This is a genomic window from Pseudomonas sp. H1_D05 (genome assembly GCF_054682705.1).
The window spans coordinates 1,355,515-1,412,065 of the sequence record NZ_CP162825.1 but is presented as its reverse complement, the minus strand read 5'-3'; the positions used below and the strand labels follow the sequence as shown (position 1 = coordinate 1,412,065).

The following is a 56,551-nucleotide window of genomic DNA, read 5'->3' as shown; positions in this document are numbered from 1 at the left end:
CCGCGCGTCGACATCCCCGCCTCATGGGTCGACTTCGTGGTGGTGGCCGACAAGCCGTTCTACATCGAACCGCTGTTCACCCGCGACCCACGCCATATCAAGCCTGTGCACGTGCTGATGGCGATGATGGCGATCCGTGGCATCTACGAAAAACACAACGTGCAGTCGCTCAACCACGGCATCGGTTTCAACACCGCCGCCATCGAGCTGATCCTGCCGACCTACGGTGAATCCCTCGGCCTCAAAGGCAAGATCTGTCGCAACTGGACGCTCAACCCGCACCCAACTTTGATCCCGGCAATCGAGAGCGGTTGGGTCGAAAGCGTGCATTGCTTCGGCACCGAACTGGGTATGGAAAACTACATCGCCGCGCGCCCGGATGTGTTCTTCACCGGTCGCGACGGCTCGCTGCGTTCCAACCGGATGTTCTGCCAGCTCGCCGGGCAATACGCGGTGGATCTGTTTATCGGCGCGACGTTGCAGGTTGATGGCGACGGCCACTCCTCGACCGTGACCCGTGGTCGCCTCGCCGGTTTCGGTGGTGCGCCGAACATGGGCCACGACCCGCGCGGTCGGCGTCACGGCACCCCGGCGTGGCTCGATATGCGTCATGACGATGCGCAGCAACCGATGCTCGAACGCGGCAAGAAACTCGTGGTGCAAATGGTCGAGACGTTCCAGGAGGGCGGCAAACCGACCTTCGTTGAAACCCTCGACGCCGTGGAAGTGGCGAAGAAAAGCGGCATGCCGCTGGCGCCGATCATGATCTACGGCGACGACGTCACCCACCTGCTCACCGAAGAAGGCATCGCCTACCTGTACAAGGCGCGCTCGCTGGAAGAGCGTCAGGCGATGATCGCAGCGGTCGCCGGCGTCACCGCGATCGGCCTGCGCCACAACCCGAAAGACACCGAACGCATGCGCCGCGAAGGCCTGATCGCCTTGCCCGAAGACCTCGGCATCCGTCGCACCGACGCCACCCGCGAACTGCTCGCGGCAAAAAGCGTGGCCGATCTGGTCGAGTGGTCCGGCGGCCTGTACAACCCGCCCGCCAAATTCAGGAGCTGGTAATGCACGCATTTAACCTGCAAGCGAAACCGCTGTCCCTGGCTGATCGATTGGCCGACCTGGCGGTGGACGCGCTGATCGACGAAGCCGATCTGTCGCCGAAACCGGCACTGGTCGACCGTCGCGGCAATGGCGCGCACACCGATCTGCACCTGGGCCTGATGCACGCTTCGGCGCTGTCGTTGTGGCCGGCGTTCAAGGAGATGGCTGAAGCGGCGGTTGCAATCGGTGAAGTCGATTCAGCGTTGCGCGAAGCGATTGGCCGCATCGGCCGTGAAGGTGAGCAAGCGATGCTCACCACCACCAACGGCGTGAACACGCATCGTGGGGCGATCTGGGCCTTGGGATTATTGGTGACCGCCGCTGCGCTGGAACCACAATCTTCCAGCGCCAATGCCGTGACCTTGCGCGCCGCACGCCTGGCCTTGTTGGACGATCGCCACGCACCAAAACCCTTGAGCCACGGCGCGCAAGTCGCCCTGCGTTACGGCGCTCGCGGCGCTCGTGAGGAAGCGCAACTCGGCTTCCCTTCGGTGCTGCAACGCGGTCTGCCGCAACTCAAACTCAGCCGCGCCAATGGCCACGGCGAACAGAACGCCCGGCTCGACGCCTTGCTCGCAATCATGACTGACCTCGCCGACACCTGCGTGCTCTACCGCGCCGGCGAAGAGGGTCTGCACGCCATGCAGTCCGGCGCGCAAGCGGTGCTCGACGCCGGTGGCAGCGCCAGCCTCAGCGGTCGCCGTCGCCTGCACGATCTCGATCAACAACTCATCGCATTGAATGCCTCGCCCGGTGGCGCCGCCGACTTGCTCGCCGCCACACTGCTGCTCGATCGCATCGAGCGCGACGGCATCCTTCAGGGAGCGTTTTGATGGAAACCCTATCGTTTGAATTCCCCGCCGGGCAGCCGCCACGCGGCCGTGCGCTGGTCGGTTGTGTCGGCTCGGGTGATCTGGAAGTGCTGATCGAACCGGGTCTGGCCGGCAAACTGACAATCAATGTGCAGACCTCGGTCAACGGCGCGCAGTTGCGTTGGCAGCACCTGTTTGCGCGGATGTTCGACGGCACCACGCCGCCGGCGATGGCCATCGATATCCACGATTTCGGCGCGACGCCGGGGGTGGTGCGTTTGCGTCTGGAACAAGGTTTCGAGGAGATCGGCCATGACTGACAGCGCAGCGTTGCTCAACAAACACAGCTTCGTCGAGCTCGGCGCGCGGCAACGGGCGAAAGCCTTGCTCGATGCCGGCAGCTTTCGTGAATTGCTCGACCCGTTTCAACGGGTGATGTCGCCGTGGCTTGAACGTCAGGGCGTGGTGCCGCAGGCCGATGACGGCGTGGTGATCGCCAAGGGCAGCCTCGACGGTTTGCCAGTGGTCATTGCCGCAATTGAAGGCGCGTTTCAGGGCGGCAGCCTTGGCGAAGTCGGCGGGGCGAAGATTGCCGGCGCGCTGGAACTGGCGGCTGAAGACAACCGCAAAGGCATTCCGACCCGCGCGGTGTTGCTGCTGGAAACCGGTGGCGTGCGCTTGCAGGAAGCCAATCTCGGGCTGGCGGCGATTGCTGATATTCATGCGGCGATTGTCGATTTGCAGCAGTACCAACCGGTGGTTGGGGTCGTGGCGGGCAGCGTTGGTTGTTTTGGCGGTATGTCGATTGCGGCGGCGCTGTGCAGCTATTTGCTGGTGACTCAGGAAGCACGCCTCGGTTTGAACGGCCCGCAAGTGATCGAGCAAGAAGCCGGGATCGAAGAATACGACTCCCGCGACCGGCCGTTCATTTGGAGCCTGACCGGTGGCGAGCAGCGTTTCGACACTGGTCTGGTGGATCGTTATGTCGCCGATGATGTGGCGAAGATTCGTCAGCAGGTCGGCGAATTGCTGCAGCAAGGTTTGCCAAAACAACCACGCAGGCAACGCGCCGAATGGTTTCTGCAACGCCTGAGCAGCCTCAACACTGACCCGCAAATCGAACCGTCGGTGGTTCGCGATCTGTATCAAGGAGAGCGCTCATGAGCGGTTATTCACTGCGCGGTTTGAGCTGGTTCGACGCCTTGAGCGCCGGGGCGAAAGCCGTTGAGGGTTTGCCGCCATCGCTGCGGGTTGCCGATGGTGAACTTGGGCGATTTATCGCCGTGGTCGCTGACCCGGACAATCGCTTTCCGCGTGCTCGCAATGGCGAAGTCGGCTTGCTTGAAGGCTGGGGTCTGGCCAAGGCTGTGGATGACGCGATCACTGCTGATCGTGACAAAGCGCAGAAACGCCCGATCATCGCCATCGTCGATGTGCCGAGCCAGGCTTATGGTCGGCGCGAAGAAGCACTCGGCATTCATCAGGCGCTGGCCGGTGCGGCGGACAGTTATGCCCGTGCGCGGTTGGCCGGGCATCCGGTGATTGCATTACTGGTCGGTAAGGCAATGTCCGGGGCGTTTCTCGCTCATGGTTATCAGGCCAACCGTTTGATTGCGCTGCGCGATCCGGGCGTGATGGTGCATGCGATGGGCAAGGCGTCGGCGGCGCGGGTGACGTTGCGCAGTGTTGAAGAGCTCGAAGCGCTGGCCGCCAGTGTGCCACCGATGGCTTATGACATCGACAGCTACGCCAGCCTCGGATTGCTCTGGGAAACCCTGTCGGTGCAGCAGATTGAGCAGCCGACGGCGGAGGATCTATCGAGAGTTAACGAGTGCCTGAAGCAAGCCATCGGCGATGTCGTCAGCACTGATCTGAGCAATCGCCTCGGCGCGAAGAATCGTGCGGCCTCCAGCAAGGTTCGCGAACTGCTGAGGGCGCAGTGGTGAGCACGCCTCTGGCCCACGATCTGCTCTGGGGCATGACCCCGGCGCAGTTGCCGGCGGATGCGCCGCTGTGGGCCGTCGAGTCATTAGCCGCCGGGCAACCGGTGGTAGTGCGACGGGCGTTGAGTGCTGAGGGTTTTGTCGCGGTCGGCGTGCGCGGTGTGTTGCGCGAGCAGCGCTGGGCGGCATTTATGGCCGTCGATTCGATTGCCTGTCGGGTCAGTCCAGAGGCGCTGTGTCACGTCGACAGTGAGCGCAATCTGCCAGTCATGCACGCGCTCCAACAGCTGCGGCCGATGCTCGACGATTGCGGTTGGGTCTGGGGTGTCAGCGGCAGTGTCGGGTTTGAATTGGCCAGCGGTTTTACCGCGATGCACGCGGCCAGTGATCTCGATTTGATTCTGCGTACACCGCAACTGATCACGCGTAATCAGGCACGCAAACTTGTCGCGGTTTTTGATCAGGCTGTGTGCCGGGTGGATATGCAATTGCAGACGCCGTTTGGTGCTGTGGCTTTGCGTGAATGGGCTAGCGGTTCGGCGCGGGTGCTGCTGAAAAATGCTCATCAGGCTTGCCTGGTGATTGATCCGTGGAATCCGCAGGAGCAGGCAGCGTGAGCAGTCTGCTGGTGTTCCCCGGTCAGGGCGCGCAGCAGGCGGGCATGTTTCAGCGCTTGCCTCGGGAAACCTTGGTCGAAGCCAGTGATGTACTTGGCGAAGATGTTTTGCTGCTCGATTCTGCTCAAGCATTGCGCACGACGAGGGCGGTTCAGCTGTGCCTGCTGATCGCCGGCGTCGCGGCTTCACGACAGTTATTGCAGGACGGACTCACGGCGGATTACGTCGCCGGCTTGTCCATCGGCGCTTACCCGGCAGCGGTGGTCGCTGGAGCGTTGAGCTTCAGCGATGCGCTGCATCTGGTCAGCCTGCGCGGTGAGTTGATGCAACAGGCTTATCCACAGGGCTACGGCATGACCGCGATCATCGGCCTGCAATTATCCACAGTCGAAACACTGCTCGCACAGGTGCACAGCGAAGATTCGCCGGTGCACCTGGCCAACATCAATGCCGATAACCAGGTGGTGATCGCCGGTAGTGACGAGGCCATGCAAGTGGTGGCTGAACTGGCGCGCAGTCGTGGCGCTGGTCTGGCGAAACGCCTGGCGGTGAGTGTGCCGTCGCACTGTCCGCTGCTGGAGGCACCTGCACAAACCCTCGCCGAGGCCTTCGCCAAAGTTGAACTGAAAACTCCGAAAATCGCTTACCTGAGCGGCAGCCGCGCGCGTCCTGTGACCAAAATCGAAGCGCTGCGCGACGACCTCGCCTTCAACATGTGCCGCGTGGTGGATTGGCGCGGCACCGTACAAAGCGCCTACGAGCGTGGCGTACGTTTACAGATCGAACTGCCGCCCGGTGCGGTGCTGACCGGACTGGCGCGCCGGGTGTTCGAGCAGGGCACGGTCACGGCCTTCGACAGTGCGCGTCTCGACACCTTGCAGGCGCTGTTGCGTGAGGAGGGTGGCCGCCAACTCTAAAACCGCCGACTCAAGCTTCGAACAACAAAAACAACATTCGACGATGCACTTTGAGGACTACAACAATGATTATTTACGGTGTGGCGTTTCTCGCCTTTTGTACGCTGGTGGGTATCTGGGTCGGTGAACTGCTCGGCAAGCTGATCGGCGTGCCGGCCAACGTCGGCGGTGTCGGCATTGCGATGCTGCTGTTGATTGGCCTGGGCAGTTATCTGAACAAAAGCGGCTGGCTCAAGGGCAAGACCGAGCAGGGCGTCGAGTTCTGGAGCGCTATCTACATTCCGATCGTGGTCGCCATGGCCGCGCAGCAAAACGTCTATGGCGCGCTCAAGGGCGGGCCTATGGCGATTCTTGCCGGCACCCTCGCTGTGGTGATCGCTTTTGCCCTGGTGCCCGTGCTGACGCGCATGGGCAACAAGGAGCAGACCCCGATCGCTCCAGCCAAGACTGCGGGGTAAGCGCCATGTACGAATCAATGATGAAAGTGATCACCGGTTACGGTTTGATCAGCGGTTTCCTGATTGTCGGGCTGACCATGTGGGTGTCCTACTGGATGTCCAACACCTTCACCAAGGGCCGTTTGCACGGCTCGGCCATCGCCATTCTGCTCGGGCTGGTGCTGTCGTATGTCGGCGGCGCACTGACCGGTGGGCAGAAGGGCGTGGTGGATATTCCGTTGCTGTCGGGCATCGGCTTGCTCGGTGGGGCGATGCTGCGCGATTTCGCGATTGTGGCCACGGCGTTTGGCGTGAGTGTCGATGAACTCAAGCGTGCCGGGTTCGTCGGAGTGCTGGCGCTGTTTGTCGGGGTGGGGACTTCGTTTGTCGCCGGGGTCGGTGTGGCGATGGCGTTCGGTTATACCGATGCCGTGAGCCTGACCACTATTGGTGCCGGCGCGGTGACTTACATTGTCGGCCCGGTGACCGGCGCGGCGATTGGTGCCAGTTCCGAGGTGATGGCGTTGTCGATTGCAGCGGGGTTGATCAAGGCGATTCTGGTGATGGTGATGACGCCGTTCGTGGCGCCGATGATTGGCCTGAACAATCCACGCAGCGCGGTGATTTTTGGCGGGCTGATGGGCACGTCCAGCGGTGTGGCCGGCGGGTTGGCGGCGACGGATCCGAAGCTGGTGCCTTACGGGTGTCTGACGGCGGCGTTTTATACGGCGCTTGGGTGTTTGCTTGGGCCTTCGCTGTTGTTTCTGGCGATGCGCGGGTTGATGGGATAACAGCTAAGAGCTGCCCTCACCCTAGCCCTCCCGAAACGTCGGACCGCCCGTAGGGAGAGGGGACTGACCGAGTTGTTTTGGCGTTATACATCGATCTGAAATTCTTATGTCGAACTCAGGTTCCGAAACCCATGAAGATCTGCTCCCTTTCCCCCTCGCCCCCTTGGGGGAGAGGGCTGGGGTGAGGGGGTAGCTCTTGATCTTGATTTTGCTCTAAATCCCAGCCTGTCGATTGGCATACATCCGACACTCCGCCAGCAACGCCAGCAAATTCGGATCCCTCTCCTTGGCCTTCAAAAACACCACGCCAATGTGCTGCTGCAACCGGTACTTCTCCTGCAGCGGAATCAACTTCACCCGATTCTCATACACCGCCGCAATCCGCCCCGGCAGCAATGCATAACCCACTCCCGAACTGACCATGCTCAACAGCGTGAAGATGTCATTCACCTGCATCGCCACCTTCGGCTCGAACCCCGCCTGCTTGAATACCCGGTTACCGTCCTGATGCGTGGCAAAACCCTGGGTCAAGGTGATAAAAGTTTCATCCCGGACTTCCGCCAGATCCACTTCACTGCGCTGGGCAAACTTTGAATCCGCCGGTGTGGCGAGGAAGATGTCGTCGGAAAACAGCGCAATCTGCTCGCAATCCGGGTCGTTGATGCTGTCGTCCAGCGACACCAGAATCGCGTCGACTTCCATGTTCTTCAGCTTGTAGAGCAGGTCGATGTTCGAGCCGAGGATCAGGTCGATGTTGAGTTCGCTGCGGCGGATCTTCAGGCCCATGATCAGTTGCGGTACGGTTTTCACGGTCAGCGAATACAGCGAGCCGAGTTTGAAGCGTTCGGCGGAGAACCCGGCGGCTTCGCGGGTCAAGCGTACGCTTTCGACGACGTCGTTGATCAGCTTCTGCGCCCGTTCTTCGAGCACATAAGCGCTTTCCAGCGGCGTCAGGTTGCGCCCTTCGTGTTTGAACAGCGGGCAGCGCAGGGCGCTTTCCAGCGAGTGGATCGCGCGGTGCACGCTGACGTTGCTGGTCTGTAACTCGGCAGCGGCGCGCGCGAGGTTGCCGGTACGCATGAAAGCGAGGAACACCTCGAGTTTTTTCAGGGTCAATTCTTCGTCGATCAGCATGGCGCGGACTCTTTTTGGAATGCTTCGATTGTGCCCAATTACCGTGGCGTGCGCAGGTCCGCGTTGAACAGAAACATTGCGCTTTTACGCTTAAGGCCCGAGCCTTGCGCGCTGCGGTAACGAATTTGAGGTGAGCGATACATGTATCACGGAGAACGATTGAACGCCTGGACCCATCTGGTCGGGGCAGTGGCGGCTTTTGTCGGCGGCGTCTGGATGTTGGTGATTGCCTGCCTGGACGGCAGCCCGTGGAAGATTGTCAGTGTGGCGATTTACGCTTTCACCTTGTTGGTGCTCTACAGCGCATCGACCGTGTACCACAGCGTGCGCGGGCGCAAGAAAGCGATCATGAAGAAGGTTGATCACTTTTCGATCTATTTGCTGATTGCCGGTAGCTACACGCCATTCTGTCTGGTCACCCTGCGTGGGCCGTGGGGCTGGACGTTGTTCGGGATTGTCTGGGGGCTGGCGCTGATCGGCATTCTGCAAGAAATCAAACCGCGTTCGGAGGCGCGGATTCTATCGATCGTGATTTATGCGGTGATGGGCTGGATTGTGTTGGTGGCGGTGAAGCCTTTGATTGCGGCGCTGGGTACGGCCGGGTTTGCCTGGCTGGCATCGGGCGGGGCTTTGTACACGGTGGGGATTATCTTTTTTGCCCTTGATCACCGGTTGCGGCATGCGCACGGGATCTGGCATTTGTTCGTGATTGCCGGGAGTTTGCTGCACTTTGTGGCGATTCTGTTTTATGTCCTGTAGCCCGGCTGACTGATCGTTCCCACGCTCTGCGTGGTAACGCCTCCTGTGACGCTCTGCGTCACGCCGTTTGGGACGCGGAGCGTCCCGGGCTGCATTCCCACGCAGCCCGGGACGCTCCGCGTCCCGGGCTGCGTGGGAACGATCAATCAGGGGGACGTATTCCAATTTTGGATTAGAAATCACCCCAAAGCTGTTGAGCCACCGCCAGTGCAACCACTGGCGCCGTCTCGGTACGCAATACGCGCGGTCCAAGGCGGGCGGCGTGGAAACCGTTGCCCTTGGCCTGCTCGACTTCGGCATCTGTCAAACCGCCTTCCGGCCCGATCAGGAACGCCAGCGTCGCCGGTTTGGCATGACTCACCAACGGCTCCGCCACCGGGTGCAGCACCAGTTTCAACTCGGCTTCGGCCTGCTTGATCCAGTCCGCCAACAACACCGGCGGATGAATCACCGGCACCCGCGAGCGTCCACATTGCTCACACGCGCTGATCGCCACCTGACGCCAATGCAGCAGGCGTTTGTCGGCGCGTTCGTCCTTGAGGCGGACTTCACAGCGATCACTGAAGATCGGGGTGATTTCATTCACGCCCAGTTCGGTGGCTTTCTGAATCGCCCAGTCCATTCGCTCGCCACGGGACAGGCCCTGGCCGAGGTGAATGTGCAGCGGCGATTCGACCTGGCCGGCGAATTGCTCATCGATCTGCACGGTCACGCGCTTCTTGCCGACTTCCAGCAGGGCGCCGCGAAATTCATGGCCGGAACCGTCGAACAACTGCACCGCATCGCCCTCGGCCATGCGCAGTACGCGGCTGATGTAATGCGCCTGGGCTTCCGGCAATTCGTGTTCGCCGGTGCTCAGCGGGGCGTCGATAAAGAAGCGGGACAGTCTCATTTCGGGTCTCTGGAAAGATGTGAATCAGGTGGATCGGTGTCGACTTCATTCGCGAGCAAGCTCGCTCCCACATTTGGAATGCATTCCCCTGTGGGAGCGAGCTTGCTCGCGAAAGCGGCAGTTCAGGCGCCACAAATTTTTTGAATCAGCCTGGATCGCGGAACCCCGGGTGGAAGTCTTTTGGCACGGCGACGCTGACGCTGTCACGCGTCGCTATATCGATGCCTTCGCTGGCCACTTCGGCGAGGAAGTCGATCTGCTCCGGGGTGATCACGTACGGCGGCAGGAAATACACCACGCTACCGAGCGGGCGCAGCAACGCGCCACGTTCCAGTGCATGCTGGAACACTTTCAAACCGCGACGTTCCTGCCAAGGGTAGGCCTCTTTCGTGGCTTTATCCTTGACCATCTCGATGGCCAGGACCATGCCGGTCTGGCGTACTTCGGAGACGTTCGGGTGATCGACCAGATGCGCCGTCGCCGACGCCATGCGCTGAGCCAGCGCCTTGTTGTTCTCGATGACGTTGTCCTGCTCGAAGATATCCAGCGTTGCCAGTGCCGCCGCGCACGCCAGCGGGTTGCCGGTGTAGCTGTGCGAGTGGAGGAAGGCGCGCAGGGTTGGATAGTCGTCGTAGAACGCGCTGTAGACCTCATCGGTGGTCAGGCACGCCGCCAGCGGCAGATAGCCGCCGGTCAGCGCCTTCGACAAGCAGAGAAAGTCCGGGCGAATGCCGGCCTGTTCACAGGCAAACATGGTTCCGGTGCGACCAAAGCCGACGGCGATTTCGTCGAGAATCAGGTGCACGCCGTAGCGGTCGCAGGCCTCGCGCAGCAACGTCAGATACACCGGGTGATACATGCGCATGCCGCCGGCGCCCTGAATCAGCGGCTCGACGATCACTGCCGCGACGCTGTCATGATTTTCTGCCAAGGTCTGTTCCATGGCGGCGAACATATTGCGCGAATGGTCTTCCCAGCTCATGCCTTCGGGGCGTCCGTAGCAATCCGGGCTCGGCACCTTGATGGTGTCCATCAACAGCGCTTTGTAGGTTTCGGTGAACAGCGGCACGTCACCGACCGCCATCGCTGCCATGGTTTCACCGTGGTAGCTGTTGGTCAGGGTGACGAAGCGCTTCTTGTTCGGTTGGCCGCGATTGAGCCAGTAATGAAAGCTCATCTTCAGCGCGACTTCGATGCAGGACGAACCGTTATCGGCATAGAACACCCGGTTCAGGCCTTCCGGGGTCATCTTCACCAGACGCTCGGACAGCTCGATCACCGGTTGATGGCTGAAACCGGCCAAAATCACGTGTTCCAGCTGATCGACCTGATCCTTGATGCGCTGGTTGATGCGCGGGTTGGCGTGGCCGAACACGTTGACCCACCACGAGCTGACGGCGTCGAGGTAGCGCTTGCCTTCGAAGTCTTCGAGCCAGACGCCTTCGCCGCGCTTGATCGGGATCAGCGGCAGCTGTTCGTGGTCTTTCATCTGGGTACAGGGATGCCACAACACCGCGAGGTCGCGTTGCATCCACTGGTTATTCAGGCCCATTTACAGTCTCCTCGAGGCGGCTCGCGTCAGGCGCGGGCAAACAATCGCGCAAGCCTATGCAATGCGTCGCGCGGGGACAACCCATTGTGTCGATTGAGCTACTTTGTATGAGCCGATAGACGTCGCTGGCGGCGTTTTGATGGCTAACGTATTCTTCGCGGTTCTTTGGGTCGTCTGACCCGCAAAACTGCTTTTTCCTACGTGTATTTCCGGAGTTCGCTGAATGTCTGTCGGTTGGCTGCGCGCCTGTGCGCTGGTGATGTTGGGGCTGTTCAGCGTTACAGCGCTGGCCAAGGATAAAACTGCAATCGTGATCGGCGGCGGCCTGTCGGGCCTGACCGCCGCTTATGAGCTGCAAAACAAAGGCTGGCAGGTCACCCTGCTGGAAGCCAAACCGAGCCTGGGTGGTCGCTCGGGTATGGCCACCAGCGAGTGGATCGGCAACGACAAGACCCAGCCAGTGCTGAACAAGTACGTTTCGACGTTCAAGCTGAGCACCACGCCAGCCCCTGAATTCGTGCGTACACCGGGTTATCTGATCGATGGCGAGTATTTCTCCGCTGCCGATCTGGCGACCAAACAGCCGGCCACCGCCGATGCCTTGAAGCGCTACCAGAAAACCCTCGATGATCTGGCGCGTTCGATCGACGACCCGCAAAACCCGGCGGCAACCAGCACCCTGCACGCACTGGACCAGATCACCGTATCGAGCTGGCTCGACAAGCAGAACCTGCCGGCCACCGCACGTCAGTTGATCAACCAGGACATCCGCACCCACTACGACGAGCCTTCGCGTCTGTCGCTGCTGTATTTCGCTCAGCAGAACCGCGTGTATCGCGGCATCTCCGACCGTGACCTGCGCGCTTCGCGTCTGGTCGGCGGCAGCCAAGTGCTGGCGCAGGCGTTCGTCAAACAGATCAAAACCATCAAGACCAACTCGCCGGTGTCCGCGATCACTCAGGACAAGGACGGCGTGACCGTCAAGGTCGGCAGTGTTGGCTATCAGGCTGACTACGTCGTGTTGGCCGTGCCGCTGCGTGCACTGAACAAGATTGCCCTGACGCCGGCGCTGGATGCTCAGCATCTGGCTGCGATCAAGGGCACCAACTACGGCTGGCGCGACCAGATCATGCTGAAGTTCAAGACGCCGGTGTGGGAAAGCAAGGCGCGCATGTCCGGCGAGATCTACAGCAACACCGGTCTCGGCATGCTTTGGATCGAACCTGCCCTGAAGGGCGGCGCCAACGTGGTGATCAACCTGTCCGGCGACAACGCTCGTGTGATGCAGGCGTTTGGCGACAAGCAAATGGTCGATCAGGTGCTAATTCGTCTGCACGCGTTTTATCCACAGGCTCGTGGCTCGTTCACCGGTTATGAAATCCGTCGCTACAGCACCGACCCGTCGATGGGCGGCGCCTACCTGGCTTACGGCCCGGGGCAGATCAGCAAGTTCTGGCGTCTGTGGGAACGTCCGCTGCAACGCGTGACGTTCGCCGGCGAACACACCGACACCTTGTACCCGGGCACCCTGGAAGGCGCGCTGCGCACCGGTCAGCGGGCGGCGAGTCAGGTTGAAGATCTGGCGGCAGGCAAATCGTTCGAGCCAGCCAAAGTAGTGCCGGCTGCAGCAGCGGCAGGCGCGGCGGGTGCCGTGGCGGCGAAGAAGGGCAACTTCTTCACTAATCTGTTTGGCGGTTCGGATGACGAGAAGAAGCCTGAGCCTGTGAAGGCGCCAGAGCCGGCTCCAGCTCCGGTCGCTCCAGCGCCTGCGCCGACTCCGGCACCTGCGCCAGCTCCGGTGGAAGCGCCAAAGCCTGCGGCACCAGTGAAAGCTGCACCGGCGAAGAAAGCGGCGGCCAAGCCAGCGGTGAAGAAGCCAGCGGCTAAAACCGAGGCGAAAAAGCCTGCGGCGAAACCGGCAGCGCAGAAGGCTGAGCCGGCGAAGAAGCCAGCGGCCAAGCCTGCGGCAACGACCGAGACCAAGGCGCAGTAGGCCTTTGCTTCAATAAAAACGCGGCCTTCGGGTCGCGTTTTTTTTCCTGCATTTTTGTCCTTCGCCATCCGGTCACGGAGCTTACTTGTGTACCGGAGCCTTCCCACAAAGTACTCAGAGTGAGGTGATAGCGGGTGCCCCGGCGCCAATTCTATGCTGGGAAAAATAGGAGGCACTTGATGAAAACGTTCACGCTCATGCTTTTGCTGATTGCACTTCCAGGTTGCTCCAACGGGCGTTTCTTACCTGGCGGTTATAGTTCAGAACTCGCGCATAAATGCCAGATAGATCCCTACAGCGCCGATTGCCTGCAACCACCGGCGGTACTTCATAACTAATCAGCCATGAATAAAGAACCGGTTACTTGAATAACTCTGTCCCGTTCGGCAGTTTCCCTTGGCCACCTTTGCTTGCGCTTGTGCAGGCGCCCGAGGGTTCAGCAACGATCATTTGTCCAGACGTCCCACGCCAAAATCGCCTTTAATCTTTCCTTAACACGCCACTTTCAGACTCTTGATCGTATTTCTCGATATTTCAAAGCAAAATTTTCCGCTTTAATTCGATAGATAACTCGCTAGTCTTGGTTCGCAGTTCTCACAGGATTTGGGCAATGCAGCTACGTAACTCTTCTTCGCGCTATGGTTGGGTCAGTATCTTCATGCACTGGGGCGTGGCGCTGGTGGTCTTCGGGCTGTTCGCGCTGGGCCTGTGGATGGTCGGGCTGGATTACTACAGCAGCTGGCGCAAAGAGGCGCCGGATCTGCACAAGAGCATCGGTCTGGTGCTGCTGGGTGTGATGGTGTTGCGGGTGCTGTGGCGCTTTATCAGCCCGCCGCCGCCGACGCTGCAAAGCTACAGCCGGATGACCCGTATCGGCGCCAAGTTCGGCCATGGGTTTCTGTATCTGGCGCTGTTCGCTGTGATGCTTGCCGGTTACCTGATTTCCACCGCAGACGGTGTCGGGATTCCGGTGTTTGGCCTGTTTGAAGTTCCTGCACTGGTTTCCGGGCTACCGGATCAGGCAGATACCGCTGGGGTGATTCATCTCTGGTTCGCGTGGGCACTGGTAATTTTTTCCGGCCTCCATGCGTTGGCAGCATTGAAGCACCACTTTATCGATCGTGATGCGACCCTGACGCGAATGCTCGGTCGCAAAGCCTGAAATTCAACCTCGACTCAAAGGAAAAGAAAGCATGTTGAAAAAGACTCTGGCCGCTCTGGCAATCGGTTCTGCACTGCTCTCGGCTGGTCAGGCCATGGCTGCGGACTACAAAATCGACAAGGAAGGCCAGCACGCCTTCGTTGACTGGAAAATCAGCCACCTGGGCTACAGCTTCATTCACGGTACTTTCAAGGATTTCGACGGTACATTCTCGTGGGATTCGGCCAAGCCTGAAGCCAGCAAGATCTCGGTTGATGTGAAAACCGCCAGCCTGTGGTCGAACCACGCTGAACGTGACAAGCACATCGCCAGCAAAGACTTCCTGGATGTTGGCAAGTTTGCTGATGCCAAGTTCGTCTCCACCGCCGTTAAATCGACCGGTGAAAAGACTGCAGACGTGACTGGCGACCTGACCCTGCACGGTGTGACCAAGCCTGTGACCTTCAAGGCTACGTTCAACGGCGAAGGCAAGGATCCATGGGGCGGCGAGCGCGCTGGCTTCAATGCCAAGACCACCCTCAACCTGAACGATTTCGGGATCAAGGGCCCAGGTCCTACCTCGCAAACTGCGGATCTGGACATCTCGCTGGAAGGCGTGAAAGTTAAATAACTTTCCTCCCGCCACACAAAAAACGCCCCCGGTCGAAAGATCGGGGGCGTTTTTTATTGCCTACGACACACACGCATCCCCTGTGGGAGCGGTGATTCAGGGGGATTCGTGGCGGCAAAAAAATGCCCCGGCTCTTGCGAGTCGGGGCATTTTATATGGCGGCGTTAACTCAGCGATTGCGGGTCAGCAATGCTGGTTTTTCGCCACGCGGGCGGCTTGGCAGTTGATCGAGCTGCTCAGGCGTCGGGAAGCGGTCGGCTTTCGATTCCTTGTGCATGATCTTCGGGCCGTTGCTGCGCGGGTTCTGCACGGCTGGCTCGCTGCGTGGCTGATCGTCACGGGCCGGACGACGATTGCGCGAGGACGAGGAGGATTCGTCGCGACGACCCGACTGACCATCACGCGGTGCGCCGTTGCGCGGGCCGCTACGCTTGGCTGGCGGGGTGCCGGTGCTCGAACCGTTGCTGTTGCGCGGACCGTTCTGACGACCCTGCGACTGACCGCCACGTGGTGCACCCGAACCTGCGCCTGCACCTTGAGCCGGTGCGCTTGGACGACGGCCACGGCCGCCGGCAGGGGCTGGTTTTGGTACGTAATCAACACGGTTACCGAAGTTATCGATATCGTCGTCGAGGAACTCGTCCGGTGCACGATCAGCCGCCGCACGTGGCGGTTGGCTCGGACGCTGTTCGCGGCTCGGAGTGCCTTCGCGCGGTTTCTGCTGACGAGCAGGGCGCTCGCCACGTTCGCCGGCCGGTTTTTCCTTGCCCTTGTCTTTGCCTTTGTCTTTACGACCGCCGCCACCGCCGCCGCCATTCGGGCCGTCGCCGCGTGGGCCACGTGGATTGCGTGGGTTACGCACGTCCGGACGCTCACGCACTTCCGGCTTCTCGGCTTCAATGGTGCTCGAATCGAAGCCCATCAGGTCGCCGTCGGCGATTTTCTGCTTGGTCATGCGTTCGATGCTTTTCAGCAGTTTCTCTTCGTCCGGGGCAACCAGCGAGATCGCCTCGCCCGAACGACCGGCACGGCCAGTACGGCCGATACGGTGCACGTAGTCTTCATCGACGTTCGGCAGTTCGAAGTTGACCACGTGTGGCAACTGATCGATGTCCAGACCGCGTGCGGCGATGTCGGTCGCAACCAGGATGCGTACCTGGTTGGCCTTGAAGTCGGCCAGCGCTTTGGTGCGCGCGTTCTGGCTCTTGTTACCGTGGATCGCTACAGCCGGCAGGCCGTGCTTGTCCAGGTACTCGGCCAGACGGTTGGCGCCGTGCTTGGTGCGGGTGAACACCAGCACCTGTTCCCACGCGCCGGCGGTGATCAGGTGCGCCAGCAGCGCACGCTTGTGGCTGGCCGGCAGACGGAACACGCGTTGTTCGATGCGCTCGACCGTGGTGTTCGGCGGCGTCACTTCGATGCGTTCCGGGTTGTGCAGCAGCTTGCCGGCGAGGTCGGTGATGTCTTTGGAGAAGGTCGCCGAGAACAGCAGGTTCTGACGCTTGGACGGCAGGCGCGCGAGGACTTTCTTCACGTCGTGCACGAAACCCATGTCGAGCATGCGGTCGGCTTCGTCGAGGACGAGGATTTCCACGTGGGACAGGTCAACGCTGCCCTGGCCGCAGAGGTCGAGCAAGCGACCCGGGCAGGCAACGAGCACGTCGACGCCACGGGACATGGCCTGAACCTGTGGGTTCATGCCGACGCCGCCGAAGATGCAGGCGCTGACGAATTTCAGGTCACGGGCGTAGATCTTGAAGCTCTCGTGAACCTGGGCCGCGAGTTCGCGGGTCGGGGTCAGGACCAGTACGCGCGGTTGGCGCGGGCCATGACGCTGGGATTTGTCCGGGTGACCGTTGGGGAACAACCGCTCCAGGATCGGAAGGGCGAAACCGCCGGTTTTACCGGTACCTGTCTGTGCCGCAACCATCAGGTCGCGACCTTGCAACACGGCGGGAATGGCCCGCTGTTGCACCGGAGTAGGCTCGGTATAGCCCGCATCTTCGATGGCGCGGACTAAAGCCTCGGAGAGACCGAGGGAAGCAAAGGACATGAGTAATCCTGTTTTAGTTAGGGCTTGGCCCAATGGGAGTCTTGCCTGGCGCGAATCACGTTTAAGAGGACGCAATCCCGTCCGGTCCTGCTGCGGTTCCGAAGGCACGTCTGGAGCGCTCGCGCGGGCTGCAAAGCTGCGCTGTAGCGGGTCGAGAGGCCTGTTACGGTTCCGGGCGTCCGGGCGTGAGCCTGGCGGGAACGCCGGAGTATAACAGAGCAATCACTGCGCGCTGCTTTCCTGCTGCTCAACGGTTTTGCCGCTGGCCGTGGCATTGCCCAGCGGCGCAGCCATGGCGGGAGCCGCGCCGTAGCGTGCGCTCAGCTCAGCGTAAGCCGGTTCGCGCTTGAATCGCTTGAGCTCGGCGCCAAATCGCTGCACCAGCAAATCCATGCCGGCATTGCGTCTAACCGCGAGAAACTGGCTCTGGCGGCTAATGACAGTGGGGTTTTCGGTGATCTGATCGCGAATATCCAGCTCATCGAGCAAGTGCTGACCGACACGGCGATCGGTGATCAGCAAGTCGATGCGACCGCGCACCAGTTTGCCGAAGTTGGCTTCGTGGGTCGGTGCCGGTTCACGGGTAAACAGTGTTGATTCGCTGAAATCGGGGCTGTACAGATAACCCGGCGAGGTGCCGATGGTCAGGCCTTTGAGCTCTTCGAGTTTGCTGAACGGGTGCGGCCGGTCGTTGGCGTAGAACAGGACGAACTCGACGTCCGACAGCGGCTCGCTCGGGTAAAGCAGGGTGGCGTCGCGCTCGTCGCTGTGAAAAATGTCCAGCGCGCCATCGGCCTGACCGGTCTCAAGCATCGACAGGCAGCGCTTCCACGGCAAGAACTGCCATTCGACTTCGATGCCCAGACGTTTGAAGACAATGGCCGTGGTTTCGTAATCCAGCCCGAGGCTTTTACCGTTCTCTTCGTAGACATAGGGCGCCCACGGCTCGGTGACAATACGCAACTTTTCGCCTCGAGCGGCGAAGCTCAGGCAAGCAAAAACCAGCACGGCGAATAACTGCGTGATCAAAGGCATGGCTTGAGATTACGACGAGAAACGCGAAAGAGCCAGAAAGTGCCTGCACAAGCTCTGTTTCGGGCCTTTAAAAGCAAAAAATCGCAGCTGCGACACCCCTGTAGGAGTTGCCGAAGACTGCGATCTTTTGATCTTTCTATGAGGCTTAACGCGGCAACTTCAGGTTATTCCAGATCGCCAGACTAGGCTCAGCCTGGTTCATGGAATAGAAGTGCAGACCCGGCGCGCCACCTTGCAGCAGGCGTTCGCACATCTCGCTGACGACTTGCTCACCAAAGCGCTGAATGCTTTGCGTGTCATCGCCGTAGGCTTCCAGTTGCTTGCGGATCCAGCGCGGGATTTCCGCACCGCAGGCATCAGAGAAGCGCGCGAGTTTGCTGTAGTTGGTGATCGGCATGATCCCCGGAACGATCGGCAGATCCACACCCTGCGCCTGCAAACGCTCGACGAAATAGAAGTAGCTGTCGGCGTTGAAGAAGTACTGGGTGATGGCGCTGTCGGCGCCGGCACGGGCCTTGCGGATGAAATTGGCCAGATCGTCTTCGTAGTTGCGTGCTTGCGGATGCATCTCCGGGTAAGCGGCAACTTCGATATGGAAATGATCACCGGTTTCTTCACGAATGAATTCAACCAGTTCATTGGCGTGACGCAGCTCACCGCTGGTCATGCCCATGCCGGATGGCAGGTCGCCACGCAGCGCGACGATACGCTTGATGCCGGCAGCCTTGTACTCGTTCAGCAGGCCGCGCAGGTCGTCCTTGCTGTCGCCGACGCACGACAGGTGCGGTGCGGCCGGTACTTTGACTTCGCTTTCCAGTTGCAGAACGGTGTTGAGGGTGCGATCACGGGTCGAACCACCAGCGCCATAGGTGCAGGAGAAGAAATCGGGATTGTACGTTGCCAACTGACGGGCAACGTTGAGCAGCTTTTCATGCCCAGCATCGGTCTTGGTCGGGAAGAACTCGAAGCTGTAGCGACGGTCTTGGGACATGGTCATACCCTTGGAAACAAGAACCTTCGAGGCGCTGCAATCCCGTGTGGGAGCGAGCCTGCTCGCGAAAGCGCCGGGTCAGACAACACGGATGCTGAATGATAAACCGCCTTCGCGAGCAGGCTCGCTCCCACAGGGAGAGCGAGCAAGCACCTGTTAGTAGCGGTAAGCGTGCGGCTTGAACGGGCCTTCGACGGTCACGCCGATGTAGTCAGCCTGTTGCTTGGTCAGTTGGGTGACCACGCCGCCGAAGCCGCGAACCATTTCCAGAGCCACTTCTTCGTCGAGTTTCTTCGGCAGTACTTCAACGGTCAGACGCTCGGCTTTCTGGGCTGGCGACAGGTCGGCGTACTTCTGGCCGAACAGGAAGATCTGTGCCAGAACCTGGTTGGCGAACGAACCGTCCATGATGCGGCTTGGGTGGCCAGTGGCGTTACCCAGGTTAACCAGACGGCCTTCGGCCAGCAGGATCAGGTAGTCGTCGTTCTGCGCGTCGAACGCGCCCGGGCCGGTACGGTGGATCTTGTGTACCTGTGGCTTCACTTCTTCCCATGCCCAGTTCTTGCGCATGAAAGCGGTGTCGATTTCGTTGTCGAAGTGACCGATGTTGCAGACAACAGCGCGCTTCTTCAGGGCTTTGAGCATGTTCGCGTCGCAAACATTGACGTTACCGGTGGTGGTCACGATCAGGTCGATCTTGCCCAGCAGCGCTTTGTCGATGCTCGCTTCGGAACCGTCGTTGATACCGTCGATGAACGGCGAAACCAGTTCGAAACCGTCCATGCATGCTTGCATGGCGCAGATCGGGTCAACTTCGGAGACTTTAACGATCATGCCTTCCTGACGCAGCGACTGAGCCGAACCCTTGCCCACGTCACCGTAACCGATGACCAGCGCTTGCTTGCCGGACAGCAGGTGGTCGGTACCACGCTTGATCGCGTCGTTCAGGCTGTGACGGCAGCCGTACTTGTTGTCGTTCTTGGACTTGGTCACCGAGTCGTTGACGTTGATGGCCGGGATTTTCAGCTCGCCTTTGGCCAGCATGTCCAGCAGACGGTGTACGCCGGTGGTGGTTTCTTCGGTCACGCCGTGAACGCGATCCAGTACTTGTGGGTACTTGTCGTGCAGCAGCTGAGTCAGGTCGCCGCCGTCGTCGAGGATCATGTTGGCGTCCCATGGCTGGCCATCCTTCAGGATGGTCTGCTCCAGGCACCACTCGTACTCTTCTTCAGTTTCGCCTTTCCAGGCGAAAACCGGGATACCGGCAGCAGCGATAGCGGCAGCAGCCTGATCCTGAGTCGAGAAAATGTTGCAGGACGACCAGCGTACTTCGGCACCCAGGGCAACCAGGGTTTCGATCAGCACGGCAGTCTGAATGGTCATGTGGATGCAGCCGAGGATCTTGGCGCCTTTCAACGGCTGTTCGCCGGAGTACTTGCGACGCAGACCCATCAGGGCCGGCATTTCCGATTCGGCGATGATGGTTTCGCGACGGCCCCAGGCAGCCAGGGACATGTCGGCAACTTTGTAATCGTTAAAATCTGCAGGCGTGATAACAGCGCTCATGAAGAGCCTCCATTCGTAATGTATGCGAATGGGCGCCGTTGTGCGTTTAGTGTCCGGCCTGAGCCAGTCAACGCCCCATCCGAGCCTGACAGGTTGAACCTGCTGCAGCGCCCCTCGGACAGGTGGCGGGAAAACGGTAGCAAGTGAACGTTACCGTTTTGAAACGGGGGCGATTATAGCCGTCTAGACTGATCTTCCAAAGGGTTTCTGTCGGCCAGATGAAGATCGTTAATGACGACCATAGTCGAAGCCGCATGGAGCCTGACCGCTCAGTCTGCCAAGATACCGTCCATCGTTCGGCAAGACACTCAGGAGTGAAGATGAATTTCCACACCCGCAAATGGGTAAAACCCGAAGACCTCAACCCCAACGGCACCCTGTTCGGTGGCAGCCTGTTGCGCTGGATCGACGAAGAAGCGGCGATTTACGCGATCGTCCAGTTGGGCAACCAGCGCGTGGTGACCAAGTACATTTCCGAAATCAATTTCGTCAGCGCCTCGCGCCAGGGCGACATCATCGAACTGGGTATCACTGCCACCGAGTTCGGCCGCACCTCGATCACCCTCACCTGCGAAGTGCGCAACAAAATCACCCGCAAGAGTATTCTGACGGTTGAGAAGATGGTTTTCGTGAATCTGGGCGAAGACGGCTTGCCCGCACCGCACGGGCGCACTGAAATCAAATATGTGAAAGATCAGTTCCAGGAAGATGAGTTAGTCACCAAATAACATCGGCGGTGCTTTCTTCGCGAGCAAGCTCGCTCCCACAAGGATCACGCTGTACCTGTGGGAGCGAGCTTGCTCGCGAAAGCGGTTGTCCTGTCACCGAAGATTGATCAGGCCACTGAACAGCCATGAACCGCCGGGGTCGTAGGTAAACACCACCCCCACGGTTCCCACGCCATGACCACCCCCACCGACGGCAAGACCCCCGATCTCTCGGCCGATGAGCAACACGAAGTCGAGAAAAGCCAGCCGCCCCGCGCGGCCGTTCTGCATGAAATCATCCGCACCCAAGGCGATCAGGAACTGGAACGCAGCATCGCCGCGCTCTGGTGGTCGGCGTTGGCGGCGGGGTTGACCATGGGCCTGTCATTGATGGGCATGGGCCTGCTCAATTCGCGTCTGCCCGAAGGTGACGAGTTCAAGGTAATCGCCAGTTTCGGCTACTGCGCAGGCTTCCTCGCGGTGATCCTCGCCCGCCAGCAACTGTTTACCGAAAACACCTTGACCGCCGTATTGCCGGTCATGACCAAGCCGACCCTGAAAAACTTCGGCCGGTTGATCCGCCTGTGGACAGTGGTTTTGGTCGGTAATCTGTGCGGGACGATTCTGGTTGCGTACGTGATGCTCGAACTGCCGATCTTCGACACCAAGACTGACCACGCCTTCCTCGAAATTGGCCGCAAGGTGATGGAGAACCACGCCAGTCAGATGTTCGCCAAAGGCATCGTTTCCGGCTGGATGATCGCCACCATGGTCTGGATGATCCCGTCCATGGAGAGCGCGAAGATGTGGATCATCATCCTCATCACTTATCTGATGGCGCTCGGCGATTTCACCCATATTGTGGTGGGTTCAGCGGAAGTGTCGTATCTGGTGTTTGCCGGCGAGTTGCCGTGGAGCGATTTCTGGATGGTCTTCGCAGGTCCCACGTTGGCGGGGAATATCATTGGTGGCAGCTTTATCTTTGCGCTGATCAGCCATGCGCAGATTCGCAGCGAGAGCGGTGCGCCTAAGGAGCCTGCGGATCAGGCCGGGAAACCTGAACCGCAGGAGATCAAAAAATGATCAGTGGTGAGCGGCTTCGCTGATGGTCACGGACTCGTTGCGAGTTGCGTACTTGACCAGTTTGCCGATGGTCAGACCCTGCAACAGGATCGATGACAGCACCACGATGTAAGTGATGCTCAGCAGCAGATCGCGCTCCGGGCCCAATGGCAGGGCCAGCGCCAGTGCCACCGAAACACCGCCGCGCAAACCGCCCCAGGTCAGAATCCGGATGGTGCCGGCCGGCACCGTCCGCCAGCGGCGCAGCAGGACAATCGCCGGGGCCACGGTGAGCAGGCGCGACAGCAGAATCGCCACCGCCAACAAACCTGCCGCGGCCATGTGCAACCAGTTGAATGGCAGCAGCAACAGCTCCACGCCGATCAGCGCGAACAGCAGCGCGTTGAGCATGTCATCGAGCAATTCCCAGAAACCGTCGAGATAACGACGGGTCATGTCATTCATCGCCAGATTGCGCCCGACGTTACCGATGATCAGACCTGCGACCACCATCGCAATCGGTGCGGAAACGTGAATCTCGGTAGACATCGCCGAACCACCAATGACCAGCGCCAGCGTCAGCATCACGGTGATTTGATGCTGCTCGACGCTTTTGATCATTCGATAAACCAGATAACCGATCAGGCCGCCAAACAGCACGCCGCCAATCGCTTCGTGAACGAACAACATCGCGGTGGCGCTGATGGTCGGGGTTTCGCCAAGTTGGGCGATGCCCAGCAACACGGTGAACACCACCACGGCTGTGCCGTCGTTGAACAGCGACTCGCCGACGATGGTGGTTTTCAGCGGTTTCGAGGCATTGGCGGTACGCAGCACGCCGAGCACCGCGATGGGGTCGGTCGGCGAAATCAGCGCGCCGAACAACAGGCAGTACAGGAAACTCACGTGCCAGCCGAACAGGGCGAAAATGTAATAGGCGAGGCTGCCGATCACCGTGGTGGCAATCAATACGCCGAAGGTCGCCAGCAGGCCGATGGGCCAGCGGTAGCTGCGCAAATCATTGAGGTTGACGTGCAGGGCGCCGGCGAACAGCAGGAACGAGAGCATCCAGTTCATCAGCAGATCGCCGAAGTCGATCTGGCCAATCAGTTGCTGCACGCGTTCTTCGAGACCGGGGTAACCGAGCACGCTCAGGCCTTGCAGGATCAGCGAGAACAGTAGCGCGGTGACCATCACGCCGATGGTCGGCGGCAGGCCGATGAAGCGGAAATTGACGAAGGTGAGGAGGGTGGTGAGGCAGATGAAAGCGGCGACAAGTTCAAGCATCCGGGGTCCTTTGGATGAGGGGTGAGTGGAGCGCGCCCGATGTTTGGGCGCAGGGGTTTGATGGGCTGAGAGCGACAGAGGGCACAAGCTTCCCTCACCCCAGCCCTCTCCCGGAGGGAGAGGGAGCCGACCTTATTGTCTTGTGGCATGCATCGACCTGAATAACCGAGTCGATTATGGATTCGGCAATGCGCGTTCAGGTCGGCGTACTTCTGAAGCATCCCCCATTCAGTCCCCTCTCCCTCTGGGAGAGGGTTAGGGTGAGGGCTAGCCGGACACATTGACCGCAGCCGCTTCGCGACGTTGCAGATAGATGAAAAACAGCGCCGTCAGCACCGTCAATACACCGACCAGCGCACCCGTCCATGGCAAGTCCGCCAGATCCGCGCCACTGGCCACCACCAGTCCGCCGATCCACGCACCCGCTGCGTTGCCAAGGTTGAATGCGCTCTGGTTCAACGTCGAGCCCAGGTTCGGTGCTTCATGCGCCTGATCGATGATCAGCAGTTGCAGAATCGGGCACAGCGCAAAAGCGAAAATCCCCCACAGCACCAGCGTGATTGCCGCTGGCACCACCGAGCGACTGGTCTGACTGAACGCCGCCAGAATCACCACCACCGCCAAGGCCACACCGACCAGCGACGGCAACAAACGGCTATCAGCCAGACGCCCGCCGAGCATGCTGCCACCGGTCAAACCGACGCCGAACAACAGCAACATCACCGTCACGCCATGCGGGCTGACGCCGGTGATGTCCTGGAGGATCGGCGCGATATAGGTAAACACGCTGAACAGACTGGTCGACGCGAGCACACTCATGCCCAGAGCCAGCAACACGTTGACCTTGCCCAGTACCTTGAATTCGCTGGCGAGGTTGGCCTTGTCCATGGGGATGTGTTTTGGCAGCCACAACCATTGCGCGAGCGCCGCAATCACACCAATCACCGACACCGCCCAGAACGTCGAGCGCCAGCCGGCATACTGCCCGAGCGCCGTGCCCAGCGGCACGCCGAGAACGTTGGCCAAGGTCAGGCCGGTGAACATCATTGCAATCGCCTGCGCGCGTTTGTTCGGTGCGACCAGCCCGGCGGCAACCACCGAGCCAATGCCGAAGAACGCGCCGTGACAGAGGGCTGTGACCACACGAGCGGCCATCAGCGTCGCGTAGTTGGGCGCCAGTGCGCAGAGGATGTTGCCGAGGATGAACATCAGCGTCATGCCCAGCAACGTTGCTTTGCGCGGCATGTTTGCGGTGCCGATCGCCAGGATCGGGGCGCCGAAGACCACGCCCAGGGCGTAGCCGGTAATCAGCAGGCCCGCATGGGGAATACTCACGGAGAGGTCCCGGGCGACATCGGGCAGCAGGCCCATGATGACGAATTCAGTGGTGCCGATGCCGAACGCGGCAACAGCGAGTGCAAGCAAGGCGAGTGGCATGCGCAAGGTCTCTGTCGATAGTCTTGACGCTTTGATCAGGCATACGCAGGCCGACGACCGATCTCGATGGAGGGCGGTGCAGGCAGGGATTATTGGTATTTTTCTGTGCGCAACTGAGTGCGGCGTGGTCGCTTGCAGTATAAACAGCTGCTGACACATCGCGAATCAATAATCTGACTAATTGGCTCGCTAACAACAATAAGGAGTGGAACGTGCTGGCGACAGCTTTGGTATTGATGGCGGCGCTGTTGCATGCGACGTGGAATACGTTAATCAAGTTCAGCGCCGAGCGACTGTTGGTAGTGGCGTGCATGGACACCGTGGCGCTGCTGGTCGTTGCCATCGCGTTTCCATTCGTAAGCTTGCCGCCCATGGAAATCTGGCCATGGATTCTCGCTTCGGCAGCCTTTGAGCTGCTGTATCGCTACCTGCTGATTCAAGCCTACCGGGTCGGCGATCTCGGGCTGGTATATCCGCTGATGCGTGGATTATCGCCTTTGGTGGTGCTCGCGCTGACCCTGATCTTCGCGGGAGAGGTGCTCACCACGCAGCAAATCTTCGGCATCATGCTGATCCCGTTCGGCATGGTTTGTCTGCTATGGCAGGGTGGCGGTGGCAAGCATTTGCCATGGTCGATGCTGCCGGTGGTGGCGCTGATCGGCCTGTGCATCGGCTGCTACACCTACATTGATGGCCAGGCGTTGCGGCGCTGGTCCCATCCTTTGGATTATCTGGTCTGGGTCACGCTGCTCAGCGCCTGGCCGTTTCCGCTGTTGGCGTGGGTCGCCAAGCGTCCGGCGTTCATGTTGTTCTGGCGTGAGCAATGGAAGCTGGGGTTGGCGGTGGGCTTCTGCGTATTGGCCAGCTACGCTCTGGTGCTGTGGGCGATGCAATTGGGCTCGATTGCGGAGGCGGCGGCATTGCGCGAGATCAGCGTGATTCTGGTAGTGCTGTTCGGTATGCGTTACCTCAAAGAACCTTTTGGCCGGCCGCGGCTCTTAGCCTGTGGGCTGGTACTGATCGGCATGCTGGTAATGAAGTTCTGACCGCTCGCGAACTCTAAAACTCGAAAAAGGACGGCGTTATGACGGTGGCTCTGTGGTGTGTGTTGATTGCGATTTTCCTGCCGTATATCTGCACTGGCGTAGCGAAAGCCGTGGGCGGCTACCGGCTGAGTGATAACCACGATCCGCGCGACTTTCTCGAAAGTCTCAACGGTGTGGCGAGGCGTGCCCATGCCGCGCAGATGAACAGCTTTGAAGTGACGCCGGCATTTGCGGCGGCAGTGATTGTTGCGCACCTGGTGGGGACGGCGGAGCTGGTGACGGTCAATGTGCTGGCGGTGCTGTTTATCACCAGTCGCCTGCTCTACATCATTTGCTACCTGGCGGACTGGGCGATCCTGCGCTCGCTGGTGTGGTTTGTGGGGATGGGGTTGATTGCTTCGTTCTTCTTTGTGTCTGTTTGATTATCGGTGTTGCTGATGGCCTCATCGCGAGCAGGCTCACTCCTACATTTTGGAATGCGTTCCCCTGTAGGAGTGAGCCTGCTCGCGATAGCTATCTGATTACCTCAGCAGATTCCAAGGGTTACTTCTTCTCTGTATCAGCCACCTGCGGCACTTGCGGCAGCGCTGCGCCTTTGGGCCAAAGCATCCAGATCTGCCCCTGCTGTTTCATGTCTCCGGCCAGTTGCCCGGCCGCATCACCGGTGCCCCAGAACAGATCCGCACGCACCTCGCCGGCAATCGCGCCGCCGGTATCCTGTGCCGCCACCGGGCGAACCAGTGCCGTGCCATCCGGTTTTGTCGTCGACAGCCACAGCAGGCTGCCCAACGGAATCACCTTGCGATCCACTGCCGCGCTATAACCGGCAGTCAACGGCACGTTCAGCGAACCGCGCGGGCCTTCGTTGCTGTCCGGGTTGCGCGTGAAGAACACGTAGCTCGGGTTGCTGCCCAGCAGTTCCGGAATGCGCGAAGGATTGGCCTTGGCCCAGTTGCTGATCGCGCTCATGGTCACGTCTTCTTTCTTCAGCTCGCCTTGCTCGACCAGCCAGCGCCCGATTGGGCGATACGGATGGCCGTTCTGATCGGCGTAAGCGATGCGCAACTGTTTGCCGTCCTCGGTCTGAATTCGCCCGGAACCCTGGATCTGCAGGAATTGCAGATTCATCGGGTCGGTCAGGTAGGCAACCACCGGAGCTTTTACACCTTTGGATTCAATGGTGGCGGCATCGTCGTAAGGCTTGAGCACGCGACCTTCGAGGCGGCCGCGCAGGCGTTTGCCTTTCAGCTCCGGGTAAATGCTGTCCAGCGAGACAATGATCATGTCTTCGGGCACGCCGTACACCGGCACATTGGCCGTGTCGGTGGGAGTCAGGCTGCCGGGGTAGACCGGTTCGTAGTAACCGGTGATCAAACCGTTCGGGTTGTCGTTTTCAGCGCGCAGGCCGTAAACGTCGAGGTTTTGCTTAAGGAAGGCGCGAATCTCGCCAGCACTTTGTGGCACGTTGGCCGCAGCGGCGCAGGTGGAGCCCCATACGGCATCAGCTTTGAGTCGGGTGCAGGCGCTACGCCACGAACCGAAACCGGCGACCAGATCGCTATCGGATACTGCCGGCAGTGCTTCCCAGGTGGCGCTGGAATAAGTGGCCAGTGCGTGGGTTTTTGGTTTGGCGCTATCACCGCCAGTGCAGCCAGCGAGAATTGCCACTAGAGGCAGGGATGCGATCAGCGGGTGACGCCAGGCCTTGAAAGGGCTGTTCATGGAGTAATTCCTGTGCCGGTTGACCGAGTGCTCCATGCGCTCGAGCAACCCGTATTTTTAATAGGGCTATTGGTGTTTGGCGGTGACGCGAGGATACTGGCCGCCGAATTCCGTGACCTGAAGCCACCATGACTCTTAAAAGCATTTCTGTTGTATTGCTGGCCTGTCTGACCTTGTCCGCCTGTGGCGGTGTCGATCCGAATTCTCCACTGGGCCAACGCAAGGCGATCTTCAAACAGATGCTCAAGACCGGTGAAGATCTGGGAGGCATGTTGCGTGGGCGCATTCCGTTCGACGGGCCGAAATTCGCCGAGGGCGCGGTCAAGCTTGATGCGTTGTCCCATGAGCCGTGGAAGCACTTCCCGCAGGTTCGCGAAGAAGATCACACCAGCGCCAAGGACGATGTCTGGAAACAACAGGCACGTTTTCAGGAAATGGCCCGCAACCTTGAAGCCGCCACCGGTGAATTGGTGATTGCCAGCCAGGTGCAGCCGTACAAGGCCAGCAATCTCGGGCCTGCGGTGCAGAAAGTTGAAGATGCCTGCAGCGCTTGTCATAAACAGTTTCGCGATCATTGATATTTAAAAGATCGCAGCCTGCGGCAGCTCCTGCCCTGATCAAGGAGCTGCCGCAGGCTGCGATCTTTTGATTTTTACTTATCGATTTCGTCCAGCGCGTCCTGAAGTTCTTTGCGCGATTCGGCGAGTTTGTCTTTGCGCTTGTTGATCTTCTCTGGATCGCCTTTCTTCATCGCCTTGTCGAGATCAGCCTGGCGCTTGCTCACTTCGTGCTTGGCGTCGAGCACCTTGTTTTCGCGTTCTTTCTTCAGGCCCGCGTCGGTGCAGTGTTCGGTGACCTCACGCAGGGCAGTTTCCGGGCCTGCCTGCTGATCAGCGTTGCCGCGCGACTTGGCCTGTTCGATCTGGTTCATGATGCCTTGCTTCTTGGCCGCGCAACCGGTCAGGCCCGGGGCGTCTTCGTCGGCCATGACAGGGGCGGCCATCACGCCACAAAGGGTCAGCATGGCGAGCGGTGCGAGAAATTTCATAAAAGCTCCATGTGCAAAGGCAATCGGGTCGGGGCGGCACTGCGCTGTTGGAGCGCCTCGGTGGTGGTTGGGTTCCCGGGGTACCGGGATTGCGTGCTCAGAAACCGTCGATGCCGGCGTTCCGCAAGGTATCGCTCAAGGCTAACACCTGCGGGTCGCGGAAGAAGGCGCTCAATTGCGCTGCGCGACCGGGGCCGATACCGGGTTCTGCCTGCCATTGTTCGGTGTCTCGTTGTGCCAGCGCCTGCCATGAATCGGGGAGTTGTGCCTCACCGCTTGGCGGCAAGCCCAAAGCCTTGAGCCACTGAGCGAAGGGCCGTTGGCGGGCGCTGTGAAAACTGTGCATCAGGCGGGCGCTGCTGCGTTCGCCAAAGCCGGCAATGTTAGCAAGCTCCGGCTCATCAAGGGTCAACCAATCCAGCAGGTTATTCAGGCGGCCTGTTTCGAAAAGTTTCTCCCAGGTGCCGCGACCGACATGCTGCATCGCCAGTCCCTGCTTGCCACTGAGCCAGGTCAAGCGGGCGAGAAACTGGCTTTCGCAACCAGGGGTAGGTTGCCAGCAACTCAAGGTATGGAAGTCGTCGGCGTTGGGGAGGTTGATCTCTGCCCGCTCGGCGGTTCGCAGCACGACGCCGTCGAGCCGGGGAATGGTCAGGCCGGCGAGGCTGATGGCGACCTGATCACCAGGACGAATATCCAGTGCCTGCCAGCGTTTTAGCGAACTGGCGCTGACCCGTTTTATCTCTCGGTCATCGAGCCTGACCGGGTTCAGCTCGATCACCGGGGTGATGCGCCCGGTGCGCCCGATCTTGAAATTGACCTTGCGGACTTCGGCCAGTACCTGCGCGAATGGGTATTTCCAAGCGATGGCCCAGTAGGGAGCACGTGCCTGCCAGCGTTCGGCGGGTGGGCGCTGACCCTGACGCAGAACCACGCCGTCGGTTGCGAAGGGAAGGGGTGAGCGATACCAGTGATCGCGCCATTTCTGCGCCTCTGCGAGTTCGCTGACCGGTTGGCTGTAAGGTTCCGTCGTGGCGAAACCCAGCGTCGCCAATCCGGTTATTCGCTTGGGCAAGTCCAGGGGGCTTTGCGGCCAGTCCCAGGCGAAGAATCCGATTCCGGCGGCTTGTTCTGTATTCAGGAATTTACGCCCCATCAATCCGGCGACGGTGGCGCGAGCGTTGACGCTGCCGGATTTGGCTTGCACGTGTTCGTTCAAGCGCCAATAAAGTTCGCCTTGTACCAGCAGGTCCAGCGGTTGCGTCAGGCGTTGCGGAATGGCGGCGATCTTTTGCACTGATGGCGTCCAGTCCTGGCCCCGAATCCCGTCACCACGACTGATGGCCTGATGCAGAACGCCTGCGCGGTAAATCAGCGTCACCGCGACGCCGTCGATCTTGGGTTGTACCCAGACATTCCGGCGGTCGCGTAGCCACGCTTCCACGGCGGCTGCTTCGTGTAATTTATCCAGGCCGGTATGGGCGATGGGGTGTGTGATTGAACCTGAGGTGGTGCGCAGTGGCACAGGTGCGGGTGGCAGATCGAAGCAGCGCTGCCACTCACTTAAGCGCAGACGTGACTGATCGTAGAGTTCGTCGGCAACCAGCGAGCGGCCTTCGCGGTGATAGGCGTCGTCCCATTGGTTGATCTGTTTGTGCAGGGCGGTGATTTCGCTTTTTGCTTGAGTAGCTGGCCATTTCGGGCAATCGGCGTGGGCGTTGAGGGCCGTACAGGCCACGAGGAAAACAAACAGCAGGCGCAGCGCGACAAGCATGGTGAGCGTCCTTGCTCAGGGGGAATGCTTGAAGGTTAGAAGACAATCTGGAGCGTGGTAGACGGGGTGTTTTGCGGGGTGTGTCTGGCCGGAAATTGATGTCGGTTCGGCTGGCCCCTTCGCGAGCAAGCTCGCTCCCACAGGGGGGGGCGAGTTCAAAACTGTATTTCAGGCATGAAAAAGCCCCGCACGGGGCGAACCGTGCGGGGCTTTTTTGTACCGCCAGGGAGTCTTACAGACCAGCAGCAGAGCGCAGGGCGTCGGCGCGGTCGGTTTTTTCCCAGGTGAACGTGGTGAAGGTGTCTTCGCCAACGGTCTTGGTCTCTGACGCGCGACCGAAGTGGCCGTACGCTGCAGTTTCCTGGTACATCGGGTGCAGCAGGTCGAGCATAGTGGTGATTGCGTATGGACGCAGGTCGAACACTTCACGCACCAGTTTGACGATCTTGTCATCGCTGATCTTGCCGGTGCCGAAGGTGTTCAGCGAGATCGAAGTAGGCTGAGCCACACCGATCGCGTAGGAAACCTGAATCTCGCAACGCTCGGCCAGGCCGGCCGCGACGATGTTCTTGGCAACATAACGGCCAGCGTAGGCAGCCGAACGGTCAACCTTCGATGGATCTTTACCGGAGAACGCGCCACCGCCGTGACGGGCCATGCCGCCGTAGCTGTCGACGATGATCTTGCGACCGGTCAGACCGCAGTCACCTACCGGGCCGCCAATGATGAACTGGCCGGTCGGGTTGATGTGAAACTGGGTGTCTTTGCTCAGCAGTTCGGCAGGCAGCACGTGCTTGACGATCAGCTCCATCACGCCTTCGCGCAGGTCTTTGTACGACACTTCAGGGTTGTGCTGGGTCGACAGAACAACCGCGTCGATACCGACAACCTTGCCGCCTTCGTAACGGCAAGTCACTTGCGACTTGGCGTCCGGGCGCAGCCAAGGCAGCAGACCCGATTTACGGGCTTCGGCCTGGCGCTGCACCAACTGGTGCGAGAAGGTGATCGGCGCTGGCATCAGCACGTCGGTTTCGTTGCTGGCGTAGCCGAACATCAGGCCCTGGTCGCCGGCGCCCTGATCTTCAGGCTTGGCACGGTCAACACCCTGGTTGATGTCTGGGGACTGCTTGCCGATGATGTTCATCACGCCGCACGTCGCGCCGTCGAAGCCGACTTCGGAGCTGGTGTAGCCGATGTCGCAGATGACGTCACGAACGATCTGCTCCAGGTCGACCCAGGCGCTGGTGGTCACTTCACCGGCAACGATGGCCACGCCGGTCTTGACCAGGGTTTCCACGGCAACGCGTGCGTGTTTGTCCTGGGCAATAATGGCGTCCAGCACCGCATCGGAAATCTGGTCGGCGATTTTGTCCGGATGTCCTTCGGACACGGACTCGGAGGTGAAGAGGGAGTATTCGCTCATCTCGATGTTTTCCTGAATTTACCGATGGTGAGTGTCGCCAGCCGGTCGCTGAAAATGGCGGACCTGGATCTGGAAACCATTACGTAAGCCTACATAGAGGCTTTCCCCGGGAACGAGTCCCGCAGCGGTGGCCCAACGGGCCAAATCGTCCTGTTCAAACCCCAACCACAGATCACCGCAGGCCTCCCTGGCCCAACTCTGGTTGTGGCTACATAACTCTGTCACGAGCAGGCTACCGCCCGGTTGCAGCAGGTTGGCCATATGCTTGAGTGCGTCGGCCGGCGCGGCGAAATGGTGCAACACCATGTTCAACACCACGCAATCGGCCGTAAGGCTTGTGCCATTCAATGCATCGGCCAATTGCAGGCTGACGTTAGCCAGCTGTTCACGTTCACATACCTGGCGCGCCAGTTCGAGCATCGCCGGGCTGTTGTCCAGCGCGGTTACGGTGCCGAAGCGACGGGCCAGTTCCGGCAAAAAAGCACCATCGCCGGGGCCGACTTCAATGGCCGTGGCTGCACCATCGAAGTTCAGTTTGTCGAGCAGGGCCAGCACGCTGTCACGGTATTGCGGCAGGCCTGCGATCAAGTCTTGCTGGGCACGGAATTTTTCCGCCACCCGGGTGAAAAAGTCCTGACTGGCGGCGGCACGTTGGCCGTGAACCTGTTCGATGCGCGCTTGCACGTCGTCAGGCAGTGCCAGGTTGTCGACTTCTTCTAACAATGCAGCGTGCAGCTTGCCGCCGAGCAATTCGGTGTGGGGCAGGGCGCGGCGATAAAAGATCGCGTTGCCTTCGCGGCGCGTCGCCACCAGATCAGCCTGGGCCAGCACCTTGAGGTGGTGACTCATACCGGACTGACCAATGCCGAAAATCTGCGCCAGCTCCAGCACGCCGAACGAATCGTTGGCCAGCGCGCGCAATACATTCAGGCGCAGCGGATCGCCGCCGGCCTTGCACAGGGCCGCCAGCTCGTCGCAATCGTCATGGCGAATGGAAGGCACGCGTAAGTTCATAGGGCTGGCAGTCTAGAGAGGGGGGCAAATCATCGCAAGGCCAATATCAAAAAGTTTTGATATTGCTCGATAAATGGCACTTCTCCCGAAACGGTTAACTCTACAAACGAACAGCGGAAAGGTTTCACCTACCGAAACCACTGCTATCCATTGGAAAAACGCCTCCGGATGACTATCTGTCATTGCCCCGAGGCGCTCCGGTGAGGGAAAATGCCCTCCTTTTTTCCGTTTCAATCTATTCACACCCAGGAGATCAGCGATGCCTAGCCGTCGTGAGCGTGCCAACGCCATTCGTGCCCTCAGCATGGATGCCGTGCAAAAAGCCAACAGCGGCCATCCCGGTGCCCCTATGGGTATGGCAGATATCGCCGAAGTGCTTTGGCGCGACTACCTCAAGCACAACCCGAGCAATCCATCGTTCGCCGACCGTGACCGCTTCGTGCTGTCCAACGGCCATGGCTCGATGTTGATCTACTCGCTGCTGCACCTGACCGGTTACGACCTGTCGATCGAAGACCTCAAGCAGTTCCGTCAACTGCACAGCCGCACCCCGGGCCACCCTGAATTCGGTTACACCCCGGGCGTTGAAACCACCACCGGCCCGCTGGGTCAGGGCCTGGCCAACGCCGTCGGTTTCGCTCTGGCAGAAAAAGTCCTGGCAGCGCAGTTCAACCGCCCAAACCACAACATCGTTGACCACCACACCTACGTGTTCCTGGGTGATGGCTGCATGATGGAAGGCATTTCCCACGAAGTCGCATCCTTGGCTGGCACTCTGGGTCTGGGCAAGCTGATCGCTTTCTACGATGACAACGGCATCTCCATCGACGGCGAAGTCGAAGGCTGGTTCACCGATGACACGCCGAAGCGTTTCGAAGCCTACAACTGGCAAGTGATCCGCAACGTTGACGGTCACGACCCGGAAGAGATCAAGACCGCCATCGAAACCGCGCGCAAGAGCCCGCTGCCGACCCTGATCTGCTGCAAGACCACCATCGGTTTCGGTTCGCCAAACAAGCAGGGCAAAGAAGACTGCCATGGCGCTCCACTGGGTGATGCGGAAATCGCGCTGACCCGTCAGGCGCTGAACTGGAACCACGGCCCGTTCGAAATCCCGGCCGACATCTATGCCGAGTGGGATGCCAAGGAAAAAGGTCGCGCGGCCGAAGCCGAGTGGGATCAGCGTTTCGCTGCCTACTCCGCTGCATTCCCGACCGAAGCCAACGAACTGGTGCGTCGTCTGAGCGGTGAGCTGCCGGCCGATTTCTCCGAAAAAGCTTCGGCTTACATCGCTGAAGTTGCGGCCAAAGGCGAAACCATCGCCAGCCGTAAAGCCAGCCAGAACACCCTGAACGCGTTCGGCCCGTTGCTGCCGGAACTGCTCGGCGGCTCCGCTGACCTGGCCGGTTCCAACCTGACCCTGTGGAAAGGTTGCAAAGGCGTCAGCGCTGAAGATGCCAGCGGCAACTACATGTACTACGGCGTGCGCGAATTCGGCATGACCGCAATCATGAACGGCGTGACCCTGCACGGCGGCCTGGTGCCTTACGGCGCGACCTTCCTGATGTTCATGGAATACGCCCGCAACGCCGTGCGCATGTCCGCGCTGATGAAGAAGCAAGTGATCCACGTCTACACCCACGACTCCATCGGTCTGGGCGAAGACGGCCCGACGCACCAGCCGATCGAGCAACTGACCAGCCTGCGTACCACACCGAACCTCGACACCTGGCGTCCAGCCGATGCCGTTGAATCGGCAGTGGCCTGGAAAAATGCGCTGGAACGCAAGGACGGCCCATCGGCGCTGATCTTCTCGCGTCAGAACCTGCAACACCAGGAACGCGATGCCGGCCAGATTGCCGACATCAGCCGTGGCGGTTACGTGCTGAAGGACTGCGCAGGCGAGCCTGAGCTGATCCTGATCGCCACCGGTTCGGAAGTCGGTCTGGCTGTTCAGGCGTTCGACAAGCTGACCGAACAAGGTCGCAAGGTGCGTGTGGTCTCCATGCCGTGCACCAGTGTTTTCGATGCTCAGGACGCTGGCTACAAACAAGCCGTGCTGCCGTTGCAGGTCAGCGCACGTATTGCAATCGAAGCGGCACACGCCGACTTCTGGTTCAAGTACGTGGGTCTGGAAGGTCGCGTGATTGGCATGACCACTTACGGCGAATCGGCTCCGGCTTCGGCACTGTTCGAAGAGTTCGGTTTTACCCTGGAAAACATCCTGGGTCAGGCTGAAGAACTGCTGGAAGACTGATCCAGAAAAGATGTCGTCTGAGCTGACGCCTTCGCGAACAAGCTCGCTCCCACATTGGAACGCATTTCCCTGTGGGAGCGAGCTTGCTCGCGAAAGCGTTGGTTCGGGCAACATCGCACTGCCTGATTCACCACGGTAATCGAGAACCCCATGCCTCAACCGCGTCCCTTCAAAGTTGCACTCAACGGCTACGGCCGCATTGGTCGTTGCGTCTTGCGTGCGTTGTTTGAGCGAGGCGAGAAAGCCGGGTTTGAAATTGTCGCGATCAACGATCTGGCGGACATGGCCAGCATCGAATACCTGACACGCTTCGACTCCACTCACGGCCGTTTTCCGGGCGAGGTGCGAGTAGAAGGCGATTGTCTGCATATTAATGGCGACTGCGTGAAGGTCCTGCGCAGTGCCACCCCCGAAGGCATCGATTGGGCGTCACTGGGCGTCGATCTGGTGCTTGAATGTTCCGGTGCCTACAACACTCGTGAAGACGGCCAGCGCTTTCTCGACGCTGGTGCGCCGCGTGTGCTGTTCTCGCAGCCAATGGCCAGCGAGGCGGATGTCGACGCCACCATCGTCTATGGCGTCAATCAGGACTGCCTGACCGGCGACGAACTGCTGGTGTCCAACGCCTCCTGCACCACCAACTGCGGCGTGCCGCTGTTGCGCTTGCTCGACAAGGCGATCGGCCTCGATTACGTGTCGATCACTACGATTCACTCGGCGATGAACGATCAGCCAGTGATCGACGCCTATCACCATGAAGACCTGCGCCGCACCCGTTCGGCGTTCCAGTCGGTGATCCCGGTGTCCACCGGTCTGGCGCGCGGCATCGAGCGCCTGCTGCCGGAACTTGCCGGGCGAATTCAGGCCAAAGCCGTACGCGTGCCGACGGTCAACGTGTCCTGCCTCGACATCACGATGCAGACCGCCACCGCGACCGACGCCAATGAGGTCAACCGGATCCTGCGCGAAGCCGCCACCAGCGGCCCGCTCAAAGGCCTGCTCGCCTATACCGAGTTGCCGCACGCCAGTTGTGATTTCAACCATGACCCACATTCGGCCATCGTCGATGCCAGTCAGACCCGTGTTTCCGGCCCTAAGCTGGTGAACATCCTGGCCTGGTTCGACAACGAATGGGGTTTTGCCAACCGAATGCTGGACGTAGCAGAACACTATCTGCAAACAGCAACTTCAAAAAAACCGTAGGAAGTGCGACCCATGACCGTGTTGAAGATGTCCGACCTCGATCTGCAAGGTAAGCGCGTATTGATCCGCGAAGACCTCAACGTCCCAGTCAAGGACGGTGTTGTCACCAGCGATGCGCGTATCCTGGCTTCGCTGCCGACCATCAAGCTGGCCCTGGAAAAAGGCGCGGCCGTGATGGTCTGCTCGCACCTTGGCCGTCCGACCGAAGGCGAATTCTCTGCCGAGAACAGCCTCAAGCCTGTCGCTGACTACCTGAGCAAGGCCCTGGGCCGCGAAGTGCCGCTGGTGGCTGATTATCTGGGCGGCGTGGACGTCAAGGCCGGCGACATCGTGCTGTTCGAAAACGTGCGCTTCAACAAAGGCGAGAAAAAGAACGCTGACGAACTGGCCCAGCAATACGCTGCTCTGTGCGACGTGTTCGTGATGGACGCTTTCGGCACCGCTCACCGCGCCGAAGGTTCGACCCACGGCGTGGCCAAGTTCGCCAAGGTTGCGGCTGCTGGTCCACTGCTGGCCGCTGAACTGGATGCACTGGGCAAAGCCCTTGGCGCACCGGCTCAGCCAATGGCTGCCATTGTTGCCGGCTCCAAGGTGTCGACCAAACTCGACGTGCTGAACAGCCTGAGCCAGATCTGCGATCAACTGATCGTCGGCGGCGGCATCGCCAACACTTTCCTCGCGGCGGCCGGTCACCCGGTTGGCAAGTCGCTGTACGAACCGGATCTGCTCGACACCGCACGCGCCATCGCTGCCAAAGTCAGCGTGCCACTGCCGGTTGACGTAGTGGTTGCCAAAGAGTTCGCTGAAACCGCAGAAGCCACCGTCAAGCTGATTGCTGACGTCGCGGCTGACGACATGATTCTGGACATCGGCCCGCAAACCGCTGCCAACTTCGCCGAATTGCTGAAATCGTCGAAAACCATTCTGTGGAACGGTCCGGTCGGCGTGTTTGAATTCGACCAGTTCGGTAACGGCACCAAAGTGCTGGCTCAGGCCATCGCTGAAAGCTCGGCATTCTCGATTGCTGGCGGTGGCGATACCTTGGCCGCGATCGATAAATATGGCGTGGCTGAGCAAATCTCCTACATTTCCACCGGTGGTGGCGCGTTCCTCGAATTCGTCGAAGGCAAAGTGCTGCCCGCCGTTGAAGTCCTGGAAAGCCGGGCCAAGGCCTGAGGCCGCCCGTTTGGCCAGGCAAAGGAGTGTTTACATGGTCAAGTCGTTAGCACTGTTGTTGCTGACCGGTACGCTGGCGGCCTGCGGGAGTAACCCGAAGGCCGAGGCTACGCCGGCGCCGAGCGAGTCGCAGAAGGCCTGCTATCAGGCCGACTGGCAGGCCGAAACCAACCTGGTGCTGAACAAGCGCTCGGGCCCGGACGGCTTGGACAAATACGAGACGCAAACCCCGGCCAAGGAACATGGTTGTCCTTGACGGGTCTGACTGTTTAACTCAGGGCTGGCGGCGTGCGCCGTCAGTCGAGGAACACGGATGAAAGGCTTGATCGCCATTGCGGCGTTGGCATTGTTGGGCGGTTGCGCGCAGTTGAACCTGTTTCAGTCGTCTGCCCCGGCGGACAACTGGACCACCTGGACCTGCGACAGCCAGGCCAAAGTGCTGTGGCGTTACGCCGATGCCGGCCAGAAGGAAGTCGACGTGCGACTGGGTGGCGGTGATCAGGTCTATCGCCTGAAAGAAGAACCGGGCGCCTCGGGCACGCTGTACAGCGACGGCATGCTGGCGTTTCACGTCAAGGGAGAGGAAGGCCTGGTGTACTGGGTCGCCACCAATGACCTGATCGGCCGCGGCTGCAAAGCGCAGTAATTGACACAACACAGATCCAATGTGGAAACCGATCCAACTGTGGGAGCGAGCTTGCTCGCGAAAGCGGTGGATCAGCTTGCATCAATGCTGAATGCCAAGCCGCATTCGCGAGCAAGCTCGCTCCCACAGGGGTTCTGTGTAGCTCTCAGGATTTTGCTTTATCGAATCACCAGACCGGGCCTCAACCCCCGATCTGCAATCACTTGAATAGCCGCCGCCGCTCCGGCAGGCTGGCACGATTAACGACCCTCAACCGGGAGAGACACACACAATGGCACTTATCAGCATGCGCCAGATGTTGGACCACGCAGCCGAATTCGGCTACGGCGTTCCAGCCTTCAACGTCAACAACCTTGAGCAGATGCGCGCCATCATGGAAGCCGCTGACAAGACTGACTCCCCGGTGATCGTTCAGGCTTCGGCCGGCGCTCGCAAATACGCCGGCGCGCCTTTTCTGCGTCACCTGATCCTCGCCGCGATCGAAGAATTCCCGCACATCCCGGTGTGCATGCACCAGGACCACGGCACCAGCCCCGACGTCTGCCAGCGCTCGATTCAACTGGGCTTCAGCTCGGTGATGATGGACGGCTCGCTGGGCGAAGACGGCAAGACCCCGACCGACTACGACTACAACGTCCGCGTTACCCAACAAACCGTGGCCATGGCGCACGCCTGCGGCGTTTCGGTAGAAGGCGAGCTGGGCTGCCTGGGATCGCTGGAAACCGGCATGGCCGGTGAAGAAGACGGCATCGGCGCCGAAGGCGTTCTGGATCACAGCCAAATGCTGACCGACCCGGAAGAAGCCGCTGACTTCGTCAAGCGCACCCAAGTCGATGCCCTGGCCATCGCCATCGGCACCAGCCACGGCGCCTACAAGTTCACCAAGCCACCTACCGGTGACGTTCTGGCGATCGACCGCATCAAGGAAATCCACAAACGCATCCCGAACACCCACCTGGTGATGCACGGTTCCTCGTCGGTGCCACAAGAATGGCTGGCGATCATCAACCAGTACGGCGGCGACATCAAAGAAACCTACGGCGTGCCGGTTGAAGAAATCGTTGAAGGCATCAAGCACGGCGTGCGCAAGGTCAACATCGACACCGACCTGCGTCTGGCATCCACTGGCGCAATGCGTCGCCTGATGGCCACCAACCCGAGCGAATTCGACCCGCGTAAATTCTTCGGCGCGACTGTTACTGCAATGCGTGACGTGTGTATCGCTCGTTATGAAGCGTTTGGTACTGCGGGTAATGCTTCGAAGATCAAACCGATCTCGCTGGAAGCGATGTATCAGCGTTATCTGAAGGGTGAGTTGAACGCGAAGGTCAACTAAGCCTGAGCGTTAGACTGCTTTAAAAGAAACCCGCCGTGAGGCGGGTTTTTTTGTGGGTGAAATGTCTGGTGGCGATACTTAGAGATCCGCACTTGAAATGTCACCTATAGTGGACTTTAATGATTTTTATCAGCTTAAAGTCCGATATGGGTGACATTTTGATTCTGAACAATCCCGCGATGTTCGCCGAACGCATTCGTCAGCTGCGAAAAGCCAAGGGCTACAGTCAGCTAATGCTGGCGCATAAGGCCAAATGCAGTCGCAAGACCATCATCGATCTTGAGGCCGGTGAAAACGTCGCTTTTTATACCGTGTTCCGGGTGATTGCCGCGTTGGGCATGGCGCTTGAAATCGTCGACAACCGAATCGATCTCAAGTCGCTCGCCGATCTGGTAGAGCATGATGAATAAGGTCAAACGACTCAACGTCATGACGCCGCAAGGCTGCGCGGGCGAGCTATCCAAAGGTTCGCAGTTCTCGTTTGCCTACCAGACGGCAGAAGCGTCTCGGGAAGTCTCGTTGGTCATGCCCTATGACCCGACGCCCGCAGTGAGCAATGTACTGCACCCAATATTTGATATGAATGTGCCCGAAGGTTTTCTGGCCGATCAGATCAAGCGCCGGATGGCCAAGCATATGCAGGTCGATGAAATGCGCCTGCTATCGGTCATTGGCGGTAATCAGATTGGGCGCCTTACTTATGAAAATCCGACTGAGCCGTCTACCGCTGTGCGCGCACAGGTCGGTCTGCAAGACATTCTGTCTGCCGACGCCTCTCAGGGTGTTTTCAACTTTCTGGTTGAAACCTACTTCGAGTCGGGTATTTCCGGAGTGCAGCCCAAGGTACTGGTGCCTGACCTGGACAAACTCACCGGTAGCCGAAAAACAATGCTCAGCTCCGATCTTATCGTCAAATCAGGAGCCGAGGAGTATGAGCACTTGGCCCAGAACGAGTTTCTGTGTCTGGAGGCGGCGAGGATGGCAGGATTGGAAACACCACCGTTCTGGCTTTCCGAGAGCGGTGAGCTATTTGTCATGGAGCGGTTTGACCTGACGTCGTCTGGCCGGCTCGGCTTCGAAGACATGGCGGTACTGTTGGGTCTTAACAAAGATCCTCACGACAATTACAAGTATTCGCAGAGCTATGAAACCCTCGCGGCTGTCATCCGCCAGGTATGTCGCCATGCCGAACCGATACGAGAGCTGGAGCGATACTTTTCGTCAGTCTGCCTTTCGGTGATGGTGCGCAATGGCGATGCACATCTGAAGAACTTCGGCGTGATATACACGCAGCCCGCGGCTCCAGAAACCGTGCAGTTAGCCCCGATTTACGATGTTACGACCACCACGGTCTATGAAAACTACAACCCGAAGTCCGGGCGGTCACTGGTTGACCGTACCCTGGCAATCAAAATGAATAAAACCAAAGACTACCCGGATCGCCAGCAACTGATTGAGTTCGGTCGCAAACACTGTGCAGTGGATAGGCCGGCATTGATCATCGACCGAATAGCTGAGGCAATGAGCCAGGCACTGACTGCTCATCGGTCCCGGGTGGATGCTGAATTGTTTGCGGGGATGCAACGCGAATGGGATGTCGGACGTACAGTTGCCTTGAACGACTCGGTTGGGTCGGGATTGAAGCGTAAGCCCGTATTGGGAGATAGCAACGTTTAGCTACGCTTTTGCGCTTATTGCTATTCAGGAGCCCGCCGCGAGGCTGAAATACAGGGTGCAACTCACGCCGACGAAACTCGTCATGCCGTACAGGCATCAAGAGGCTGATCGCCATTTGTGGCGATGCATTTTCGTGATAACGGAAAGTGAAATCCTCGGTATCGCTGAACAGTCTCCCGCTATTACCTTCAGGGGTACTGACTTGAAGAGAGGATATTTTCATTCGAATAAATCTCCAAGCTCTTCAAGGGTTGGCATCGTTGCTGGAACCACCGAGAGCTCGCAGTCCAACGCAGCCAAAACCCGCGCGTAAGCGATCATGCCGACAGAAAGGGTGCCTTTCTCCACCGCGATGACTTTGTATCGCGTCAGTCCCGCCAGATCGGCGAGCTGCGCCTGCGTCAGGCCACGATTTATACGTTTTTCACGTAATTGAATGCCGAGACGGGTAATCAAAAGAGAGTAATCCATGTTGCGCTACCGTCACATTTTTATGTCAATGTAGCGTATGCGGAACATTTAATCCATTTGGCTCAAGAAGCCCGTCGTGAGACGGGCTTTTTTGTGGACGACTATTCCTTCAGTTCAACGTGATCCAGTGCCTGATTCACCGCCAGTTCACCGAGCATGACCACTTGCGCGATGCCCAGCGCGGTCTTGCGGTGTGAGGTGTCGAGCATGGCGGCGAAGTTGTTGAGCATTTCGCTGGCTGAACCCAGGGTTTCGCTGGCGTTGGCCAGCAGGGATTCGGTGTTGTACTTCGGGTTGGCGAGGTACATGGGCTCGGGTTTGTGCGTGCTGGCCATGATGAAGGCGGACGGTTTGAGGTAATGGTCGAGGGCGCGCTCGGCGGCGTCGTTGAGTTTTTTGGAATCGAGGGATTCGTAAGGGGATGCGAGATATGTTTCTGGCGGGTGTGGCGTTGATTTTGTCATTTGCTCGAAACCTGATTGGAGTGCCCCCGCTCTGGCTACTAAATCAAAGTGGAGGCAACTGTACGCAGGTTAGTAGACCGGGGTTTCGAGCAAGCCGGCGCACCCGAAGGTGCCCTGCGCACAGCTACCATCAAGCGCAGGTATGGGAATACCTGACTGACAGATGCTTGTGCACAACGCTTGAAACCACGGGCTACTAAACCCGATCACTGGAAATCAGTGACGCGAATCAAGTTACCGATGGCCCGCCAGGCGCACAAGCCGGCGGATTCTGGCGTAGTGGTAGGCAACGGCGCAAGGCCTTGTAGGCATCCGGAAGTAACCGCCGACAGATCTAAACAGCACTGTTTAAAGGTAGGAGCTGCCGAAGGCTGCGATCTTTTGATTTTGTCTTTTCAGAATCAAAAACAGGATCAAAAGATCGCAGCCTTCGGCAGCTCCTACCGTGGGGTTTGGGTTATTTATCGTGATCAATGTCGAGTTTGGAGAAGGTCACCTGCCCACCTTCACTGGTGTACCCTGTGTTGTCCTGCACATAAACCCCGGCCTTGAAATACAGCGGCTTATTCCGCCAAGTCGCACTTATCTGTGAATCCCACTGATATCCCGCCGCACTCACACCCAACGCACCGCCAGGACTCAGGTGAATCAAGTAGTTGAATTCGCGATCCAGTTTGATCCCGGTCGCCAGCGTGATGACGCGACTCTCATCCTCGTCCGGATGCATGCGCACCTTGATCACCAGGTTGCCGGTCTCGGTTTTTGTCTTGTACTGATATTCAAGTTTGACCATCGGCTTCTGGCTTTCATAAGCATGAATCTGGCCGATGACGATCTTGCCGGAGCTCGGCACTTTGTTCACCGTGACGGTCGCGCGCAATGAATTGTCGGCATCCGGGTAATACCAGTTGCGCAGGCTGCCGTTGCTGTAGGTTTCGCGCAGTTCGGTGCGCGGATAAATGGCGTTTTCGGTTTTTGACCCGGTAACCGGTGACCAGAAGAACAAGGTGCCGGTGTCGGAATGGAAGTACTGATCTTTGAAGCCGTTCACCAGTTTTGAGGTTTCGACGGTGTATGGCGGGCTGCCAACGGGAACGCTGAGGTTCCAGGTTGCGAGGTCGATCATGTCGGTTCTTCCACTCAGTTCATCCTGAACGCGGGTGCCAGAAGCTCTAGCCCGCGCCTTTTCGGGCGGCCTTTATAAGCGTAGAGGGATTTTTTGTTAATGCCCGTTTGGCAGATGATTGACGTCAACATCCTGTCGAAATGCCATCTCTGCCGGTTTCCGGGGGCTTCAGCGGTGACCGTTAGTCGGCAAACTCACGCTTTGGTTAAATGATGGCCTGATGACAGCTTCTGCTTTCCTGGATCCAGTACTAGAGTGAAGGCTCAGTATGTGTGCGGTTTTTATCGGAAACCGACCGAAAGTCCCGACAAGAGAAGCAGCATGGAATGCGCGCAACCCCCGCCAGGTGAAGGCAGCTCTGTCCTTTTGATCGTTGATGATTACCCTGAAAATCTGATCAGCATGCGCGCGTTGCTGCAGCGCCAGGATTGGCACGTCCTCACCGCAGCCTCCGGTTTCGAAGCGCTCAATATTCTGCTCTCCCACGACGTCGATCTGGTGCTGCTGGATGTGCAGATGCCGGGCATGGATGGCTTTGAAGTTGCGCGATTGATGCGTGGCAGCCAGCGCACGCGCCTGACGCCGATTATCTTTCTGACTGCCAACGAGCAATCCCAGGACGCCGTGATCAAAGGCTATGCCAGTGGCGCGGTGGATTACCTGTTCAAGCCGTTCGACCCGCAGATCCTCAAGCCCAAAGTGCAGGCGTTGCTGGAACATCAGCGCAATCGCCGCGCGTTGCAGCGCTTGAGTCATGATCTGGAGTTGGCGCGCGCCTTCAATGCTTCGGTGCTGGATAACGCTGCCGAAGGGATATTGGTGGTGGGCGAGGACGGTTTGATCCGCTTCGCCAACCCGGCGATTTCACGACTGCTCAATGCCCCGGTGAAGGAACTGGAAGGTAAGGAATTTCTCGACTACCTGCAGAAACCGCACATTCCGCTGTGGGCCGATTCCGAGTTTTATGCCAGCTACAAGCGTGGCGAAACATTAAGGCTGCACGACGCCTTGCTGCGCACCGCGCCCGGCCAGCAAGTGCCGGTGGCCTTGTCCTGCGCAGCATTGCCTTCTGAGCAACATGCGATGGTGGTGACCGTGCTGGACATGTCGGTGGTTCGACACTTGCACCAGCAACTGGAATTTCAAGCGGTGACCGATCCACTGACCGGGTTGCTCAACCGACGCGGGTTTTACCAGACCGTTGAAAACCTGCTGCTGCGTGGCGAGCGCAGCGACAGCAGTTGGGTGTTGCTGTATCTGGACCTCGATGGCTTCAAACGGGTCAACGATTCGCTAGGCCACGATGCCGGCGATCGGGTGTTGCGCTGGGTTTCCGAGCAATTGAAGGCATGTCTGCGGCCGTTCGACATTCTTGCGCGCATGGGCGGCGATGAATTTACCGCGCTGCTGGATCTGGAGTTTCCCGAGCAAGCGGCGAAGATTGCCGAAAAACTCATCGAACGGGTGTCGATCTGTCAGCAGATTGAAGGGTTGGACATCGCTCTAGGCGCCAGCATCGGCATCGCCACTTACCCGGACTGCGGCTCGGACCTTGACGGGTTGCTGCGTGCCTCCGACATCGCCATGTACGAAGCCAAGCGCGCCGGGCGCCAACAATATCGTTTCTACGATCATGAAATGAACGGCCGGGCGCGCTCGCGGTTGATGCTCGAAGAGAGCGTGCGTGCCGCCATCGAGAACCGCGATTTCAACTTGGTGTATCAGCCGCAGGTGGCCATCGACACGGGCCAGATTCGTGGCTTCGAAGCCTTGTTGCGCTGGCAGCACCCGAGCGTTGGCGATGTGCCGCCGGGGTTGTTCTTGCCGTTGCTGGAAGAGGCGCGGCTGATCAGCCGCCTCGGCAGCTGGATTTATCATCGTGGTGCCGGTCAGCGCAAAGCCTGGGAAACCCTGTTTGCCGAAGATCTGGTGCTCGGTGTGAGTTTGAGCAACACCCAGTTCAGCCTGCCGAATCTGGTCACCGAGTTGCGTCAGGTGATGGAACGACATGCCTTGCAGCCTCGGCAACTGGAGGTCGAGGTCACCGAAGAAGCGCTGATGCAGAATCCCGACGAAACCCGCAAACAACTGCGGTTGCTGCGCAATCTGGGCGTGCGGGTGGCGCTGGATGACTTCGGTTCCGGGCCGTGTTCGCTGGCGCATCTGCGTGATCTGGAGCTGGATACCCTCAAGCTTGATCGCCATCTTATTGCGCGGTTGCCGGACTCCAAACGCGACGCCTCGCTGGTCAGTACGGTGATCAGTCTGTGCAAACAATACGGTTTGCTGGTGATTGCCGAGGGGGTGGAAACCATCGAGCAATACCAATGGCTGCAAGCCCATGGCTGCGAATACGTGCAGGGTTTCCTCGTCGCGCGGCCGCTGATGGCCGAGGATGCGGTCAGCTTCGCCGAACCGTTTGACTGGAGCGCGCTGCCCGGTTGAATTCGCTACACTGGCGCACCTTTTCGAACCGTGTCGCTCGTCCATGACTGTGTTGAAGTACCTCCAGGCCTATCCCGCGCAATTACAGGATCAGGTGCGCCAACTGATTGCCGAAGGGCGTCTGGGTGATTACCTGAATCAACGCTATTCAGGGCGACACGACGTGCAGAGCGACAAGGCTTTGTACAGCTACGCGCTGGACCTGAAGCAGGAGTACCTGCGCAACGCCCCGGCCATCGACAAGGTGCTGTTCGACAACCGCCTCGACCTGACCCACCGCGCTCTGGGTCTGCACACCACGGTTTCACGGGTGCAGGGCGGCAAGCTCAAGGCCAAGAAAGAGATTCGTATCGCCTCGTTGTTCAAAGACGCCGCGCCGGACTTTCTGAAAATGATCGTGGTGCATGAACTGGCGCACTTCAAAGAGTCGGATCACAACAAGGCGTTCTATAAATTGTGCGAGCACATGCTGCCGGGGTATCACCAGGTCGAGTTTGATCTGCGTGTGTACCTGACGTGGCGCGATATGCAGGCTTAACCGTACGCAACCAGGAAGGTGGGGATGGACGTCAGCAAGACCAAAAGCAGTTTCTACCGCCGCTTGTATGTGGCGTACCTGATCGACAGCGGTCTGGCGCCGAGTGTGCCGACGCTGACCGAAGTGACCGGCATGCCCCGGCGCACGGCGCAGGACACGATTGCCGCGTTGGCGGATCTGGATATCGTCTGTGAATTTGAGCAGGAAGAGGGCGCGCGTAATCACGCCGGGCGCTATCGGATTCGTGAGTGGGGGGCGATTGATCGTGGGTGGATCGAGCGTAATTTGCGGCAGATCAAGGCAGTTCTGGGATATCCCTGAAAAGCCCCTCACCCCAGCCCTCTCCCAGAGGGAGAGGGAGCCGATTGGGGGATATTGGAGAAGTACGCCGACTTGAGCGAATTCCTCTGAATCCATAATCGACTCGGCTTTTCAGGTCGATGTCTGCCGCAAGACAATAAGGTCAGTCCCCTCTCCCTCCGGGAGAGGGCTAGGGTGAGGGGCTCTTCAGGAACGACGCATCCCAATGTGTGGAATGTCATCCTCCAGATACTCTTCACCCGCCACAACAAACCCGTACCGACCGTAATACCCCTGCAAATGCGCCTGCGCCGACAGATAGATCGGCACCTGCGGCCAATGCTTCTCGGCCTGTTTCAGTGCTTGCTCCATCATTTCATGCCCTAGCCCTTTGCCGCGCCCCTGCGGTGCGGTAATCACGCGGCCGATCACCACGTCACCCCCCTGGGATTCCGGATCCAGCAGGCGCAGGTACGCCATCAACTGGTCATCCTCCCACCCCATCAGATGGTAGGTGTCGCCTTCCAGATCCTGGCCATCGAGGTCCGGATAGGCGCATTTCTGCTCGACGACGAACACGTCCGAGCGCAGCTTCAACAGCGCGTATAGCTGTTCCTTGCCCAGATCACTGTGATGTTTGCAGACCCATTCGATTGTCATTTGCCGATTCCTTGAACGTGTCGCCCGATACTAAGCGCCTGTGGCAAAGATGTCTGTATGGCGTAAGAGTCTGTGACAAAGGTCAAAATGCCATCATTCCTTTCTCGCAGCCTCGGTGACTTTGTGTAATCTGCTGGAGAGCCCTGTGCATTGGCTGCAATGAGCTAATGTTAGGGCCTGGGTTTTGCCGGTAAGGGGCCTTGGGGTTTTGGCTGAAAACATGCTGGGCAACTTGCCCGCTAAGGATTTTCAAGCATGCCGCGTTTGCATCGAGCCTTTGCTTTGATCGGATTGCTCTTGCTGGCTCAGACCGCTGCAGCGGATAAGCTGCGGCTGGTGTTTGATATCTGGCCACCCTTTACCGACGACACGCTGGTCAACGGCGGCCTGGCCACCGACATTGTCAGCACCGCGCTGTCCAGAGCCGGTTACGCCAGCGGTTACGAGCAGGTGCCGTGGGCACGGGCGCTGCTTGGCGTGGGGGAGGGCCGTTACGATGTGCTGGTCAACGCCTGGTACAACGACGAGCGGACCAAGCTCGGGCAATTTTCCGGGGAATACCTGCTCAACCGCATCCGCTTTCTCAAGCGCAAAGACACGCCACTCGACTATTCCAATCTGCAGCAACTGCACACCTATCCGATTGCGGTGGTGCGCGGCTACGCCTATTCGGCGCCGTTCGATGCCGACACGGCGTTGCAGAAAGTCCCTGTGCACAACTTCGCCATGGCCGTGCGCATGCTCGCGGCGGATCGGGTCAAGCTGACGCTGGAAGATGAGTATGTGGCGAAGTATTACCTGGCGCGGGAATCCGCCAAGGTGCGCAATTCGGTGGAGTTTTTACCCAAGCCGTTGAGTGAGAACAGCCTGCATATATTGGTGAGCCTGAAGAATCCGCAGCATGAGCAGATTGTCGCGGGGTTTGATAAGGCGATTGCGGCGATGAAGGCGGATGGGAGTTATGACAAGTTGCTTCGCCAGCATGGCATGTGAGGGCTGATCCAGAATTTTTTGTGTGGCTGATGGCCTCTTCGCGAGCAAGCTCGCTCCCACATTGGATTTGTGAACGACACAGAACACATGTGGGAGCGAGCTTGCTCGCGAAGGCGTCTTGTCAGCCAGCGCTAACCTCACTGGTGTCCTTGATGAGATGTGCCGCCAACGTCCGCAACGGCCCCAACTGCCGGCAGATCAACGCCAGTTGCGTCTGCACCAAACGCTGCCCCTCATCGATCTCATCGGCCATCTGCTCCAGCTCATTGGCCAGCGCTTCTTCCTCGTCACTCTGAATCGCCACCGGCTGCTTGTTGGCCAGCCCTTGGGCAATTTCATCAATACTCGTTGCCAGTTTCACCCCGGCGCCATCAATCAAATGCTCGCGCACATCCGCCGGCAACTGCGTCTCGCGGTGTGCACCCAGCCCTGACAGATAACTCAACAACGTGTGCGACAGCACCAGAAAGCGGAAACCGACATCGGCTTCCTTACGGAAATGCCCCGGCTCCATGAGCATGTTCGCCAGCGTTGTCGACAGCGCCGCATCGGCGTTGTGCGCGTTGCGGCGGGCCAGCCGATAGGCGAGATCGTCGCTCTTGCCGGCGGCGTATTGCTGCATGATCTGGCGCAGGTAGATGCTGTTGCAGGTCAGAGTGTTGGCCAGCACTTTGTTCAGGCGTCGGCCCTGCCAGTCCGGCAGGAACAGGAACACCGTCAGGCCGGCAATCAGGCTGCCGAGCAAGGTATCGAACAACCGTGGCAGGAACAGTCCGTAACCGTCACCGACCTGGTTGAAGCAGAACAACACCATGATGGTGATCGCCGCTGTCGCCAGGGTGTAGCGGGTGGTGCGGTTGGTAAAGAACACCACGCCGGCAGCGATGGCAAAGCACGACTGCACCAACGGACTCGGGAACAGATCGAACAATGCCCACGCCACGGTCAGGCCGATGGCGGTGCCGAAAATCCGCTGACCGAGTTTGCGCCGCGTCGCGCCGTAGTTCGGCTGGCAGACGAACAGCGTGGTGAGGATGATCCAGTAACCCTGCGACGGGTGAATCAAATGCACCATGCCGTAACCGATACTCAGCGCCAATGGCAGGCGCAGGGCATGCCGGAACAGCAGAGACGTCGGCGTCAGTTGCGTGCGCAGGCGCACCCAGACGTCTTTGAGGTTGCGCGGCGAGCGGTCGAGCAGGCTGCTGTCAGTCGCATCGGCCAAGGCGTCGGGGTTGCTCGCGTCGCTGAGCAAACGGTCGAGGGTGCCGAGGTTGGCCGCCAGGGCGCGCAGTGAGCGCAGCAATCCGCGCCAGGCCGGATTGCTCTGGATGCGCAGGTGTTCAAGGGAGGCGTCGAGGTCGCCCAGCGCTTCGGCGAAACTCGCGTCATAAATAAAAGGCTGACGCATCTGGATCGATTCGGCCAGAGCGCGGCAGGCCTTGCCTTGCTGGCGCAACAGGCGTTGGCAGCGGAACAGCACGTCGCTGTGGAAGAACGCTTCGGCCAGTGCGTTGTACGGATAGTGCGAAGAACTCGCGCGTTCGTGGATGTCCTGAGCGAGGAAGTACAGTTTCAGGTAACGGCTGACTTTCGATCCGGGGCGGCCATTGCCGACGCGGTGCAGGATGATTTCCTTGGCACTGTTCAGCGCCGCCACCACGCGACCGTTTTGCTGGGCCAGTTCCAGCCGCCGGGCTTCGACGTCCATCTGCCGGATCGGCTCGAACAGCGACGATTTCAGCTTCAGGTAAAATCCCAGTTCGCGGAACAGCCGCGCCAGACTCTGCTGCACTGGCTGGTTGGAAAACAGCGCCTGCCACACCACCGAGAGCAAGCCGTACCATGCGGCACCGGCGACCAGCAGCATCGGTTCGTGCCAGAAATCGGTGACCGCACCGCCGCGCTGATCAACGCCGATCATCGTGTATACCGACAGAATCAGCGTCGCCGAAGCAATCGCGCCATAGCGCTCGCCGAGCGCACCGAGCATGGTCAGGCCGAAACTGGCCAGCGCCAAAGCAATGGCAAACACGATGGGGTAGGGGAAGAGTAATTCGACCGACAGCGCGGCGATGCTGAAACACACCAGCGTCACGGCGAGGGCGTTGAGGCGGCCCTGCCAACTGTCGTCGGTTTCGGCCAGGGCGCTGGCGATAATCCCCAGGAATAACGGGATCAGCAGGCCCATTTCATCCTGATACCAACACAGTGCCATGCTGCCGGTCAGGGCGATGAACACCCGCACGCTGTAGCTGAATTTATCCAGCGCCCACAGGCGCCGCAAAGACTGACGAAACGAGGTCGAGGACATGAAGTGCGAAGGCCTTCCGAGGCGATGCCGCTAAATTGAGCCAGTAATGACGCCGACGCAATGGCGCCGATCACATCTGACAGCAAAAAGTGTTCCTTACTGCATCACACATAACAACTGTAGGAGTGAGCCTGCTCGCGATAGCGGTGTGTCAGCCAATGCATTCATCGACTGATTCACCGCTATCGCGAGCAGGCTCACTCCTACAGGTTTTTGTATTTGGCCTTGAATCAGGCGTACTGCGCGGCGGCGTAGCCCGAGGCCCAGGCCCACTGGAAGTTGAAACCGCCCAAGTGGCCAGTGACGTCTAGGACTTCACCGATGAAATACAGGCCGGGGCTTTTCAGCGATTCCATGGTCTTGGAGGAGACTTCGCGAGTGTCGACACCGCCAAGGGTCACTTCGGCCGTGCGATAACCCTCAGTCCCCGCTGGCACGACTTTCCAGCTGCCGAGCTTCTCGGCAATTTCCGCCAGTTCCGCGTGGGTGTATTGCTTCATCGGTTTGGACACGAACCAGTTGTCCGCCAGCAGATTGGCCATCTTCTTGGTGAAAATCTCACCCAGCAGAGTTTTCAATTCACTGTTCGGACGCTCGGCCACTTGCTGCTGCAACCAGCTCGCCGCGTCGTGATCCGGCAGCAGGTTGATCTCAACCGTGTCGCCGGATTCCCAGAACGAGGAAATCTGCAAAATCGCCGGGCCGCTGAGGCCACGGTGAGTGAAGAGGATGTTCTCGCGAAAGCTCTGATCGTTGCAGCTGACCAGACAATCCACCGAAGTGCCGGACAGCTCGGTGCACAGTTCCTTGAGTTGATCGGTGATGGTGAACGGCACCAGACCGGCGCGGGTCGGCAGCAGTTCATGGCCGAACTGTTTGGCCACTTGATAACCGAAACCGGTAGCGCCCAGCGTCGGGATCGACAGACCGCCGGTGGCGATCACCAGCGACTGGCACTGGATCTGGCCCAGTGTGGTGTCGAGCAGGTAACCGCTTTCGATCTTCTCGATGGTCTGGATCGAGGTGTCCAGATGCAGCTCGACACCGACCTGATCGCACTCGGTCAGGAGCATTTCGAGGATGTCGCTGGATTTGTTATCGCAGAACAACTGGCCGAGTTTCTTCTCGTGGTACGGCACGGCGTGTTTGCCGACCATGCCGATGAAATCCCACTGGGTATAGCGCGCCAGCGCGGATTTGCAGAAGTGTGGGTTCTGCGAGAGGAAATTGCTCGGCTCGGTGTACATGTTGGTGAAATTGCAGCGGCCACCGCCCGACATCAGGATTTTCTTGCCGGCCTTGTTCGCGTGGTCGAGCAGCAACACCTGACGCCCACGCCCGGCGGCGGTCAGTGCACACATCAACCCAGCGGCGCCTGCGCCAATGATCACGACTTCGGTAGAGCGCAAAACGGTGTCCTCACACAATGATCGTTCCCACGCTCTGCGTGGGAACGCCGCCATGGACGCTCTGCGTCCGTTGTTATGTGACGCGGAGCGTCACGGGATGCATTCCCACGCAGAGCGTGGGAACGATCAGGTCAGAGGATGCGGACGCGCAGCGAACGGCCTTTGATCTTGCCGTCGTTCAGACGCTGCAAGGCCTGCATGGCCACGGTGCGGTCAACAGCCACATAGGCCTGGAAGTCAAAAATCGCGATCTTGCCAACCTGTGCACCGGGAATGCCGGCATCGCCAGTCAGTGCACCCAGAATGTCGCCCGGACGCACTTTGTCTTTACGGCCAGCACCGATGCACAGGGTGGTCATCGGCGGTTGCAGCGGGGCGAGGCCCTGGGACTTGAGGTTATCGACCTGATCCCAGTTCAGCGGTGATTTCTGCAGTTGTTCGATGGCTTGCGCGCGGTGCGCTTCGCCCGGAGCAACCAGGCTGATCGCGATGCCTTTTTCGCCAGCACGACCGGTACGGCCAACGCGGTGAATGTGGATTTCCGAATCGCGGGCGAGTTCGACGTTGATCACCATGTCCAGTGCATCGATGTCCAGACCACGGGCGGCGACGTCGGTGGCAACCAGTACCGAGGTACTGCGGTTGGCGAACATCGCCAGCACCTGATCGCGGTCACGCTGTTCCAGATCGCCATGCAGGCCGACGGCGGAAATGCCTTTGGCGGTCAGGTGATCGACGGTTTCCTGCACTTGCTGCTTGGTGAAGCAGAACGCCACGCAGGACGCCGGACGGAAGTGGTGCAGGACTTTGGTCACCACGCTCATACGATCTTCCGGGGAAATCTCGTAGAAACGCTGCTCGATCTGCGTGTCATCGTGGAACGCTTCGGCTTTCACCGTTTGCGGATCACGCATGAACTTCGACGCCAGTTGCTTGATGCCCACCGGGTAAGTCGCAGAGAACAGCAGGGTCTGACGGCGCTCCGGGGTTTTGACGATGATGTCTTCGATGGCGTCGTAGAAGCCCATGTCGAGCATGCGGTCGGCTTCGTCGAGGATCAAAGTGTTCAGGCCGTCGAGGACCAGCGAACCCTTGCGCAGGTGCTGCTGAATACGCCCCGGGGTGCCGACGATGATGTGCGCGCCGTGCTCCAGCGAAGCGATTTGCGGGCCGAACGACACGCCGCCGCACAGGGTCAGGACTTTGATGTTGTCTTCGGCACGGGCCAGACGACGGACTTCCTTGGCAACCTGGTCGGCCAGCTCGCGCGTCGGGCAGATCACCAGTGCCTGGCAACCGAAGTAGCGCGGGTTGATCGGGTTGAGCAGGCCGATGCCGAACGCGGCGGTCTTGCCGCTGCCGGTCTTGGCCTGAGCGATCAGGTCCATCCCCTTGAGGATCACCGGCAAGCTCTGCGCCTGGATCGGCGTCATCTGGGCATAACCGAGGGATTCGAGGTTAGCCAGCATGGCGGCGGACAGCGGCAGAGTATTAAAAGCGGTGGCGATGGTGGTCACGGGACTGGCCTGCAAAACAAAATGTCGCGCAGTGTAGCAGCCCCGTGCCACTTTCTTCGAAAGTTCTGGACGAACAGTGGTTAATGTTCGATGTGTTCTTCCGGACGTTTGGCGCGGCGGCCGTCTTCCTTCGACAGTTGCGAGAAGATCGTCGCAGCGAGCATGGCCATGATGCCGACGGTGACGAAGGTCAGCTGGAACGCGCCGAGCACGGTCTCCACGCCATCGTTACCGATCTCTGCGGTAAACCCGCCGAGCAACGCGCCGGCGCAGGCAACGCCCAGACTCAATGACAACTGCGCCACCACCGAGAGCAAGCTGTTGCCACTGCTGGCGCTGGCATCGTCGAGATCAATCAGCGTCACGGTGTTCATCGCCGTAAATTGCAGCGAGTTGATCGCGCCCAGCACTGCCAGCAGGCACAGCAACAACCAATACGGCGTCTGCTCGCTGACCAGGCCCATGCTCGCCAGCATGATCCCCAGTGCCAGGGTGTTGCCGGTGAGCACGATACGATAACCGAGCCGCTCAATCAGCGGCCGTGCCATCCACTTGGCAAACATCGCCGCCGCCGCCAGTGGCAGCATGCTCATCCCCGCTTGCGACGGTGAATAGCCCAGCGCCACTTGCAGCAGCAACGGCACCAGAAATGGTAATGCGCCGCTGCCCAGGCGGGCGAACAGGTTTCCGAGAATGCCGACGGCAAACGTGCGGGTCTTGAACAGCGATGGCGCGAACAGCGGGTTTTCGATGTGCCCGGCGCGCAACCAGTACGCCGCCAGACACGCCAGACCGGCGAACAGCAGCAACATCACCCGCAGATGCGGCAAGTGCAGTTCGCCAAGGCCTTCCATGGCGATGGTGATCAGGATCATCGCCGCGCCGAACAGCAGGAAACCCAGGCTATCGAAACGCGTGCGCTCGGTGCCGCGCAGGTCGGGAATGAATTTCCACACGGCGTAGCAACCGATCACGCCGACCGGCAGGTTGATCAGGAAGATCCAGTGCCACGTCAGGTACTCGACCATCCAGCCGCCCATGGTCGGGCCGATCAGCGGACCGAGCAGGCCGGGGATGGTGATGAAGCCCATGATCCGCACCAGTTCGGATCGCGGATAGGCGCGCAGTACGACGAGTCGCCCGACCGGTAGCATCAGCGCACCGCCCAGGCCCTGAATCACCCGGGCGCCGACCAGCATGCTCAGACTGCTCGACAAGGCGCAGAGCAGCGAGCCGAAGCTGAACAACAAGATCGCGCCGAAGAAGATTTTCTTGGTGCCGAAACGGTCGGCGATCCAGCCTGAGGCCGGTATCAGCAAGGCCACGGTGAGCATGTAGGCGATGATCACGCCTTGCATGCGCAACGGGTCTTCGGCCAGATCCCGAGCCATGGCCGGCAGGGCGGTGTTGAGGATGGTCCCGTCGAGGGACTGCATGAAGAACGCAATGGCGACGACCCACGGCAACCAGCGTGCGGTGATGGCGTCGAGAGGCGGGCGGTTGGGCATGGAACCTCTTGTCGTTGAAGTTAATGCATATCCATTGTCGAGCGCGGTCAGTGTGGGAGCGAGCTTGCTCGCGAAGAGGCCATTTCATTCAACATCGATGTCGATTGATCTACCGCTTTCGCGAGCAGGCTCGCTCCCACAGGTTTTGCGTTTACAGGGTCAAGGTCAAACGGCTCACCAACGCCCCCGGCAGCAACGCCGACGAGGTATTGCGCTGGCTGTACGTACTCGCCGACAGCAACAACTCACGCTCGGCGGTCAACGCTTCCAGCTGTGAACCCAGCAGGCTGTAAGCGCTGTCGTCGAAGCGCATGGTGCTGACCGGCGCCTGGATCTCGCCGTTCTCGACCCAGAAGGTCGCAAACCGAGTCATGCCGGTCATGCGCGCCGCCGGTTGATCCGAGAAGTTCAGGTACCACAGGTTGCTGATGTACAGCCCGGTGCCCAACTGTTTGAGGATCTCTGCTTGCGCCAGATCGCCCGCCGCCATGTTCAACGCACTCGGCATTTCCCCGCCGCCGGCGCCGTTGGCGGTCAGGCCATATTCCGCTGCACTGCGCGAGCCGACCAGTTGATCGCCAGCCTTGCCTTCGACGATCAGGCGCAAATCACTGCGCGGATAACCCTCGCCGGAAAACGCCGGGCTCAGCGATTCGCTGACTTTCTCATCCAGCGACAGCAGTGGACTGAACGCCTGATCGCCGACATACAGCTTTTGCAACGGGCTGCTCTTACTGGCGATCGACTGCGCCGAGAAACCGCCCCAGCTCAGCATGCCCATGATTTCTTCCAGCGCCGCCGGTGCCAGATACGCGCGGTACTGCCCCGGCGCCAAGGTGCGCAGCGGTCGGCCGAGAAATTCCAGTTGCTCGCGGGCCTGGCCGAAGCGCTTGGCGAAGCCTTCGCTGCTCCAGTCATGCCCGGCGTAGCTGGCTTTCACTGCTTCACCGTTCTGGTGGAACAGGCTGAAATCGAAGTTGAAGCTGTTGGCCTGATGCCAGCCAAATGCGCCTGAAGAACTGGCGAAACCACGGCTGATCGGGCCGGCGGCATAGAAACCCACCAGATCCAGACCTTCAGCGGCAGCGCAGATTTCATCGACAACCTGTTCGGTGTCCGGCAGCGGATGCTCCTGCACATTTTTGCTCTGCCAGCCGTTGTGGTTGAGCAACAGGTACGGATCCTGCGGCAGCAGCGGCAGGGTTTCGCGCAGTTGTTGCAGGCCTTCGGCGAGGCGTTGCAGATCGCCTTCCTGATCACCGGACAGGGTGACTTGCAGGTCGGCGTGGCGACCGTCGTTGATCAGTTTCAGGACGATATTGGCCTGCTGCACTTGCCCGGCCTGACGCACCTTGGCGTGATTGAAACGCACGAACGCCGAGGATTCGGCGGCATAGCTGAGGGTGAACTGTTCCGGCTCGCGCACGCTGTCGCGCAGCCAATTGACCATGACCTTGAAGGCGTCGGACTGACTCTTCGAAATGCTCATCAGGCGTCTCCCCCAAACACATCAACGTTGCTGAATACGCAGGCCGGCGAAGCGTGGCCGACGCGGATCACCTGGTTCGGTTCGCCCTTGCCGCAGTTCGGCGTGCCCAGCACCTTGACGGTGTTGGC

The 56,551-nt window shown here is 59.5% G+C and carries 54 protein-coding genes, 1 pseudogene and 1 riboswitch (2 of these 56 running past the window's edge); of the genes and pseudogenes, 30 read left to right on the top strand and 25 right to left on the bottom strand.

All coding sequences use genetic code 11. From position 1 onward, the window contains the following. The 9 genes from mdcA to madM form a co-directional block, all read left to right on the top strand. Positions 1-1,071 carry the 3' portion of a malonate decarboxylase subunit alpha gene (gene mdcA, locus AB4O11_RS06455; protein ID WP_098966058.1) on the top strand. 600 nt of this gene lie to the left of the window's left edge, so 1,071 of the gene's 1,671 nt are visible here — the last part of the coding sequence; its start codon lies beyond the left edge, outside the window; the stop codon is at positions 1,069-1,071. Then, the gene (locus AB4O11_RS06450) at positions 1,071-1,943 is read left to right on the top strand and encodes a triphosphoribosyl-dephospho-CoA synthase (protein ID WP_460089155.1); all 873 of its coding nucleotides are present in this window, start codon (positions 1,071-1,073) and stop codon (positions 1,941-1,943) included. Before mdcA ends, AB4O11_RS06450 begins: the two co-directional genes overlap by 1 nt. Further along, entirely contained in the window at positions 1,943-2,242 is a 300-nt protein-coding gene (locus AB4O11_RS06445; RefSeq protein ID WP_007913697.1) for a malonate decarboxylase subunit delta, read from the top strand. The genes AB4O11_RS06450 and AB4O11_RS06445 overlap by 1 nt, the downstream gene beginning before the upstream one ends. Beyond that, complete coding sequence (locus AB4O11_RS06440) at positions 2,235-3,086, top strand: biotin-independent malonate decarboxylase subunit beta (protein ID WP_093429848.1); 852 nt, start codon at positions 2,235-2,237, stop codon at positions 3,084-3,086. The genes AB4O11_RS06445 and AB4O11_RS06440 overlap by 8 nt, the downstream gene beginning before the upstream one ends. Beyond that, the gene (gene mdcE / locus AB4O11_RS06435) at positions 3,083-3,868 is read left to right on the top strand and encodes a biotin-independent malonate decarboxylase subunit gamma (protein ID WP_460089154.1); all 786 of its coding nucleotides are present in this window, start codon (positions 3,083-3,085) and stop codon (positions 3,866-3,868) included. Before AB4O11_RS06440 ends, mdcE begins: the two co-directional genes overlap by 4 nt. After that, positions 3,862-4,482 carry a malonate decarboxylase holo-ACP synthase gene (locus AB4O11_RS06430; protein ID WP_016984758.1) on the top strand — a complete coding sequence of 207 codons (621 nt, stop codon included), beginning with the start codon at positions 3,862-3,864 and terminating at the stop codon, positions 4,480-4,482. The genes mdcE and AB4O11_RS06430 overlap by 7 nt, the downstream gene beginning before the upstream one ends. After that, positions 4,479-5,399 carry a malonate decarboxylase subunit epsilon gene (mdcH, locus tag AB4O11_RS06425; protein WP_257356521.1) on the top strand — a complete coding sequence of 307 codons (921 nt, stop codon included), beginning with the start codon at positions 4,479-4,481 and terminating at the stop codon, positions 5,397-5,399. Before AB4O11_RS06430 ends, mdcH begins: the two co-directional genes overlap by 4 nt. 65 nt (positions 5,400-5,464) lie before the next feature. Beyond that, positions 5,465-5,857 carry a malonate transporter subunit MadL gene (madL, locus tag AB4O11_RS06420; RefSeq protein ID WP_016984760.1) on the top strand — a complete coding sequence of 131 codons (393 nt, stop codon included), beginning with the start codon at positions 5,465-5,467 and terminating at the stop codon, positions 5,855-5,857. Between the two features lie 5 nt (positions 5,858-5,862). Then, entirely contained in the window at positions 5,863-6,627 is a 765-nt protein-coding gene (gene madM, locus AB4O11_RS06415; RefSeq protein ID WP_038861195.1) for a malonate transporter subunit MadM, read from the top strand. 213 nt (positions 6,628-6,840) lie between these two features. On the opposite strand, the gene AB4O11_RS06410 is transcribed toward madM, so the two are convergent. After that, on the bottom strand, positions 6,841-7,761 hold the full coding sequence (locus AB4O11_RS06410) for a LysR family transcriptional regulator (RefSeq protein ID WP_099757407.1): 921 nt from the start codon (positions 7,759-7,761) through the stop codon (positions 6,841-6,843). A 141-nt stretch (positions 7,762-7,902) separates the two neighbouring features. On the opposite strand from AB4O11_RS06410, the gene trhA reads away from it, so the two are divergent. Continuing rightward, positions 7,903-8,520, top strand: a complete 618-nt coding sequence (gene trhA, locus AB4O11_RS06405) for a PAQR family membrane homeostasis protein TrhA (protein ID WP_460130360.1) — start codon at positions 7,903-7,905, stop codon at positions 8,518-8,520. A 172-nt stretch (positions 8,521-8,692) separates the two neighbouring features. On the opposite strand, the gene AB4O11_RS06400 is transcribed toward trhA, so the two are convergent. Continuing rightward, positions 8,693-9,412: a 16S rRNA (uracil(1498)-N(3))-methyltransferase gene (locus tag AB4O11_RS06400; protein WP_460089152.1), complete on the bottom strand. Its 720-nt coding sequence runs from the start codon at positions 9,410-9,412 to the stop codon at positions 8,693-8,695. A gap of 145 nt (positions 9,413-9,557) precedes the next feature. Beyond that, positions 9,558-10,964, bottom strand: coding sequence for an adenosylmethionine--8-amino-7-oxononanoate transaminase (locus AB4O11_RS06395; protein WP_320336205.1), 1,407 nt, complete (start codon positions 10,962-10,964; stop codon positions 9,558-9,560). 223 nt (positions 10,965-11,187) lie between these two features. On the opposite strand from AB4O11_RS06395, the gene AB4O11_RS06390 reads away from it, so the two are divergent. From AB4O11_RS06390 to AB4O11_RS06380, 3 genes are all read left to right on the top strand, one after another. After that, entirely contained in the window at positions 11,188-12,957 is a 1,770-nt protein-coding gene (locus tag AB4O11_RS06390; RefSeq protein ID WP_460130359.1) for a flavin monoamine oxidase family protein, read from the top strand. A 610-nt stretch (positions 12,958-13,567) separates the two neighbouring features. Continuing rightward, positions 13,568-14,119, top strand: a complete 552-nt coding sequence (locus AB4O11_RS06385) for a cytochrome b (RefSeq protein ID WP_460130358.1) — start codon at positions 13,568-13,570, stop codon at positions 14,117-14,119. Between the two features lie 31 nt (positions 14,120-14,150). Next, a complete protein-coding gene (locus AB4O11_RS06380) occupies positions 14,151-14,729 on the top strand; it encodes a YceI family protein (protein ID WP_038358767.1) in 579 nt (192 codons plus the stop codon). Positions 14,730-14,898: 169 nt separating this feature from the next. On the opposite strand, the gene AB4O11_RS06375 is transcribed toward AB4O11_RS06380, so the two are convergent. The 4 genes from AB4O11_RS06375 to ahcY all read right to left on the bottom strand — a co-directional run bounded on the left by AB4O11_RS06375 (position 14,899) and on the right by ahcY (position 20,374). Further along, a complete protein-coding gene (locus AB4O11_RS06375) occupies positions 14,899-16,782 on the bottom strand; it encodes a DEAD/DEAH box helicase (protein ID WP_460130357.1) in 1,884 nt (627 codons plus the stop codon). Between the two features lie 222 nt (positions 16,783-17,004). Beyond that, complete coding sequence (locus AB4O11_RS06370) at positions 17,005-17,817, bottom strand: substrate-binding periplasmic protein (RefSeq protein WP_460089148.1); 813 nt, start codon at positions 17,815-17,817, stop codon at positions 17,005-17,007. A 145-nt stretch (positions 17,818-17,962) separates the two neighbouring features. Next, positions 17,963-18,808, bottom strand: a complete 846-nt coding sequence (metF, locus tag AB4O11_RS06365; protein ID WP_093429977.1) for a methylenetetrahydrofolate reductase [NAD(P)H] — start codon at positions 18,806-18,808, stop codon at positions 17,963-17,965. A gap of 156 nt (positions 18,809-18,964) precedes the next feature. Beyond that, positions 18,965-20,374, bottom strand: a complete 1,410-nt coding sequence (ahcY, locus tag AB4O11_RS06360; protein ID WP_064388105.1) for an adenosylhomocysteinase — start codon at positions 20,372-20,374, stop codon at positions 18,965-18,967. Positions 20,375-20,397: 23 nt separating this feature from the next. Then, positions 20,398-20,496, bottom strand: a riboswitch (S-adenosyl-L-homocysteine riboswitch). Positions 20,497-20,694: 198 nt separating this feature from the next. Between ahcY and AB4O11_RS06355 the strand changes: the two genes are divergently transcribed. Together AB4O11_RS06355 and AB4O11_RS06350 are read left to right on the top strand one after the other, a co-directional pair. Beyond that, the gene (locus AB4O11_RS06355; protein WP_016984776.1) at positions 20,695-21,102 is read left to right on the top strand and encodes an acyl-CoA thioesterase; all 408 of its coding nucleotides are present in this window, start codon (positions 20,695-20,697) and stop codon (positions 21,100-21,102) included. A gap of 174 nt (positions 21,103-21,276) precedes the next feature. Then, positions 21,277-22,164 (top strand): formate/nitrite transporter family protein, encoded by an 888-nt coding sequence (locus AB4O11_RS06350; RefSeq protein WP_093429857.1) that lies wholly within the window; start codon positions 21,277-21,279, stop codon positions 22,162-22,164. Here the strand turns inward: AB4O11_RS06350 and AB4O11_RS06345 are convergent, their stop codons facing one another. Further along, on the bottom strand, positions 22,165-23,430 hold the full coding sequence (locus tag AB4O11_RS06345; protein ID WP_460130356.1) for a cation:proton antiporter: 1,266 nt from the start codon (positions 23,428-23,430) through the stop codon (positions 22,165-22,167). 267 nt (positions 23,431-23,697) lie between these two features. Then, positions 23,698-24,867 (bottom strand): MFS transporter, encoded by a 1,170-nt coding sequence (locus AB4O11_RS06340; RefSeq protein ID WP_093429859.1) that lies wholly within the window; start codon positions 24,865-24,867, stop codon positions 23,698-23,700. A 212-nt stretch (positions 24,868-25,079) separates the two neighbouring features. On the opposite strand from AB4O11_RS06340, the gene AB4O11_RS06335 reads away from it, so the two are divergent. Together AB4O11_RS06335 and AB4O11_RS06330 are read left to right on the top strand one after the other, a co-directional pair. After that, positions 25,080-25,913 carry an EamA family transporter gene (locus tag AB4O11_RS06335; protein WP_093429860.1) on the top strand — a complete coding sequence of 278 codons (834 nt, stop codon included), beginning with the start codon at positions 25,080-25,082 and terminating at the stop codon, positions 25,911-25,913. Positions 25,914-25,951: 38 nt separating this feature from the next. Beyond that, complete coding sequence (locus AB4O11_RS06330; protein WP_008081053.1) at positions 25,952-26,335, top strand: MAPEG family protein; 384 nt, start codon at positions 25,952-25,954, stop codon at positions 26,333-26,335. Between the two features lie 121 nt (positions 26,336-26,456). On the opposite strand, the gene mltA is transcribed toward AB4O11_RS06330, so the two are convergent. Next, on the bottom strand, positions 26,457-27,635 hold the full coding sequence (gene mltA / locus AB4O11_RS06325; protein WP_460130355.1) for a murein transglycosylase A: 1,179 nt from the start codon (positions 27,633-27,635) through the stop codon (positions 26,457-26,459). A 128-nt stretch (positions 27,636-27,763) separates the two neighbouring features. On the opposite strand from mltA, the gene AB4O11_RS06320 reads away from it, so the two are divergent. Continuing rightward, the gene (locus AB4O11_RS06320) at positions 27,764-28,213 is read left to right on the top strand and encodes a c-type cytochrome (RefSeq protein WP_093429862.1); all 450 of its coding nucleotides are present in this window, start codon (positions 27,764-27,766) and stop codon (positions 28,211-28,213) included. 74 nt (positions 28,214-28,287) lie between these two features. On the opposite strand, the gene AB4O11_RS06315 is transcribed toward AB4O11_RS06320, so the two are convergent. The 4 genes from AB4O11_RS06315 to AB4O11_RS06300 all read right to left on the bottom strand — a co-directional run bounded on the left by AB4O11_RS06315 (position 28,288) and on the right by AB4O11_RS06300 (position 32,894). Then, positions 28,288-28,683: a DUF1090 domain-containing protein gene (locus AB4O11_RS06315; RefSeq protein ID WP_460130354.1), complete on the bottom strand. Its 396-nt coding sequence runs from the start codon at positions 28,681-28,683 to the stop codon at positions 28,288-28,290. A 97-nt stretch (positions 28,684-28,780) separates the two neighbouring features. Beyond that, entirely contained in the window at positions 28,781-30,457 is a 1,677-nt protein-coding gene (gene ligB, locus AB4O11_RS06310) for an NAD-dependent DNA ligase LigB (RefSeq protein ID WP_460130353.1), read from the bottom strand. A gap of 232 nt (positions 30,458-30,689) precedes the next feature. Continuing rightward, positions 30,690-31,880 carry a methionine adenosyltransferase gene (metK, locus tag AB4O11_RS06305; protein ID WP_093429865.1) on the bottom strand — a complete coding sequence of 397 codons (1,191 nt, stop codon included), beginning with the start codon at positions 31,878-31,880 and terminating at the stop codon, positions 30,690-30,692. A gap of 18 nt (positions 31,881-31,898) precedes the next feature. Then, positions 31,899-32,894, bottom strand: coding sequence for an ArsR/SmtB family transcription factor (locus tag AB4O11_RS06300; RefSeq protein ID WP_093429866.1), 996 nt, complete (start codon positions 32,892-32,894; stop codon positions 31,899-31,901). Between the two features lie 259 nt (positions 32,895-33,153). Here AB4O11_RS06300 and tkt point away from each other — a divergent pair, with 259 nt between their 5' ends. The 8 genes from tkt (at position 33,154) to AB4O11_RS06260 (ending at position 41,189) form a co-directional block, all read left to right on the top strand. Then, positions 33,154-35,151 (top strand): transketolase, encoded by a 1,998-nt coding sequence (gene tkt / locus AB4O11_RS06295; RefSeq protein WP_093429867.1) that lies wholly within the window; start codon positions 33,154-33,156, stop codon positions 35,149-35,151. A 150-nt stretch (positions 35,152-35,301) separates the two neighbouring features. Continuing rightward, on the top strand, positions 35,302-36,354 hold the full coding sequence (gene epd / locus AB4O11_RS06290) for an erythrose-4-phosphate dehydrogenase (RefSeq protein ID WP_064388120.1): 1,053 nt from the start codon (positions 35,302-35,304) through the stop codon (positions 36,352-36,354). Between the two features lie 12 nt (positions 36,355-36,366). After that, positions 36,367-37,530: a phosphoglycerate kinase gene (locus AB4O11_RS06285; RefSeq protein ID WP_007913753.1), complete on the top strand. Its 1,164-nt coding sequence runs from the start codon at positions 36,367-36,369 to the stop codon at positions 37,528-37,530. Positions 37,531-37,564: 34 nt separating this feature from the next. Further along, on the top strand, positions 37,565-37,786 hold the full coding sequence (locus AB4O11_RS06280; RefSeq protein ID WP_460130352.1) for a hypothetical protein: 222 nt from the start codon (positions 37,565-37,567) through the stop codon (positions 37,784-37,786). A gap of 57 nt (positions 37,787-37,843) precedes the next feature. Next, positions 37,844-38,176 (top strand): MliC family protein, encoded by a 333-nt coding sequence (locus AB4O11_RS06275; protein WP_016987235.1) that lies wholly within the window; start codon positions 37,844-37,846, stop codon positions 38,174-38,176. 271 nt (positions 38,177-38,447) lie between these two features. Further along, entirely contained in the window at positions 38,448-39,512 is a 1,065-nt protein-coding gene (gene fba / locus AB4O11_RS06270) for a class II fructose-bisphosphate aldolase (protein ID WP_008081027.1), read from the top strand. 146 nt (positions 39,513-39,658) lie between these two features. Continuing rightward, a complete protein-coding gene (locus tag AB4O11_RS06265) occupies positions 39,659-39,922 on the top strand; it encodes a helix-turn-helix transcriptional regulator (protein ID WP_460130351.1) in 264 nt (87 codons plus the stop codon). Continuing rightward, positions 39,915-41,189 carry a type II toxin-antitoxin system HipA family toxin gene (locus AB4O11_RS06260; RefSeq protein WP_460130350.1) on the top strand — a complete coding sequence of 425 codons (1,275 nt, stop codon included), beginning with the start codon at positions 39,915-39,917 and terminating at the stop codon, positions 41,187-41,189. The genes AB4O11_RS06265 and AB4O11_RS06260 overlap by 8 nt, the downstream gene beginning before the upstream one ends. Positions 41,190-41,292: 103 nt before the next feature. Here the strand turns inward: AB4O11_RS06260 and AB4O11_RS06255 are convergent. The 4 genes and pseudogenes from AB4O11_RS06255 to AB4O11_RS06240 form a co-directional block, all read right to left on the bottom strand. Then, positions 41,293-41,412: pseudogene (locus AB4O11_RS06255) on the bottom strand (type II toxin-antitoxin system HipA family toxin); the annotation flags it as partial. Next, a complete protein-coding gene (locus tag AB4O11_RS06250) occupies positions 41,409-41,660 on the bottom strand; it encodes a helix-turn-helix domain-containing protein (RefSeq protein ID WP_007913766.1) in 252 nt (83 codons plus the stop codon). The pseudogene AB4O11_RS06255 and the gene AB4O11_RS06250, both read right to left, overlap by 4 nt. A 101-nt stretch (positions 41,661-41,761) precedes the next feature. Further along, complete coding sequence (locus AB4O11_RS06245; RefSeq protein ID WP_460130349.1) at positions 41,762-42,124, bottom strand: DUF6124 family protein; 363 nt, start codon at positions 42,122-42,124, stop codon at positions 41,762-41,764. A 457-nt stretch (positions 42,125-42,581) separates the two neighbouring features. Continuing rightward, positions 42,582-43,250 carry a polysaccharide lyase family 7 protein gene (locus tag AB4O11_RS06240; protein ID WP_320336210.1) on the bottom strand — a complete coding sequence of 223 codons (669 nt, stop codon included), beginning with the start codon at positions 43,248-43,250 and terminating at the stop codon, positions 42,582-42,584. Between the two features lie 321 nt (positions 43,251-43,571). On the opposite strand from AB4O11_RS06240, the gene AB4O11_RS06235 reads away from it, so the two are divergent. From AB4O11_RS06235 to AB4O11_RS06225, 3 genes are read left to right on the top strand one after another with little or no spacing between them, the layout of a single operon-like run. Beyond that, the gene (locus AB4O11_RS06235; protein WP_320336211.1) at positions 43,572-45,695 is read left to right on the top strand and encodes a putative bifunctional diguanylate cyclase/phosphodiesterase; all 2,124 of its coding nucleotides are present in this window, start codon (positions 43,572-43,574) and stop codon (positions 45,693-45,695) included. A 43-nt stretch (positions 45,696-45,738) separates the two neighbouring features. After that, positions 45,739-46,233: a M48 metallopeptidase family protein gene (locus AB4O11_RS06230; protein ID WP_099757394.1), complete on the top strand. Its 495-nt coding sequence runs from the start codon at positions 45,739-45,741 to the stop codon at positions 46,231-46,233. A 24-nt stretch (positions 46,234-46,257) separates the two neighbouring features. Beyond that, the gene (locus AB4O11_RS06225) at positions 46,258-46,554 is read left to right on the top strand and encodes a winged helix-turn-helix domain-containing protein (protein ID WP_093429875.1); all 297 of its coding nucleotides are present in this window, start codon (positions 46,258-46,260) and stop codon (positions 46,552-46,554) included. A gap of 186 nt (positions 46,555-46,740) precedes the next feature. Here the strand turns inward: AB4O11_RS06225 and AB4O11_RS06220 are convergent, their stop codons facing one another. Next, complete coding sequence (locus tag AB4O11_RS06220) at positions 46,741-47,193, bottom strand: GNAT family N-acetyltransferase (RefSeq protein WP_102900062.1); 453 nt, start codon at positions 47,191-47,193, stop codon at positions 46,741-46,743. 255 nt (positions 47,194-47,448) lie between these two features. Here AB4O11_RS06220 and AB4O11_RS06215 point away from each other — a divergent pair, with 255 nt between their 5' ends. Next, positions 47,449-48,186 (top strand): substrate-binding periplasmic protein, encoded by a 738-nt coding sequence (locus AB4O11_RS06215; RefSeq protein WP_099757391.1) that lies wholly within the window; start codon positions 47,449-47,451, stop codon positions 48,184-48,186. Between the two features lie 121 nt (positions 48,187-48,307). Here the strand turns inward: AB4O11_RS06215 and yccS are convergent, their stop codons facing one another. The 6 genes from yccS to AB4O11_RS06185 all read right to left on the bottom strand — a co-directional run. Then, a complete protein-coding gene (yccS, locus tag AB4O11_RS06210; protein ID WP_460130348.1) occupies positions 48,308-50,500 on the bottom strand; it encodes a YccS family putative transporter in 2,193 nt (730 codons plus the stop codon). Between the two features lie 230 nt (positions 50,501-50,730). Beyond that, positions 50,731-51,909, bottom strand: coding sequence for a BaiN/RdsA family NAD(P)/FAD-dependent oxidoreductase (locus AB4O11_RS06205; RefSeq protein WP_077574845.1), 1,179 nt, complete (start codon positions 51,907-51,909; stop codon positions 50,731-50,733). 131 nt (positions 51,910-52,040) lie between these two features. Then, positions 52,041-53,426 (bottom strand): ATP-dependent RNA helicase DbpA, encoded by a 1,386-nt coding sequence (dbpA, locus tag AB4O11_RS06200; RefSeq protein WP_093429879.1) that lies wholly within the window; start codon positions 53,424-53,426, stop codon positions 52,041-52,043. A gap of 80 nt (positions 53,427-53,506) precedes the next feature. After that, a complete protein-coding gene (gene mdtD / locus AB4O11_RS06195) occupies positions 53,507-54,934 on the bottom strand; it encodes a multidrug transporter subunit MdtD (RefSeq protein WP_099757388.1) in 1,428 nt (475 codons plus the stop codon). A gap of 151 nt (positions 54,935-55,085) precedes the next feature. Continuing rightward, entirely contained in the window at positions 55,086-56,423 is a 1,338-nt protein-coding gene (locus AB4O11_RS06190) for a TldD/PmbA family protein (protein ID WP_093429881.1), read from the bottom strand. Further along, positions 56,423-56,551, bottom strand: the 3' portion of a protein-coding gene (locus AB4O11_RS06185; RefSeq protein ID WP_460097190.1) for a TldD/PmbA family protein. 1,314 nt of this gene lie beyond the right edge of the window; the window shows 129 of its 1,443 coding nt (coding positions 1,315-1,443); its start codon lies off the right edge, out of view; its stop codon occupies positions 56,423-56,425. The genes AB4O11_RS06190 and AB4O11_RS06185 overlap by 1 nt, the downstream gene beginning before the upstream one ends.

Coding starts and splice junctions, on each gene's coding strand:
- AB4O11_RS06395 (WP_320336205.1), bottom strand. CDS start 10,964: ATGGGCCTGAATAACCAGTGGATGCAACGCGACCTCGCGGTGTTGTGG.
- madL (WP_016984760.1), top strand. CDS start 5,465: ATGATTATTTACGGTGTGGCGTTTCTCGCCTTTTGTACGCTGGTGGGT.
- AB4O11_RS06220 (WP_102900062.1), bottom strand. CDS start 47,193: ATGACAATCGAATGGGTCTGCAAACATCACAGTGATCTGGGCAAGGAA.
- metK (WP_093429865.1), bottom strand. CDS start 31,880: ATGAGCGAATACTCCCTCTTCACCTCCGAGTCCGTGTCCGAAGGACAT.
- AB4O11_RS06440 (WP_093429848.1), top strand. CDS start 2,235: ATGACTGACAGCGCAGCGTTGCTCAACAAACACAGCTTCGTCGAGCTC.
- yccS (WP_460130348.1), bottom strand. CDS start 50,500: ATGTCCTCGACCTCGTTTCGTCAGTCTTTGCGGCGCCTGTGGGCGCTG.
- mltA (WP_460130355.1), bottom strand. CDS start 27,635: ATGAACAGCCCTTTCAAGGCCTGGCGTCACCCGCTGATCGCATCCCTG.
- AB4O11_RS06230 (WP_099757394.1), top strand. CDS start 45,739: ATGACTGTGTTGAAGTACCTCCAGGCCTATCCCGCGCAATTACAGGAT.
- AB4O11_RS06300 (WP_093429866.1), bottom strand. CDS start 32,894: ATGAACTTACGCGTGCCTTCCATTCGCCATGACGATTGCGACGAGCTG.
- AB4O11_RS06400 (WP_460089152.1), bottom strand. CDS start 9,412: ATGAGACTGTCCCGCTTCTTTATCGACGCCCCGCTGAGCACCGGCGAA.
- AB4O11_RS06330 (WP_008081053.1), top strand. CDS start 25,952: ATGACGGTGGCTCTGTGGTGTGTGTTGATTGCGATTTTCCTGCCGTAT.
- AB4O11_RS06215 (WP_099757391.1), top strand. CDS start 47,449: ATGCCGCGTTTGCATCGAGCCTTTGCTTTGATCGGATTGCTCTTGCTG.
- AB4O11_RS06375 (WP_460130357.1), bottom strand. CDS start 16,782: ATGTCCTTTGCTTCCCTCGGTCTCTCCGAGGCTTTAGTCCGCGCCATC.
- AB4O11_RS06280 (WP_460130352.1), top strand. CDS start 37,565: ATGGTCAAGTCGTTAGCACTGTTGTTGCTGACCGGTACGCTGGCGGCC.
- AB4O11_RS06385 (WP_460130358.1), top strand. CDS start 13,568: ATGCAGCTACGTAACTCTTCTTCGCGCTATGGTTGGGTCAGTATCTTC.
- AB4O11_RS06260 (WP_460130350.1), top strand. CDS start 39,915: ATGAATAAGGTCAAACGACTCAACGTCATGACGCCGCAAGGCTGCGCG.
- AB4O11_RS06315 (WP_460130354.1), bottom strand. CDS start 28,683: ATGAAATTTCTCGCACCGCTCGCCATGCTGACCCTTTGTGGCGTGATG.
- ligB (WP_460130353.1), bottom strand. CDS start 30,457: ATGCTTGTCGCGCTGCGCCTGCTGTTTGTTTTCCTCGTGGCCTGTACG.
- AB4O11_RS06410 (WP_099757407.1), bottom strand. CDS start 7,761: ATGCTGATCGACGAAGAATTGACCCTGAAAAAACTCGAGGTGTTCCTC.
- AB4O11_RS06265 (WP_460130351.1), top strand. CDS start 39,659: ATGGGTGACATTTTGATTCTGAACAATCCCGCGATGTTCGCCGAACGC.
- AB4O11_RS06380 (WP_038358767.1), top strand. CDS start 14,151: ATGTTGAAAAAGACTCTGGCCGCTCTGGCAATCGGTTCTGCACTGCTC.
- madM (WP_038861195.1), top strand. CDS start 5,863: ATGTACGAATCAATGATGAAAGTGATCACCGGTTACGGTTTGATCAGC.
- AB4O11_RS06245 (WP_460130349.1), bottom strand. CDS start 42,124: ATGACAAAATCAACGCCACACCCGCCAGAAACATATCTCGCATCCCCT.
- ahcY (WP_064388105.1), bottom strand. CDS start 20,374: ATGAGCGCTGTTATCACGCCTGCAGATTTTAACGATTACAAAGTTGCC.
- AB4O11_RS06450 (WP_460089155.1), top strand. CDS start 1,071: ATGCACGCATTTAACCTGCAAGCGAAACCGCTGTCCCTGGCTGATCGA.
- AB4O11_RS06345 (WP_460130356.1), bottom strand. CDS start 23,430: ATGCTTGAACTTGTCGCCGCTTTCATCTGCCTCACCACCCTCCTCACC.
- tkt (WP_093429867.1), top strand. CDS start 33,154: ATGCCTAGCCGTCGTGAGCGTGCCAACGCCATTCGTGCCCTCAGCATG.
- trhA (WP_460130360.1), top strand. CDS start 7,903: ATGTATCACGGAGAACGATTGAACGCCTGGACCCATCTGGTCGGGGCA.
- fba (WP_008081027.1), top strand. CDS start 38,448: ATGGCACTTATCAGCATGCGCCAGATGTTGGACCACGCAGCCGAATTC.
- AB4O11_RS06235 (WP_320336211.1), top strand. CDS start 43,572: ATGGAATGCGCGCAACCCCCGCCAGGTGAAGGCAGCTCTGTCCTTTTG.
- AB4O11_RS06275 (WP_016987235.1), top strand. CDS start 37,844: ATGAAAGGCTTGATCGCCATTGCGGCGTTGGCATTGTTGGGCGGTTGC.
- AB4O11_RS06240 (WP_320336210.1), bottom strand. CDS start 43,250: ATGATCGACCTCGCAACCTGGAACCTCAGCGTTCCCGTTGGCAGCCCG.
- AB4O11_RS06340 (WP_093429859.1), bottom strand. CDS start 24,867: ATGCCACTCGCCTTGCTTGCACTCGCTGTTGCCGCGTTCGGCATCGGC.
- AB4O11_RS06350 (WP_093429857.1), top strand. CDS start 21,277: ATGACCACCCCCACCGACGGCAAGACCCCCGATCTCTCGGCCGATGAG.
- epd (WP_064388120.1), top strand. CDS start 35,302: ATGCCTCAACCGCGTCCCTTCAAAGTTGCACTCAACGGCTACGGCCGC.
- metF (WP_093429977.1), bottom strand. CDS start 18,808: ATGTCCCAAGACCGTCGCTACAGCTTCGAGTTCTTCCCGACCAAGACC.
- AB4O11_RS06355 (WP_016984776.1), top strand. CDS start 20,695: ATGAATTTCCACACCCGCAAATGGGTAAAACCCGAAGACCTCAACCCC.
- AB4O11_RS06250 (WP_007913766.1), bottom strand. CDS start 41,660: ATGGATTACTCTCTTTTGATTACCCGTCTCGGCATTCAATTACGTGAA.
- AB4O11_RS06285 (WP_007913753.1), top strand. CDS start 36,367: ATGACCGTGTTGAAGATGTCCGACCTCGATCTGCAAGGTAAGCGCGTA.
- mdcE (WP_460089154.1), top strand. CDS start 3,083: ATGAGCGGTTATTCACTGCGCGGTTTGAGCTGGTTCGACGCCTTGAGC.
- AB4O11_RS06320 (WP_093429862.1), top strand. CDS start 27,764: ATGACTCTTAAAAGCATTTCTGTTGTATTGCTGGCCTGTCTGACCTTG.
- mdtD (WP_099757388.1), bottom strand. CDS start 54,934: ATGCCCAACCGCCCGCCTCTCGACGCCATCACCGCACGCTGGTTGCCG.
- AB4O11_RS06225 (WP_093429875.1), top strand. CDS start 46,258: ATGGACGTCAGCAAGACCAAAAGCAGTTTCTACCGCCGCTTGTATGTG.
- AB4O11_RS06445 (WP_007913697.1), top strand. CDS start 1,943: ATGGAAACCCTATCGTTTGAATTCCCCGCCGGGCAGCCGCCACGCGGC.
- AB4O11_RS06390 (WP_460130359.1), top strand. CDS start 11,188: ATGTCTGTCGGTTGGCTGCGCGCCTGTGCGCTGGTGATGTTGGGGCTG.
- AB4O11_RS06190 (WP_093429881.1), bottom strand. CDS start 56,423: ATGAGCATTTCGAAGAGTCAGTCCGACGCCTTCAAGGTCATGGTCAAT.
- AB4O11_RS06370 (WP_460089148.1), bottom strand. CDS start 17,817: ATGCCTTTGATCACGCAGTTATTCGCCGTGCTGGTTTTTGCTTGCCTG.